Source organism: Hymenobacter sp. 102, from assembly GCF_049949205.1.
GTDB lineage: Bacteria > Bacteroidota > Bacteroidia > Cytophagales > Hymenobacteraceae > Hymenobacter.
The window spans coordinates 3,903,655-3,960,006 of record NZ_CP188172.1; the positions used below are offsets into that span (position 1 = coordinate 3,903,655).

Consider the following 56,352-nt stretch of genomic DNA (forward strand, 5'->3'; position numbering starts at 1 on the left):
GCATTCCGGCCGATGTGCCCGCCCGCGACGAGAAGGAGCTGCTGGAAGGCCTCATTGAGCAGTTCCGGAACTCGGCCGGCCCCATGAAGCTGGACCGGCGCGAGCAGATGGCCCGGGCGCTGGCCCGGCGTGTGGCCGCCAGTGCCGGTGGGGCCCGCCTCTCGGAGCGCGAAATGACAACTATCGTGGATAAGCTGTTTGCCTGCACCGTACCCAACTATACTCCCGATGGCCGCCGTACCATTGTGATGCTGGAAATGGGCCAGATTCAGGAGCTGTTCCGGAAGTAGGCTTAAAAATTCTGTAGGGTCCGGCACTTACGCTATGCACTACGTATCTGAGTAGCTTCACCTTTTGCAACCATCCCGCCTGTAGTAGTCCGCTATGTTCCAATTCACCCCCATGGTTCGCAACCTGCTCATCGCCAATGTGGTGGTGTTCATTGCGAGCAAGTACCTGCTGAACCTTGATCTGCTGGCCTTGTATCCCATTGGCTCACCAATGTTCTGGCCCTGGCAGTTCCTGACGTACATGTTTATGCACGCCGATACCGGCCACATCTTCTCTAATATGCTTGGGTTGATTTCGCTTGGGCCGTTGTTAGAGGAGCGGTGGGGTGCTAAGCGGTTTCTCACATTCTGGCTGATTTGCGGGGTAGGAGCTGGGGTGCTGTACGATGGCCTACGCACCTACGAGGTACACCACATGGGCCAGCAGTTGGAGGCGTTTCGTTCCGAACCTACAGATCTTAACCTGCTACAATTTGCCGAAACCAACCTGCCCGATCAGGTAGAGACTTTCAAGCCAGCTGCCATAGCGCTGCATAAAAATCCAGGTGATACCTATGTGGTGAGTACCACTTTGGAAGTGTTTAATCGGCTCTACGAAAACAGCCTGAACACTCCAATGGTAGGAGCTTCGGGGGCGCTGTTTGGGGTTCTGATTGCGTTTGGCATGCTGTTCCCCAATACTACGCTGATGGTATTTCCGCTGCCGGTGCCCATCAAAGCTAAATACTTCGTTATCCTGTACGGCCTGTTTGAGTTCTTCTTCGGCGTCCGGCGTATACCCGGCGACAACGTGGCGCACTTTGCGCACCTAGGCGGAATGCTGGTGGGCTTCGTGTTGTTGCAAATCTGGCAGCGCAACCGCACCCGGTTGTACTAAATATGGCAGGCTGAAGCTTCGGGTAGCAGCTTGCACGAAAATTGCGGAATTTCCGGCCACCCCACCGTTGCTCCGGACGTACTGCTTCCATCCACCCCACCACGCATGAGTATCGTTACCGACATTCGAACTGCCTTTAGCCGCCGCGACAATGCGCTGAATCAGCTGTTGCTGATTAACGTGCTCGTGTTCGTGTTTCTGGTGCTCACCAAGGCCATCATGAGCCTTTCGGGGGTAGGAGACTACTTTCTGAATGTACTCCGGCAATTCCAGCTGCCCTCCGATGTTCCTAGTTTGCTGCGCCACCCCTGGACGCTGCTCACGTATGCCTTTTCCCACCAGGAGTTCTGGCATATCCTGTTCAACCTACTGAACCTGTACTATTTCGGGGCGCTGATCCGGGAATACCTCGGCGACCGGCGCCTGGTGAGCCTGTACGTGTTGGGGGCTTTGGCCGGGGCACTGTTTTTCCTGCTGAGCTTCAACCTGCTGCCGGCATTGCGCCCTATGGTAGGGATTCCGTTGCTCGGCGCTTCGGCATCGGTAACGGCCATTATTATGGCCGCCGCCACGCTGCTGCCCGACTACACGTTTATGCTGTTCCTGCTGGGTCCGGTGCGCATCAAGTACATTGCCGCCGTGGTTATCCTATTGTCGGTGCTGGCTATTAACCAGGGTAACCCCGGCGGCGGCATTGCCCACATCGGCGGGGCGCTGCTGGGCTACCTGTTCGTAAAGCAGCTGCAGGCTGGTCGCGACCTGGGCCGCCCCGTGCAGGCCGTAGGGGACTTCTTTGTACGATTGGTAACGGGCCGCCCCAACCTGCGCGTTACGCACCGGAGCGCTGCCTCAGCTCCAGCCGCGCCAGCCGCTAAAACCAAATCAGGACCTGCTTCCCAACCCGGCGAAGATGAAATCAACCTGATTCTGGATAAAATCTCGCACTCCGGCTACGAGAGTCTGAGCAAGGAGGAAAAGCAGAAGCTGTTTCGGGCCAGCCAGAAATAATTTCGTCACCGGCTACACGCGGGCCGCTTCTGGGAGCAGAGGCGGCCCGCTCTTATTTGCGCATGTGCCAGGTGCGCCGCTCAAGTGGTAGCCGCTCAATGGCGTAGCGCAGGGTGATGCGCGGTAACTGCCCGTGGTGGTCGGTCAGAAATTCTTCCAGGGCTTCCTCGTTGCGCTTGCCTACTTCGCGCAGCATCCAGCCCATAGCTTTGTGCATGAGGTCGTGGGGATGGGCAAGCATCAGCTCCACCAAGCTGAAGGTATCCTGAAACTGGCCCTTGCGGATGAAGGCCAATGTGGCTACCACGGCCATACGCTGGCTCCACAGCTGATTTTCGGCGGCCAGCTCGTACAGCGGCTCCCGATTCTTATCCAGTAGGTAGCTGCCCAGCAGGGTAGGAGCGGTAATATCCACCAAGTCCCAGTTGTTCACGCGGTGGCGGTTGGCGAGGTAGTGCTCATGGATGGCCTGCCGCCCGGCCGGGCCCGCCTTGGCAAACTGCAGCGTCCAGATAACCAGGCCCACAGCCCGGGCCTCATGCCAGCGACTACGCAACAGCTGCTCCACCTCAGCCATTGGCAGCGCCCGAAACTCCCGGGCCAAGGCTCGTTGCTGGGGCATCGTCAGGCCCAGAAACTGGTCACCCTCGCCGTACTCGCCGGGGCCAGTCTTGAAGAACCGGGCTACTCCACCGGCACGGTTGGGGTTGGCCAGGGCCTGGAGGCGGGCAAGTACGTCGGCGGCAGCGGGCATCGTCAGGGAATGTCGTAGGTGATGTGCTTGGGGTCGTGCGTGTAGAAATAGGCGTAACAGCTCCTCTTTTGACGGAAAAGGTCAAAGGGCTGGCTTCAGAAAAATGCGCAGTTCAGTTCCGTCAGACGCACATAAAAACGGCTGCCCCGCGAGTGCGGAGCAGCCGTTTCGGGTGATACCAGCCGTTACCGACTAGGCTTCGGCTTTGCTCATGTTGTCGAGGGCGTCCATTACCTCTTTCACGTGGCCGCGCGAGGTTTCCAGCAGGGCTTTTTCCTCGTCGTTGAGTTGCAGCTCGATGATGCGCTCAATGCCGTTTTTGCCCAGGATAACCGGAGCACCCAGGTACACGCCGTTGATGCCGTACTCGCCCTGCAGCTCTACGCACACGGGGAACACGCGGCGCTGGTCGCGCACGATGGCTTCTACCATCTGGGCGGCGGCGGCACCGGGAGCATACCAGGCCGAGGTACCCATCAGTTTCACCAGCTCGCCACCACCTACGGCGGTGCGCTGCACAATGGCGTCCAGTTCTTCTTTGCCAATCAGCTCGGTTACGGGAATGCCGCCCACGGTGGTGTAGCGGGGCAGGGGCACCATGGTGTCGCCGTGGCCACCCATCAGTACGGCCTGAATGTCTTTGGGGCTCACGTTGAGGGCCTCGGCCAGGAAGGCGCGGTAGCGGGCCGTATCCAGAATGCCGGCCATACCAAATACCTTCTCGCGGGGCAGCTTGGAGGTGAGGTGGGCCTGGTAGGTCATTACGTCCAGCGGGTTCGACACCACGATGATGATGGCGTTGGGCGAGTATTTCACCACCTGCTCGGTTACCGACTTCACGATGCCGGCGTTGGTGGCAATCAGGTCGTCGCGGCTCATGCCGGGCTTGCGGGGCAGGCCCGAGGTAATTACTACCACATCCGAGTCGGCGGTGCGCGAGTAGTCGTTGGTTACGCCCACGGTGCGGGAGTCGTATCCGATGATGGGGGCTTTCTGCCAGATATCCAGGGCTTTGCCTTCGGCAATGCCTTCCTTGATGTCAACGAGGACGATTTCGTTGGCAATTTCGCGGGTGGCCAGTACATCGGCGCAGGTTGCGCCTACGTTGCCGGCTCCAACTACGGTAACTTTCATCAGTGGATGGAATTGGGTGTGAACTATGGGATGCGCGTAAAGCTACTTTATAGAAGTTAGATATGAGAAGTAAAAAGGGAGACTTTTCCTAAAAAGCCCCGCGCGCTTAGAAGGCGACCCGCACCGAAATCAGTAGCTGACGGGGCCGCAGTTCATACTCGTTTTGCACCAGTACGAAGTCCGAGACAAATGCATACTGATAGGTGCGGGCGTCCAGCAGGTTGCTGGCTTTCAGCTCCACGTCCAGCTTGCGGGCTGTGGGCAGGGTGTAGCGGTAAGTGGCATCCAGGAAAAACGTGCGCACGGCCGGGCCTGCACCGGTACTACGGAAATACTCGGCGGTCAGCAGTACCTGGTGGTGGTCGGTAGGGTAAAAGGCTAGGCCGGCCCGGTGCTCCTGCATACGGGAGGTAGGTTGGGCCGCTTCACCCACTTGGCTGCCCAGCAGTGTTAGCTGGCCGGTGTACTCTAAGCTGGCCCAGCTGATGGGCGAGGCATTGGCCCGCAAACGCGCGGTGCTCTGCCGACTGCGGGTGGTAGCTAGGATAGTATTCAAGAGCACAGGTTGCTGACTGCTGCTGCCGCTCAGCTGCAAACTCACACTCGTTTTCCAAGGGCTGATGAACTTGCTGGCCTGGGCTGCCACCGTATGCGTGGGCGCCACCGTGCGCCGGGCCACGGCTACGGTGGTCAAAGAGCCATCGGGGCGCACCAGGCTACGCAGCAGCTGGTTGCGAGTAGTGCTGCTGAAGCTGTACGTGGCTTGGTAAAACCAGGAGGTCAGTGGGTTTTCGTAGTGGAAGCCTAGCCGGCCGCTGACCACGCGCTGGCGGGTGAGCAGGGCGGCGTTACGCTGCAAAGTACGGTAGTCGCGCAGTAGGTAGCCGTAGTACAGCTGCTCCAGGCTGCCTGCTGGCGTGGTCAGGTCAGCCCCAAACTTGGTGTGCCACAGCCCGCTCAACTCGTAGCGGCCCGAAACCTGGGGCTCTAGCGTTAGCCAACGGCGCTGCTGAGTAGCGAACAAAGGCGCATCGGTGGCGCGCAGGGTGCGGTAGCTCAGCGGGGCCTCGGCCTCCAGACTCCACCGGGCGGTTTTATAGGCCAGGGCGGGTTGCAGGTAATACCGGGCCTGATGGGCGTGTAGCTGGTTCTGCAGCGTATCAGCCGGGGCTTCGGACTCAGCGGGCAGCTGTAAGGCTGAGGTCAGCGTCGGCAGCTCCTGCGTGATGCCAGCCTCGGCCGTGTAGCGCCAGCGGGCCTGCCCCCACAGCAGCGCCGCCGAGTTGCTAGTGTAAAAGGTGCGCTGCCGGGCCTGCTGAGCGGCCTGGGCATAGGGCAGCCCGGCGGTCAGCATTTCCGGCAGCGGGCCCGGCTCCACCGTCAGCCGCTGGGGGCTGGTGGCCAGCGTCAGCACCGAATTTACCTGGAGCATCCGCCCCCGGCTCAGCGGCTGCACCAGCCCCAGCCGGTTGCTGAGGCTGGTGAAGGGCAGGCGGGCTCGTTGGCGCACGGGCTCAGCGTCGAGGCTGCGGGTAAGCTGGCCGGTTTGCTCCTCCCAGCTGGAAGCCAGGCTCAGCACGTTCTTCAGGTAGTACCGTTTCACGTTGCGGATATAGGCCAAATCGGTGTTCAGCTGGTGGGGCCGCAGCACGTTGCGCTTGTCCTCCGTGAGCGTGATGGCGCGTCCGTCGGGCAGGGTATAGCGGGTGCGGGTGCTGCCCCGGCGCAGCTGCTCATCGGTAAGGTAGAAGGCATTCACGCGCAGGTTGGCGTCTTTGCTGAAAGGCACCAGATGGTTGGCATTGACTAAATGAACCCGGTTGAACAGCCAGCGGTTGGCGGGCAGCGGGGGCTGGCCCAGCTCCTGAATACTGGTCAGGTCGGGCCGGCGCAGGCCCGGCTCCCGCAGCCGCTGCAGCTCATCCAGACCCAACGGTTTCAGCTCGGTGGCCACGTCCTGGCCGGTGTTGTTGGTCTGGTAAGTATCCAGCAGCTGCTGCCGGGGCGTAAATAGCATGGGGGCAAGGTTGGCCTGCCAGAGCAGCGGGGGCGCACCCACGCCCAGCCGGCCCTGCCCGGTGGCGGTAATGTTCTTTTTAAGACTGATGTTTAAAGAGGCCTGCTCCGACTGCCGCACCCCGCGCAACGCCGCAATGGGTTGGTGGCGCTTCAGCACCTGCACGTCCTGCACAGCGTCAGCGGGCAGGTTATTGCTGGCTTGACTGTAGCGGCTCTCCAGCAAATCGGCCCCATTGATGTAGAGCTTCTGAATGGGCCGGCCCTCGTACAGAATGCGCCCACTGGCCTCTACCTCCACGCCGGGCATTTTCTTCAGCACGTCGGCCAGTACCCGATCCTTCTTCTCGGTAAACGCCGATACGCGGTAGCTGAGCGTGTCGCCCTCGCGCCGGATGGGCGGAGCCTTGATGGTGACTTCCCGGAGTGGGGTGAGGTTGTCTGGCAGAGTGAGGCTTACGGCCTGCGAATGGTTGCGCAGCCGCCGCGTCTGGTCCCGGAAGCCCAGGCTGCGGGCGCTCAGCAACACCGAATCGGTGGCAAACGGCAACTGCACCCGGAAACGCCCCGCCTCATCGGTCACGGCTACGGCCGATTCATCCAGTCCCGGCAGAGGCTGCACTTCCACCAGCGCCCCCGGAATGTGCTGATGCCGAGTATCGGTGATGGTGCCGGTAAGCGTAGTTTGGGCGTAACCTATAGCTGTTGTAATCCACAATAATGGAATGATATAATATGCTCTGTATTTATATATGTCTAACATTTTAATACTTAAGCTCTATTGGATTATTGCGCTTTTTTAGTTTTTCCAGATGATTTTTTTTGAACGCCTCCATGTTATTAATTTGTACCATTCCGTTGTTTGTTATATTTTCTATAAAATTATTTTTGTAATCAAAATAGCTAGTGTAATACTTGTTTTTAGAAACATTAACTGTTGTTTTTGCCAGAGTCATTACTTCTTGTGGCATTCTAATAGCATATTCTTTGGCTGGTTTATACATATGTGTGAGTTCAAAACGGTAGCTATTTGTTTTGTCTACAGCTTGTATAATCAAGCCAGGTAATCCTCCAAATTTATAAGGTCCATTGCTGAATGGAAGCTGTCGGGTAAACCAGACAGCATAATCCCTGCCGCCTAGGCTTGTGTAAGCACGCTGGCACCTGTAACCGTTTATGGTTGTAGTATCCGATGAAATTCGCCATTTCATTGGATAATCTTTTTCTTGATAATATGATATTACTTTTCCAATTGTTCCAAAATAAGTACATGTGTTGTATTTAAAGTTTTTTATAACAATACCGTCAAACTTATACCGGGGAAGATTATCCATCTCATTCATTCCCTCATGAAACAAAGGTGAGTTTAATTCGGTATGTTGATATTTGTTAATAAGAGAATCGGCTTTGTAACGGGCAATGCTTCTGAATTCTGATATACTATCTGAAATAGCCAGTTGAGTGAGTTCGGTCCATGTTGCTTTCGATGTAGAATCTGGTCTGCTTGTCATCCGGTATAAAAAAATAATTTTTGCGGACGATGGGTGCATACTCATAAATTTGCTTGATGAGAGCAGAATTACGGTGAATAAAAGGTAAAGTAAAATTTGTTTTTTCATATAAAAATTTCTTCTGCGAGTTGATGACAATTGTATATAAAAAGCCACACTCATATGAGTGTGGCTTTTTATATAGATAGGAGTTAGTAGCAATGCTCTTCCTGTAATCTGTATTTCGCGTCAAAAACGTCGACTGAGCTACAAGCGTATGTGCGGCCAAGGAAATCGATGGGGTTATTATTAGAATCATAGTCACCGCAGCTGACACTGAAGCTCACCCATCCGCATCCTTCAACTACTAATTTCTTAGATACACGCGTATTTCGTTTGTCAACTTTGGGCTTGGCACTGATGCGACTTGCACTAGATGCCGCCATACTGCTGAACGATACGCCACCCAACAGGGCGCCATTAGAAGAACTCTTTTTATGATAGGGTAAGGGTTAGATGAAATGATACCCCAATAACCCGTCGCATCAGCGAGCAGTCAAGGGCAGAAAGTTGCTGTTTGTGACTGGGTGCATCTTGCTCTGTTGGCGAAAATACAATGCTGCAAAATGGCAAATATCAGTAAGTCAATAGTTTGTATCATGTAGATAATGGCTATTTGTGACATGTGGTAATATATGTACTACATCCGCTTCACCAGCAGCACCCGCTCGGTATTCTCGGTTACCTTAAACCGCTCATCGGGCCGGAAACCGATAACCCAGGCAATTTTGCCGTCGGCGGACACCAGCACCCACACGTTGTCTTTGAGGTTGAGGGGCACTTTCTGGTCGATGAGGAAGTCGGAGAGCTTCTTCTTGCCCTTCATGCCGATGGGCATAAACCAGTCGCCTTCTTGCCAGGGGCGTACTGTGAGTGGAAACTTAAGCACGTCGGCATCCAGGGCGGCCAGGGCTTTGCCCTTCGGTACGGCGTAGCCCTCGGTTATTTCCAGCAACTCAGTGCGCAGGTGCAGGCCGTCAATTTTCAGGGCTTCCTGCCCGGCCTGCAGCTGGTGGGTGCCAAAGTGCTGGAGCTTGCGCGGGGTAATCACCAGCTGCTCCCGGTCCTTCACCAGCTGGTGCGTCGGCGACTCGAAGCGGCGGCCCGGCTCGGCCCCGAAGCTCTGCACAATGTCTTTGGTGACGAGGTAGCTGAAGCCGAAGGGCCGCAGCAGCTCGTGCAGCACCAGGGCCGTGGCGGCCGTTTTCTGGAGCAGGCGGATGTCGAGGTACGTAACTTCGGCCTCCTGGCGCTGGGCCTGGGCGGCGGTATCGGCCACGTAGCGGCGCACAATTTCTTCGGCCGCGCCCACGCGCTCCGCCGTTATGCTCATGGTGTGGTCGAGGCTGGGGTTGATGTCGCGCAGCACGGGCAGCACCTCCAGGCGCAGGCGGTTGCGCTGGTACACCGGCGAATCGTTGCTGGCATCCTCGCGCCAGATCAGGCGGTTTTCCACCACGTAGTCGTACAGGTCGGGCTTGCTCACGGCCAGCAACGGGCGCACCAGGTGGCCGGTTTTGGGCCGGATGCCGTGCAGGCCAGCCAGGCCGGTGCCGTGGGTGAGGTTGAGCAGCATGGTTTCGGCCGTGTCGCGCTGGTGGTGGGCGGTAGCAATGGCCGTGTAGCCCTGCTGCGCCCGGATGCGCTCAAACCACTCGTAGCGCAGAGCCCGGGCAGCCATCTGGGTCGAAATACCCTCCTGTTCGGCAAACTTCTTGGTCTGGAAAAACTCCACGAAGTAGGGCGCCTCGTATTTGTCGGCCAGTTTGCGCACAAACTGCTCGTCGGCGTCGGCTTCTTCGCCCCGCAGCCCGAAGTGGCAGTGCGCCACCCCAAACTTCACACCCAGCCGGTGCAGTACCTCGGCCAGCACCACCGAATCGAGGCCGCCGCTGACGGCTACCAGCAACTGGTCGGTGGGGGAGAAGAGGGTATGTTCCTGAATGAAGGCTTGAATCCGGTCGAGCATGAGAGAAGCAAAGAAGCAGCGCTAGAAGGCTGCGAAAAATAATGACAAAGTTAAGCGGCCGGCAATGCGTCCACCACGCGGGCCACGCGCTCCGCCACAGTCAGGTCGCCGCGCAATTCCAGCACGGGGCACTTAAGCTGTTGCATCCAGGCCGTGTGAATGGCCAGGCTGCGGCTCGTGGTGCCGCCAGTATCGTAGGTAGCGGCCCAGTCCAGGAAAGCGGCCGACTGCTGCTGCCGAAACGCATCGGTGCGTAGCAGCTCCCCGTACCGCTCCTGTTCCCGCTGTTGCAGCCGGGCCAGCCGAATGTTGGGCGGCAGCCACAGAAATACAGCCAGGTCGAAAGCGTGCAGCCACTGTTCCCCCCAACTCACCAGGGACCCACCCAGTACCCAGGCTGGGTGCCGGGCCAGGGCTTCCGCCAGAAGTTGGTTGCGTTCCGGCAGGGGGCGTTTCACCGTAAACGGCTGTTCGGCCGGAGCCCAGTAGAAATCATCCGCGTCGAAATACGGCACCTGCAGCCGTTCAGCCAGCGCCTGCCCGAGGGTGGTAACACCGGAGCCGGAGGCCCCAAACAGGTAGATTTTCACGGCAGGGAAACAGGTGGATTTGGCAGACAATGGCGTACTATTCCACAAAGAAAACCGTTAGCAACGGCCCTTCTGTACCTTTGCGCCGAAATGTCGTTCCCGAAGCCACTTTTTCTTCTGTTGCTGCTGTTGCTGCCCGCCCTGAGCTGGGCCCAGCAGCGCCCGGCCGCGCGGCCCGGCAACCAGCCTGCGCCGGTTCAGGGGCAGCGTATTGAACTGCTGCCCGGCACCCAGCAACTCATTGGCGGTACCTTTAATGGGGTCGAAATCCGGAAGCTGATTGGCAACGTGAGCTTCCGCCAAGGCACTACGCTGCTCTACTGCGACTCAGCCTATCAGTACACCGAGCGGAATGCGCTGGAGGCGTTTAGCAACGTGCGCATCATTCAGAACGATACCATCACCATTACCGGCGACCGGGGAACCTACGACGGCGACACCCGCAAGGCCCGCATGACCGGCAACGTAACCATGCGTGACCCGCGCATGACGCTCACCACCCAGCTGCTCGACTACGACCTGAACAACAACTTGGCCTATTACAGCACCGGCGGCCACCTCCAGGACCCCGAAAACACGCTCGACAGCCAGTTTGGCTACTACAACACCCAGAGCAAGGTGTTCAGCTTCAAACGCAACGTGAAGCTGATTACCAAGGAAAACACCATCGACACGGATACGCTGCAATACAACACCGTCAGCAAGATTGCCTACTTCTTCGGGCCCACCCGCATCAAGGGCAAGCAGGGCAACCTCTACGCCGAAAACGGGAACTACAACACCGTTACCAAGATTTCCAACTTCGCCCGGAACGCCAAAATTGAAACGCCCAACTACCTGCTGGGCGGCGACAAGCTGTACTACGACGAAGCCCGGCAGTACGGCGTGGCTACCGGCCGCGTGTCGATGACTTCAAAGAAGGATAACCTCGTGATTCGCGGGGACGTGGGGCGGTACTGGCGGGCCCAGGGCCGGGCCAAGGTGTACGGTAGCCAGCCGGTGATGCGCAACATCAACGATAAGGACACGCTGTATCTGTCGGCCGATACGCTGGTGAGCATTGAGGGCCGCCCGCCCCAGAACAAGGCCGGCGTGATTTACGCCTACCGCAAGGTGCGCATCTTCCGCTCGGACCTGCAGGGCCGCTGCGACTCGCTCACCTACGACCGGCAGGATTCCGTCATCTACCTCAGCCACGACCCGGTGCTCTGGAACAAGGGCAACCAGCTCACCGCTGACTCCATGGAGATTCAGCAGCGCCGGGGCCAGATTGACCAGATGCGCCTGTTCGGGCACGCGTTCAGCATCGGGCAGGACACACTGCTCAACTTCAACCAGGTGAAGGGCCGCAACATGGTGGCCTACTTCCGCGACAAGTCCATCAAAAAAATTGATGTGCTTGGCAACGCGGAGAGCCTCTACTATGCTCTTGAGGGTGACACGGCCGTGTCGGGCGTCAACAAAAGCCTCTCCGCCACCATGGCGCTGCGGTTTCAGGACGGCAAGCTCAATACCATCAGTTTCCTCACCAACCCCGAAGCCCAGTTTATTCCGCCCAACGAGCTGAAGCCGGAAGAGGCCAAGCTCAAGGATTTCCGCTGGCGCGCTGAGGAACGCCCCATCCGTCGGCAGACGTTGGGTAAGCACTTCGCGCCGCCCGCTAAGCCCAAAAAAGCCGCACCGGCCAAAAAGAAGCCGACCACCAAGAAAGCCACGCCGAAAAAGCCAGCCGCTCCCAACGCTAAACCCACAACTAAGCCGGTGAGGAAATAGTGGCGGAGGGGCAGTATGCAGAGCTACCAACTCCGTTTCTGCGCTGGCAACTGACAACTTGTAACTGGCAACTGATTTGCCTCACCGATTCTTCTTACCTTTGCGTCCTTATGCTGTCTTTCCGTCCTGCTTTCTTTGTTCTGTTAGTGAGCACCTTGCTGCTCGGCTCCTGCACTGGCTACCAAAAGCTGCTCAAGAGCACCGACGTGAACAAGAAGTACGAAGCCGCCATCCAGTACTACGATAAAGGCGACTACTTCAAGGCCGGTACGCTGCTGGAGGAGTTGATTCCGCTGCTGAAAGGCCGCCCGGAGGCTGAGAAGGCGCAGTTCTACTTCGCCAATACCAATTTCCAGCAACGCAACTACACGCTGAGCGCCTACTACTTCAAGACGTTCTACGAAACTTACCCGAACTCGCCGCAGGCCGAGGAAGCGGCTTTCATGCAGGCCAAATCCTTGTTCCGCGACTCCCCGGAGTTTCAGCTCGACCAGACCAACACCTACACGGCGCTGGAAGTAATTCAGGACTTTCTGAACCGCTTCCCGGAAAGCAAGTTCCGCTCCGAAACCGACGGCATGTCGCAGGAGCTGCAGAAGAAGCTGGAAAACAAAGCCTTTCGCGGTGCCCGCCTCTATTATGATTTGCGCTACTACCAGTCGGCCGTAACGGCGTTTACGCAGTTTCAGCAGCAGTTTCCCGCTTCCGGCTATGGGGAGCAGGCCGCTTTCCTGAAGCTTAGCGCCCAGTTTGATCTGGCCACGGAAAGCGTGGAGGAAAAGCAGCGGGAACGGTATCTGGAGGCTATTGCCTTCTACCAGAACTTTGTGGATGCCTTCCCGCAGAGCAAAAATCTGAAAGACGCCGAGCGGATGTACGACCAGTCGCGCGACGCCGTGGCCAAGCTAAAGCCCACTGAGGGAACAGCCGCCAACTAAATGTGAAAAATGTGGGCAGAATGTGGTTGAATGTGAGTAGTTGTATTCACCACACCACATAGGCTTCCCCACCAATTTTTTACAGAACTCACATCAAAACACATTCAGCACATTTGTATATGAAAGCTCCCAATAACGTCCCTGCTTCCATCGTAACCCGCAACATGTCGGATTTCACCACCGAAACCGGCAACGTGTACGAGAGCATTGCCATCATTTCGAAGCGCGCCAACCAGATTGCCGTGAAGCTGAAAGAAGAGCTGAACGGGAAGCTGGCCGAGTTTGCCACCACCGTGGACAACCTGGAAGAGGTGTTCGAAAACCGTGAGCAAATTGAAATCAGCAAGCATTACGAGCGGCTGCCCAAGCCCACCAACCTGGCCGTAGAGGAGTTTCTGGAAGGCAAAGTGCACTTCCAGACGCCCGCCATCGAGGAGGAGCAGAAAGGCTAGTCGTTGCGTCGCATACGCATTCTGTGAGCGTCATGCCGAACCCGTGCTGTTACCAGCCTGGTTCGGCATGACGTTTTTGTGTGTATCCTTGTCTGTGGGCTTCGTGGCCCATATTCCATTGGCCAAACCTATGCTGCAGGAACGTAAAATTCTGGTGGGCGTGAGCGGCAGTATTGCCGCCTACAAATCGGCGCTGCTGGTGCGGCTGCTGGTGCAGGCCGGGGCCGAGGTGCAGGTAATTCTGACGCCCGCGGCCGTGGCTTTCGTAACGCCGCTAACATTGGGTACGCTATCCAAAAATCCGGTTTTGCAGGGTTTTCTGAAGGATGAGCAGGCCGGCGAGTGGCACAATCACGTGCACCTGGGTTTGTGGGCCGATGCGCTGGTAGTAGCTCCGGCCTCGGCCAATACGCTGGCTCATCTGGCCAACGGCCTCTGCGATACGCTGCTGGATGCCGTGTACCTCTCCGCCCGCTGCCCGGTGTTTGTGGCCCCGGCCATGGACCTGGATATGTACCAGCACCCGGCCACCCAGCGCAATCTGCACCGCCTGCGCGAAGACGGTACCACCGTGTGGGACTCGCCGGCCGGTGAGCTGGCCAGCGGCCTCAGCGGCCCCGGCCGCATGCTGGAACCCGAGGAGATGGTACGTGAGCTGGAGCGGTTTTTTATGAAGCAGTTGTAAAAGCTTTTTCTCTTGCTGAGAATGAAATTCGGGTGTGAATTAGTGCGCTGTTGACCGCAAAACTCAACTCATAACTCATCATTCTTAACTCATAACTCCAACGTAATGCGCGTCCTCATCACTGCCGGCCCTACCTACGAGTCCCTCGACCCGGTACGCTTCATTGGGAACCACAGCACCGGCAAAATGGGATACGCCCTGGCTGAAACCTTCGCGGCCGAAGGGGCTGAAGTGACACTCGTCAGCGGCCCCACTAACCTGCCCGATCCGGCCGATGCGCGTATCCGGACGGTGCGGGTGCAAACGGCCCAGGAGATGTACGAAGCGGCTATGACTGAAGCGGCTGCCGCCGACGTGTGGGTGTTTGCCGCCGCTGTGGCCGACTACCGGCCCGCCCAGGTGGCCGAGCAGAAAATCAAGAAGGCCGGCGAAACCCTCACCCTGGAACTGGTGAAGAACGTGGATATTGCCGCCGAGCTGGGGAAAACCAAGCGGCCCGAACAATTTTCGGTGGGTTTTGCGTTGGAGACGGAAAACGAGCAGGTCCACGCCCTCGATAAGCTCCGGCGCAAAAACTTTGACGTGGTGGTGCTGAATTCCCTGCGCGACGCCGGGGCCGGTTTCCGCCACGATACCAACAAAGTAACCCTGCTGGCCGCCGACGGGCAAAGCACTATCTTCGAGTTGAAAGCCAAAACCGAAGTAGCGCAGGATATTGTGCGTTTCGTGTTGGCCCGCCTTTCATCCCAAGCGCATGCGTAAGCTTTTTCTATTGTTGTTGCTCGTTGCTGGCAGCACCGCCGTGGCCCAGGCCCAGGAGCTGCTGGCCGAAGTAACCGTGTCCACGGAAAACGTGACCATCTCGGACCGGCAGCTGGTGCAGGACATGAAGCGGGACATTCAGCAGTTTCTGAACACCCGGCCTTTCACCAACCAGGCGTACCGCCCCGAGGAGAAAATCCGCTGCAAGGTGTTTGTGGGCATCACCGAAATTCCGCAGAACGGCACGTACAAGGCCACTGTACGCGTGCTGAGCACCCGCCCGGTGTACGGCACCGGCTACGAAACCAACCTGCTGAGCTTCGCCGACCGGGGCTGGGTGTTCAATTACTCGCCCCAGAATCCCATCGACTACTCCGAAACCACGTTTGTGGGCAACCTGTCGTCGTTGCTGACTTTCTATGCCTATCTTATCATTGGCATGGATCAGGACAGCTTTTCGCCCCTGAGCGGCTCGCCGTACTATGACCGGGCCCGGACGGTGCTGGTAAATGCGGCTTCCCAGAACATCACCAACGAGGCCGACGACGGCTGGAAGGATACCAACAACGGCAACCGGTACTGGCTGCTGAATAACCTGCAGGATCCGCAGCTGGAGGCATTCCGTAGTGCCATTTACGCCTATTACCGGCAGGGAATGGATATCTTCATTACCAAGCCCGAAGAAGCCCGCACCAACATGGCTACTGCTCTGCAAGGGGTGCAGCAGGCCGTGCAGCGCCGCCCCGGTACCCTGCTGGCCAAAGCCTTTTTTACCACCAAGGCCGAGGAAATTTCCAACGTGTTCCGCACCAGTCCCGACCAGCAGCAGAAAACCCAGGTAGCTACCCTGCTCACCGAGGTGGACCCCACCAACTCGGCCCGCTACCAGACCATTCTGCGGCAGCCATAGGGCGTGCTGTTCGAAAAGATCAAGTGAGCAAATTTTATTGGCATTTAACTAAATGAACTAGTAGCTTTGCTAAAGCTACTAGACCCGGCACTTGCTGACCGGCCCGTAGCAGGTTTTTTTGACAGCTACGGTCGGCGTCCCGGCCTTCATTTGGTGTACCATGCTGGTTGATCTGCGAATTCAGAACTACGCTCTAATTGAAAAATTGGAGTTGCGCCCCTCGGCGCTGCTCAACATCATTACCGGCGAAACCGGGGCGGGCAAATCGATTATGCTGGGGGCCATTGGCCTGCTGCTGGGCAATCGGGCTGATTCGCGCATGCTCTTCGATACGAACAAGAAGTGCGTGATTGAGGGCCATTTTGATATTCAGAGTTACCAACTGCAGGATATCTTCCAGGCCGAAGACCTGGACTACGACCAGCAGTGCATTCTGCGGCGGGAAATCAGCCCCGCGGGGAAAAGCCGGGCGTTCATCAACGATACGCCCGTGACGCTGGAAACCCTGCGCCACATCGGGGCTAATCTGATGGACATCCACTCCCAGCACGATACCCTGCTACTCGGTGATACGGTGTTTCAGTTGAATCTGCTGGATTTATACGCCGGGCTGATTCCGATGCGCGGGCAGTACAGCAACGCCTACCGCCAATACCGCAAACAGGAAGCCGACCTGAAAACCCTGGAAGACCAGGTAGCGCAGGCCAATAAGGAACTGGATTACCATAGCTTTCTGCTGAATGAGCTGGAAGACGCCAGTTTGGATAATGAGCGGCAGGATGAGCTGGAGCAGGAAGTAAAAGAGCTGGAGCACGCCGAGGAAATCAAGTTCAAGCTCACCCACGCCCTGCAGGGCCTTTCGGAAGGGGAGTACTGCGCCACCGGAGCCCTGAAGGATGCGGCCGTGCTGCTGGGGCAGATTTCGGCCTACTCGGAGCCGGTGCGGGAGCTGAAGCAGCGCCTGGACAGTTGCCTGATTGAGCTGCACGACATAGCAGATGAGCTGGAAGCTGTGGAGCGCCGTACCGAAGGCGACCCGGCCCGCATCGACGAGCTGCAAAGCCGCCTGAATGTGCTCTACAGCCTGCAGCGCAAGCACCAGGTGCGCGACGTGGTGGCCCTGCTGGCCGTGCGCGCCGATTTGCGCGATAAGGTAGGCTCGGTGCTGAACCTCGATAAGCAGATTAACCGCCTGCGCCGGGAAGTAGAAGCCAGCCTCGCCACCATTACCAAGCAGGCGGCCCGCCTCTCCGAAGCCCGCCGCAAAGTGTTTCCGAAATTCGAAAAAGAACTGGCCTCACTGCTGGTGGATCTGGGTATGCCGCACTCCCGCATTGTGGTGCAGCACCAGGAAAGCGCCCCCGCCGCCAGCGGCATTGATGTGGTGAGCATCCTGTTCACGGCCAACAAAGGCGCCCAGCCCCAAACGCTAAGCAAGTCGGCCTCAGGTGGGGAATTCTCGCGCCTGATGCTGTGCATCAAGTACATGCTGGCCGATAAAACCGCCTTGCCGACGATAGTATTCGATGAAATTGACACCGGCATCAGCGGGGAAATTGCGATGAAAGTGGGCCGTATGATGCAGCAGATGGCAAAAAAGCACCAGCTTATTGCCATCAGCCACCTGCCCCAGATGGCCGCCGCCGGCGACGCGCACTACTTCGTGTACAAGGAAGACCGCGCCGACCGCACCGTGAGCCGCATCCGGGAACTGAACCAGGAGGAGCGCATCCGCGAAATTGCCCAGATGATTTCCGGCGCCAACCCCAGCCAGCACGCCACCCAGAGTGCCCGGGAGCTACTAGCCCTGCGTGGCGCAGAAATGGCGGGGTAAATGGTGAAATGGTGAGATGGTGAAATAGTGAGTTATGAATAGCTAACTTGGGGCACTTAATCTGAACACTTCAAAAGGTGTAGTGGAGTAACGAACATCAACTCACCATTTCACCATTTCACCATCTTACCTCATATGGCAAACCTGCTTGCGGGCAAAGTCGGTATCATTTCCGGCGCGCTGAACGAAGAATCTATTGCTTGGAAAGTAGCCCTGAAGGCCCACGCCGAAGGGGCCCGCTTTGTGCTCACCAACGCCCCGCTGGCCATGCGCATGGGCGAAATCAACAAGCTCTCGGAGCAGTGCAACGCGCCCATTATTCCGGCCGACGCCACCTCGATGGAGGACCTAGAGAAGCTATTCTCGGGGGCGCAGGAGCACCTCGGTGGCAAGCTGGATTTCGTGCTGCACAGCATTGGTATGAGCGCCAACATCCGCAAGGGCAAGCACTACGGCGAGCTGAACTACGAGTGGTACCAGAAAACCCTCGACGTGTCGGCGCTGTCGTTCCACAAGATGCTGGCTGTGGCCGAGAAGCAGGATGCCTTCAACGAGTGGGGCTCGGCCGTGGCCTTGAGCTACATTGCCGCCCAGCGCGCCTTCCTCGACTATACTGACATGTCGCAGGCCAAGGCCATGCTCGAAAGCATTGCCCGCAGCTACGGCCAGCGCCTCGGCAAGCTCAAGAAAGTGCGCGTGAACACCATCAGCCAGTCGCCCACCAAAACCACGGCCGGCACCGGCATCAGCGGCTTTGATGCGTTCTACGAGTACGCCGACCGCCTTTCGCCCCTGGGCAATGCCCCGGCCGAAGCCTGCGCCGACTACTGCATCAGCCTGTTCTCGGACCTGACCCGCTACGTGACCATGCAGAACCTCATGCACGACGGTGGTTTCAGCACCACCGGCATCTCGGAGGAGATTGTAGAGCTGGTAACCAACGCCAAGCAGTAATCTGGCCTGAATTTATACTGAACAACAACGCCCAGCCAAACCGGCCGGGCGTTGTTGCGTTTGGACGAGCCGTCCAACCTTAAAAATTCAGCTGGGCCTGGAGGCGTAGCAGGCCGCCGCGCTGGCGGTTGCTTTGCTTCTGGAAATCCTCGAAGCGGCGGTTGGAGAGGGTGTACATCGTCACCAGCTCGAAGCTGGGGAAGGGCTGCCACTCCACGCCCAGCTCGGCCTCGCGCACGGTATAGCTGCGGGCATCCCGCTCGTGCTTCTTGCCGCCATCGTAGTACTGGGCGCGCAGGAAGGGGTAGAACTGGTGCTCTTTGTATTGCAGGCGGTAGTTGAGCAGCACGTAGCCGCCGTGCAGGCGCTGGGTTTCGATGCTGTCGGTGCGCGGGTTGAACTCGGGGCCGCGGCCCACATTATACTCGGCTTGCAGGCCGAAAGGCTGGGGATAGAGCACGAACGTAGCCGCCACGCGCTGGTCGGGGTAGCGCAGGTCGGGGCGGTGCTTCACGCCGCTGGACAGCTGGTCCCGGTTCACTACGTACTCGCCGGAGTACGCCTGCACCGCCGGCTCAATTATCTGGTTCCCAACTTTCAACGGGTACGTAATGCGGGCCACTACGTGGCGCTGGTTGTTCAGCTCGGGGCGGTTGGCCGTTTGACCGTTAAAGGCTCCGATGCCCACTACGCCGTAGTCGCCGGAACCCTTCAGGCCATCCTTCACCAAACGGCTGAACTGCTGCCGCACGGCCGTAGGGGCCCAGTACAGGAAAGCGCCCAAATCCCGCTCGTTGGAAAAGGAGCTGTTGATGCCGTCGCTGCGGTCCAGGGCCAGGCGGTTCTGACTCGACTGCATGTTCTCGAATCCGAACGGAATCTTGCTCTGCCCCAGCCGCACCCGAAACTGGCTGGCTTTGTCGAGGCCCAGGTCAATGTAGGCGTCGCGCAGGAGGGTGGCGTTCAACGAGGAGCTGCCGCTGAGCGTGCTGGCAAAATCGGGCTGAATGTAGAAGTACACCCGCTCGTGTAGCTGGCCGAAGAAGATGATGCGAATCCGCCGCAAGGAAAAGCCCCCGTTGCGGCCCCACGACCGGTCGCACTGCTCGCAAATAAGGTCAGGATTGGTTTCCAGCAGCCGGTTGTAGCGCGCCTGCACGTAGCCCCGCACCGATACTGCCTGGTACCACTTTTTGCCCGGGGCCGGCTCCGAGGAAACCGAGTCGGCGGCCTGGCCGTGGGCCCAGCCGGCAGCCAGCAGCAACAGGATGGTTAACAGTTTCTTCATGAAATGATAATGCTACCGCAAAGTGCGGCATTATCTGTTACCTGAATGTGTCCGGTGTATTACGCCAGTGTTACCAATGCCCCGGACGCACATCGGCCCCCACCAGGCTGTTGCGTTGGCGGGGGCCGGAAAAGGCGGAAACGGTAGTAGCCCGAACTTTGTCTTTCGCGCTTCGGAACGAAATTTTCCGAATGGGGCGGAGTGCGGATAACCCCGTTCGTGCTACGGAATCAGCCGGTCGGTCCGGAGCTGTCCGAACAGGTCGAAAAAGGAATCCTCGGTGGATTGGTATTCCCGAAAACCCCGTTTGCGGCTGTTGGCCATGTCGGTCATCACCTCAATGGGGCGGCCCAGATCCAGGTCGGTGTGCCAGGGAGAAGCGAGGCGGTTAAGGTCCGGCTCCTGTAGCTGGTACCGCTCGGCAATGGCCTGCCACACGGCAGCATCTTGGCTAAGTTCGGCTTCCAGTGGGTGTACGGTACCATCGAAGCCCACGGCCGGCACCCCAAACCAGGCGGCCAAGCGCGGCCACAGCCAGCTCCAGCGGAATACGTCCCCGTTCACAATGTTGAAAGCCTGATTTTGGGCGGCCTCGGTGGTGGCGGCCCAGCGTAGCTGCTGGGCAATGATGCGGGCATCCGTGACGTCGGACAGGCCATGCCACTGGGCCGCGGAGCCGGGCCAGCGGAAGGGGCGGCCGGTTTCCTTACAGATGCTGGCATACACGGCCAGGGTGGTGCCCAGATTCATAAGGTTGCCCACGGCCTTGCCAATAATAGTGTGGGGCCGGTGGATGCTCCAGGTAAACCCATCACGGGCGGCGGCGGCGTACACTTCATCTTCCTGGGCGTAGTAAAAGTTATCGAGCGGAAGACGGGGCTGCTCCTCGCGCAGGGGCGTGGGTGGCGGGGTGCCCCCGCTCACGTACGCCTCAAACGGCCCCAGGTAGTGCTTCAGGCCCGTGACCAGCGCCACGTGCCGCACCGAATGTTTGGGAGCCAAGGCATCGAGCAGGTTACGCACCATCAGGCTGTTGACGCGGATGTTCTCGGCTTCCGTATCCTGGCGCATCCAGCTGGTGATGAACACGTGGGTGGGCGCTACATCGGCCAGGGCGGTTTGTAGGCTGTCGGGGCTGAGCAAATCGGCCGCTACGGGGCGCAGGCCGGCAACATCCGGGCGCGGGGAGCGGGCCAGACCGTAAGTGGTCCAACCGTGGGTCAGCAGCTCCTGGGCCAGGTTGCTGCCAATGATGCCACTGGCACCCACTACGAGGGCAATATTCTGCATAAAAAGGGAGTTTCAGGAAATGAAGTTGCCGGCTTACACGCGGCGCAAGGCGTTATAACAGCCCACTGGCGGATTTGTCTTGTTGCAACTACATGACCGTGCCGGCTCAGCGGCAGCCAGCCGCCGGGCCGGCGCAGTAGCGGCTTGCTGCTGGTGCGGCGGTAAGTTGGTTCAGGCCAGCACAATCCGCTTCGGGGCCATTTCCTCGTTGTAGTCCCGTACCACCTGCTGCAGAATCTGCATGTCGCGGGGGCAGCAGCGGGCAAATTCCTCCCAGTTCGTGAGCGTGAGCACGGGCGGCATTTCCACAATGGCCACGATGGAATCCCAGAAAGCGTCCCAACTCGGGCCGTACCAGTCCTCAAAGCCCAACTGCTCCTTGAACAGCTGGTGAATGGCAGCTTTGCTGGTGATGCCGGAGAGGTCGAGGGTCATGGGAGTGAGTTAACATCGAATTGTGGTGATGGTCTAAAAGGTGGTTTTTGCGTAGCACAGGCGTATGATCCAGACCACACTTCGGTGTGCCAAATGAGGCAGTGACGCCTTGCGCAAAAATGGCATGAGTAAAGGCAAAGCCAAGTATCGGTGCACCGCTTGCCGCCATCAAGCGGTATTCCAGCCAGCAGCCCCGCGCAAAGCGGCGCAGTACGCTCGGGTGGAAAAGCTGCTGCTGGAGCGGGTGTCACAGTGGGCCATCGTGCGCCTGACGGGCGTAGCGCGGATGACGGTGGCTAAACTGGCAAAAAAAAGCGCAGAACCGTTCCCTGAGTTGTCCGTTGCCGCACCGGCCGAGGGAGTTAGAGCTGGATGAGCTATGGACGTTTGTGGGACGGAAGCGGCGCAAAACATGGCTATGGCTGGCCGTGGAACGTCATACCAAGCGGATCGTAGCCTGGGTGCTGGGTAGTTGGAGACTCGCCATAGGTGCCGGGCATGTGGTACCACACGGACGAATGGGACGCCTACCGGGGGAGTATTGCCGGCGCGAGCCCATCGGGCTCATCTCAAAGGCAACGGCCAAACCAGCATTGTGGAGGCCATCAATTGCTCCTTACGGCAAAAGTGCGCCGTGCTCGTGCTTAAATTATGTTCGTTCAGTCGCTGCTTAGCCATGCACCATGTGCGCTTTCAACTCGTCATTGACGAGCACAACCGACGATGCACCATCACTTAAACCACCGCCCTAAATGTGAGCTACACGGCTCTCGTCGTAGGGGTATGCATAGCTTTGATAGAATCAAATTCAAGAGGCGTAATGCATGTACACCTATCTTTTCGTTTGTTTCTAACATCTTTATTGATATAGTTTCATTCTCACAGCTTTCTGCTAGAGATATTAGCGTTTATCTAACGCTACTTTTTTACTCTGAATGACCAGCGTGTCACCTAGGAGCATTTTACTCAAAATACTGCGATTAAAAACTCCAAATATATTGCTTCCCCAAGAAAATGAGGTTGTACCATTGCGGCTATTTCGCAGGAAATAGGAAAACAGAGGTAAACTTAGCTCACCGCTGTTATGATGAATTGGGAAGACGGGAGGGGCTTTACAAATAATTGAATAACCACCTGACGTGCTTATGGGACGGCATTTACCTTGAGAATTGTATAGGTTAATGTTACTACCGTAACTGTCTGACGATTCAACCGACGTAATCCGAGTAATGGAATCGAGGCCAGTGAGAATTATAAGTTTATTATTTTTTTCAGTAATCTGTGTTTCAATTGGGTTTGAGGAGGATGATTGGAAGGGCAAAGTAACAGTCGCTTTCTTCTCCTCTCTAAAAGAAATTGAAAAGAGGCCTTTTAACTCCTCTGTATTTTTACCTTGAACGAAGCCATCTCCATATTTCTGCCTTATATTGATGCCAATATCATGATTCAAAAAATTAGTAATAACTGCTGGGTCAGTAATCTGCCCAGCACTGGAATATAGCTGTAAATCCTCTAACTGAGCAAAAGATTGACTTTGGTAATCACCTGTTAGAATAAGCTCAGCTTCTTTTTCAGAACTGCCGCACGATGAAAGTGAAACCCAGGATAATGTGAAAAACAGGAATAGAGAGAAGCGAAGAATCATTAGTAAACTAACAGCAAGTGGAGCACTAATATAGCGGATTTGATTGGCTGTCTTTATCGTGTATGACTAATAGTAGGTGGTAATAGCAAACAAGCCGTACCTCACCCCGCCGTGTCGCCTACCTCATCCTCCACCAGCACCCGGGCCAGCTTCTCGATGTTGAGGCTGCGGGCGGAGGCGTCGAAGATTTCCCGGTAGGTGCCGCGCAGGTCGTAGAGGTGCTCGTGGGTGCCGCTTTCCACCATGCGGCCCTGCTTCATCACGTAAATGCAGTCGGAATCCACAATCTGGGCGAGGCTGTGGGAAATGATGACCACGGTGCGGCCCTTTTTGATGGCGTCAAGGGAGTTTTTGATCTGCTCGGTGGCAATGGCGTCGAGGGAGGCGGTGGGCTCGTCGAGGAAGATGATGGGTGGGTTTTTCAGGAACAGCCGGGCAATGGCAATGCGCTGCTGCTGCCCCCCGGAAAGCTGCTGGGCGTCGCTCCCGTAGCCCTTGGGCAGTTCCATGATCTGCTCGTGCAAATACGCCTGCCGGGCCGCGTGCTGAATCTGCTCCAGCGTGGCGTCCATCACGCCGTAGCGGATATTCTCCTCAATGGTGCCCTTGAAAATGTGGTTTTTCTGCAGTACCAACCCAATTTTCTGGCGCAAAGCGTGGGTGTCGTAGTCGGCCAGCGGGCGGCCGTCGAGCAGCATGTGGCCGTGGTCGGGGGCGTAGAACTTGCAGAGCAGGTTGATGATGGTGCTCTTGCCGGCCCCGCTCAGGCCCACCAGTGCGGTGGTTTTGCCGGCTTCAATGGTCAGGCACACATCGTGCAAAGCCTGGGTGCCGCTGGGGTAGGTGAAGTCCACGTGGCAGATGTCGAAGGTACCCTGCAGGTGGTCGGGCCGGAGCGGACCGGTGGGCTCCACGGCGTCGTGGGCATCCAGAATATCGAAGAAACCCTCAGCGTAGGTCAGGGCGTCGTTCATCTCATCATAAATGCGGTGCAGCTGCCGGATGGGGGCCGAGACGTTGTTGAAGAGCAGGATGTGGAACATGATGGCCCCGATGCTGATCTGCCGGTCCAGCACCAGATAGGCCGTCAGGATGATGATGAACACTACGCCAATCTGCTCGGTGAAGGTCTTGAGGCCGTCGTAGAGGAAGTTGGTTTTGCGGGTCTGGAGCTGGGCATCCTGCAGGTTTTGCTGCACCTGAGCCTGCTTCCGCTCCTCGTAGTCCTCGCGCACGAAGCTCTTGATGACCACCGCCGAATCAATCAGGTTCACGAGGCCCTGGCTTTTAGCTTCCCGCAGCCCGCGCAGGGCCCGGCGGGTGCCGTTGAGCTTATCGGCCTGGCGGTAGCTCAGCCAGAAATACACCGGCAGCACCGCCACGGCCACCAGCCCCACGTACAGGTTGGCCGTGAACATGACCACCAGGGCCACAATGGCGTTGGCAAATAGCGGCAGAATATCAATGAAAAAGTTCTGTACCAGCTTCATCAGGCTTTCCACGCCCCGGTCAATGCGGGTCTGGAGCTTGCCGGTCTGGTTGCCATTGTCGGAGTAGAAGCCGAGCTGGTAGCTGAGCACCTTGTGCACGGCATCCTGGGAAAGGGTGCCGGACACGTTGATGCGGATTTTCTCGCCGTAAAACTTCTGCCCGAACTGAATAAGCGTGTTGATGATTTCCTTGCCCAGCAGTACCCCGCTCACCAGCATCAGCAGATTGGCTCCCTGCACGAGGCCCTGGTTGCGGTCCAGCATATCCTGCACCGTATCCACGGTGTAGCGCAGTACAAACGGGTTCACCTGCGCCGCCAGGGAGCCCACTAGCGTGAGCAGCAGCGTGGCCACCACCAGCCCCCGGTACGGACGCACGTAGGGCAGCAGGCGCTTGATAATTTCCCAAAGACTCATGCGTAATCGGCTAGATAAGCGGCAACCGGTTAGACGAGCAGGGTGGGAGTGGGGTTATGCCTTCTTGAGTAAGCGAGTAAGCCGGTAAAATGCTACGGGAGTTGCGCCGCCTGCCTTATGGCACAACTAGTGTACAGCCCGAAAGCACGTAAGTTACCCTTTCCGCTCCGTTTTCCGCAGGAACCTGATCAACGCCGGGAAATAGTGTTCAGGATCATCCCACATGGCGTAGTGCGAGCCGTCGGGGCAGACGTAGGCCTGACAGTTCGGAATGTGCTTTTTCATGTAGGCAATATCGGCTGGCGGCACAAAATCGTGCTGCGCACCAACGACCAGCGTGGGGGGCTTGATGGTGGCCAGCCGGTCAGAAAAGTCCCAGGCCAGCATGATAGGCATGAAGGTAGCGGCGTAGGTGCGGGTAATGTGGGCCTGGCTGCGCGTGAAGATGGGCGACTCCGGCACCCGGCGCATCATATGCAGGGCGCGAAACTCCTTGGTAACGGCCGGGCTGATGTAAGGCGCAAGGCTCATCAGTCCCATCGTATCGAGGCCGGCAATGACCTTGCCTTCCTGCGCCTGCTGCCGCCGAATGATGGCCGCGTACTGGCTGAAGCGGTTCTTATTGAACACGGCGGCCTTATAACCGATGTTGGAGGTAATGAGTCCTTTGATATGCTCGGGGTGCCTGGCCGCGTATTCCAGGGCCAGCATGCCGCCCCAGGAGTGGCCCAGCAGATAAAACGCGTCCAGCCCCAGCCCTTGGCGCACCTGCTCCACCTCCTCCACAAAGCGCGGAATGGTCCACACGCTTTTATCATCGGTTTTATCGGAATGGTAGGAGTTGAGCTGGTCGTAGTAGTAAATTTCCACACCCTCCCGGGCCAGGTACTGCGGGAAATTCTCGAAATACTCATGCGTGTTGCCTGGGCCGCCGTGCAGCACCAGTAGCTTAATGCGGCCCGTGCCTACCTTCTGGGTCCAGACCCTGTACTTGCCATCGATGGATATCATTCTGACCCCGGGAGCCGTCAGCTTGGCGGCGTAGCTACTATCGGGGGCGGGGGACTGGGCGCTGGCGAGAAGTGGCAGCAGGTACAGAAACGTGAGTAGCAGAAAGCGAAGCGGCACGGAAGGATAGCAGTAGAATGAAAACCGGACGGGCTGAATATCCGCAAAGATTTCGTTTTACCCCAGGTGCAGCATTTCGCCTCACGCCGCCATGTAAGCCTCCAGGGCACTCAGCGTTTCGGTGGGGGCGCTCACGTGGGGGCAATGCCCGGCCACGGGCAGCGTAATGAGCCGGGCATGGGGCAGGCAGGCCTGCAGATAGTCGCCTACTTCCAGCGGAGCAATTACGTCTTCGGCGCACTGTACCAGCAGGCAAGGCGTCTGGCACTGGGCGACATCGGCGCGGTTGTCGCCCAAAAAAGTCACGCGCGCAAACTGCCGGGCAATAACGGGGTCGTTCTGACAGAAGCTGTGGGCCAGCTCCGCGGTCAGGGACGGCCGATCAGGGTTACCCATGATAAACGGGGTGATATACTCGGCCCAGCCCACAAAATCCTGCTCCATGAAGTCCAGCATCTGCTCCAGGTCGCGGCGCGCAAACCCGCCGTGGTAGCTGCCTTCGTTGAGGTAGCAAGGCGAAGGGCACAGCAACAGCAGTTGCTGGAAAAGCTGCGGCTCCCGGATAGCAGCCAAGATGCCAATCATAGCGCCCACTGAATGCCCGATCAGCGTAACCTGCCGCAAACCCAGCTGTTGGCAGATGTCGAGCACATCATGGGCGTAGCCATCCAGCGAAGCGTAACGGGGTGGCTCGTAGGCGGTCTTATCCGACAGCCCGGACCCTACGTGGTCGTACAGTACCAGCCGGAACTGCTCCGAAAACGCCGGGGTGATGTAGCGCCAGATGGTTTGGTCGCACCCGAACCCATTTACAAACAGCAGCGTGTGCGTCCCGTTGCCCAGAATCCTGACGTTGTTGCGCTTTAGCACATCCATGGCGCGTAAGCTTAGTTATGCGTAAAATATAGAACTGGTCTAATAGATGCGAAAACGTGCACTCGCAGTCAACTGATTGTCAGAATAGGACGGGTCCGCTACCCGAGTATGTCCGTAGGCAGCCCCCAGATCAACAATGCAATGAAATGTATATCAAAATGAGAATCTGCGGCATGAGCAAAGCTGCAGCGCGAAGGTGCGCGCCGCAGCCTGTGCTGGCCTTGCCGTACACCCGCAACAGACGATTGAAAGACGAAGCCGGCCAATAGCACGCAACGCCGCGGTTTTTTCTGGTTCTTTAGGGCCCTGAAGCACTCAAACAACCAACTTCCCCGCATGAACAAACTTCAACTCCTCGCACTGGCCGGGGGCCTGGCTTTCACCGCCCCCGCCCTGGCTCAACAAGGCACCAAAGCCGACCCGGCCATGCTGGCCAAAATCAAGGATGAAGGTATGAACCGCTCCAAAGTGATGGAAACGGCCTTTTACCTGACGGATGTGTGCGGCCCCCGCCTGGCTAACTCAGCCGGCCTGACCCGCGCCAACGAGTGGACGCAGAAGCAGTTCACTACCTGGGGGCTGAGCAAATCCACCATTGAGCCCTGGGGTACCTTCGGCCGCGGCTGGGACATTGAGAAGTCGTACGTAGCCATGACGGCCCCGTACTACCACACCCTCATTGGGGCTCCCAAAGCCTGGACGCCCAGCACCAACGGCCCGCTGAAAAAGCAGGTGGTGGTGGTAAAGGCTACGACCGAGGCTGAGCTGGACAAGTACAAAGGCCAGCTGCGCGACAAAATTGTGCTGCTGGACGTAGCCAACCCGCCCAAGCCCAGCTTTGAGGCTGATGCCCGGCGCTATACCGCTGAGGAGCTGCAGAAGATGGCCGACTTCAAGCCCGAGCCGCCCGCCGCCAAGCCCGACGACGCGGAAATGGAGAAGCGTATGGCCCAGCGCCGCACCATGATGGCCCTGCGCACCAAAATGTCGGACATGATTCTGAGCGAAGGCGCGGCGGCTATCCTGAGCACCCGCGGCGGGTCCGATGGCACCTTCTTCACGAGCAACGGTGCCCCTTACGCGGCGGACGCCAAGCCCGTGCTGCCCGAGCTGGAAATGGCCCCCGAGGACCAGCTGCGCCTCATCCGCCTCGCCGAAGCCGGCATTCCGGTGGAAATTGAGCTGGAAACCCGCACCCGCTTTCAGAATCAGGACCTGAAAGGCTACAACGTGGTAGCCGAAATTCCAGGTACTGATAAGAAGCTGAAAGGCGAAGTGGTGATGCTGGGTGCCCACCTCGACTCCTGGCACGCCGCCACCGGGGCCACCGACAACGCCGCCGGCTGCGCCGTGATGATGGAGGCCGTACGTATTCTGAAAACGGCCGGGGTGCAGCCCCGCCGTACCATTCGGGTGGCGTTGTGGGGGGAGGAAGAGCAGGGCCTGTTCGGCTCGCGCGGCTACGTGAAAAACCACTTCGCCGACCCCGCCACCATGAAGCTGCTGCCCGACCACGAGAAGCTGGCCGCCTACTTCAACCTCGACAACGGGGCCGGTAAAATCCGCGGTATTTACGCCCAAGGCAACGAGGCCGCCGCGCCCATTTTCCGGGAGTGGCTTCAGCCCTTCGCCGACATGGGCGCTACCACCGTTACGCTGCGCAACACCGGCGGCACCGACCACCTCTCGTTTGACGCCGTAGGCCTGCCCGGCTTCCAGTTCATTCAGGACCCCCTGGACTACGGTACCCGCACCCACCATACCAACATGGACACCTACGAGCGGCTGCCCGCCGACGACCTGAAGCAGGCCTCGGTGATAGTAGCGTCCTTCGTGTACCAAGCCGCCATGCGCGACGCTAAGCTGCCCCGCAAGCCCCTGCCCGCCGCCAAGCCTGAGCAGCGCATGTAGCGGTGAAGCTGAGGTCATTGGGAGCAACGCGAAGCAATCCTTCCTTTACGATTCGCAAAGCCCTGAAAAGCAGAAAGCCCCTGACGTCCATACTTGCGTCAGGGGCTTTTGAGTAGGTCGGAAGTTAGTGCTTCGTGAAGGACAGATTGCTTCGCGCTGCTCGCAATGACAACCTCTTCACAAATTCACCTACTGCACTAGCAACTGCTTCGTGATTTTGCCGGTGGCGTTGGTGGCCTGAATCAGGTACACGCCGCTGGGCAGAGTGCGGTCCACTTTCACGGCGTTGCCGAAGGCCGTGTGCTGCCACACTTGCTTGCCGCTTACATCCAGTACCTGCACGGTAGTAGGTTGGGTGAGGTCGGCATTCTGCAACTCAATAGTGAGGGCGGAGCCTGCGGCCTGAGGGTTGGGGTACACGGCTACGTCGAAGGCACCCGTTTTGGCGGGCGTGGTGGCCGTAATGGTGGAGGTGCCGGCGGTCCGGGCACTGCCGGCTTTGGAAATCCGGATCCAGTTGAGGTTCCATCCCCCGGTTTGGGCAAATACGCCGAAGTTGTAGGTGCCCGCATTTACATTCACCGTTCGGGAAACCGTAGTCCAGTTCTGCCAGCCGCCCGTAGCCGGAATGGCCGTATTGCCCAACTGAACGGAACCCGCGTTCAAATCCGAAGACAGGGTGCCGCCCGAGGGGCTGGCCACGCGGTACTCAATGAGGTAGGAGCCCGAGGTGGGGAAGTTTACGCTGTTATAGGCCATCCAGTCGCCAGCGTCAATGTAGGCCACGTTCTGGCCCCCGCCCGTATCGGAGCAGCCTTCTACCTGCACGCCGTTCATGCTGCTGTAGCTTTCGGCCTGCAGGGTGGTAGCCGTGGTAGCCGTAGTTTTCTGGTACACCCGCACGTAATCCACCGACATGGTAGCGGGCAGCTTGCTCTCGTCTACCGTCTGGCCGGGCCAGTTGCCGGCTACGGCCAGGTTCAGCAGCAGGAAGAAAGGCCGCTGAAACTCCTCAGTGCCGCCCGTGCCGTTGGTAATGTTGATTTCGTGGTACTTGGTGCCATCCACAAACCAGCGGATGTAGGTCGGCTCCCACTCGATGGAATACACGTGGTATGCCTCGGGCGAGGTGATGATGTTGCCACCGTACTCGGCGTGGCCGTTGCTGTCCCAGTGCACAGTGCCGTACACCTTGTTCTCGGAGTTGATGTGCTCCATCACGTCAATTTCGCCGCAGGCCGGCCAGCTTACCGTGTTGATGTTGGCACCCAGCATCCAGAACGCCGGCCACAGTCCCTGGCCCAGCGGCATCTTAATGCGGGCCTCTACCTTGCCGTACTTGAATTCCTTCAGGCCCTGGGTTTTCATGCGGGCCGAGGTGTAAGGCATACCGCCTACGCTCTGCTTGCGGGCCGTAATCTGCAGCTCGGTGCTGGTGACGGTGGCGTTGGCCCGCTGGTAGTACTGCTTCTCGTTGTTGCCCCAGCCGCCGCCGCCGGTTTCAAACACCCAGCTGGAGCTGATGCTGCCGTTGAACTCATCGGCCCAGACCTGCTGGTAGGTTTGGGCTTGGGCAGTGAAGGAGCCAAGCAGGCACAGAGCCGCGGCTCCCAGGAGGGAGGTAAACTGGTGTTTCATTGGTTGTGTGGGAATTTGGTGGAACGAAAGAGCAGTGGGGAAAGTCCGGTGTTATCCGGCCAGTTTCGGGGCTTGGGGAACCTTCGAAAACGCTCAAGTATGGTGGGCTTTTTCGGTAAATCCAAGCTGCTCAACGCCATCAAGTCCTATCATCCGGGCAGGATTATACACCTACCGCACAACGCTGGGGAGTTCGTATATGCACAAAAAAAGCAGCCCACGTAGCTTGAAGCTAGTGGGCTGCCGCGGATAAAAAACAAGAAAAAAGACCGAAGTAGGAGCAACAGACGGGTGTACTGCCCGAGTTGTTCGGGCTACGTGGTCATGCGCTCTGCTCAATCTGTAAAATACTGCCGGACGCGAAGACCAATAACGATGAGCAAGCCCAGTAGAATATGCACTACCATAACGGTTAAAATGGTAGATAATCTACCCAAGCCGTATTCATCGTGCTCAAGGTAGGATAGAGGGCGTGTGCTCAATACGTATAGGTAACTCATTAGCAGCAGCCCATTCAGCCAGATAGCGCGCCGAAAGTACTGCCAGTTTCTCAGCAGTATCAGTGTTGCCACCCAGAGCATAGGAGATATGAGTAGCAAGCCCAGAAATAGGTTGTTCATCTGTTTAAGTGGGTTAGGTCTCCATTACCCTAACTGTTCCTTAAACAGCTTCAGCGTGCGGCTCCAGGCCAGCTGGGCGGCTTCGGCGTTGTAGCGGGCCGGGGAGGAGTCGTTGTTGAAGGCGTGGTTCACGCCCTCGTACACGTACTGCTCATACTTCACGCCGGCCGCTTTCAGGGCGGCTTCCCAGGCATCTTTGCCGGCATTCACCCGCTCGTCGAGGCCGGCGTAGTGCAGCAGCAGGTGGGCCTTGATGTTGGCAGCTTCGGCAGCGGGCGGCTGGGTGCCGTAATAGGCCACGGCGGCATTCAGTTGGGTATCGTGGGTGGCGAGGCTGTTGGCCATGGCTCCGCCCCAGCAGAAGCCTACGCAGCCGGTTTTGCCGTTGCAGTCGGGGCGGGCGCGCAGGTAGCGCAGGGCGGCCAGGTAATTCTCCAGGTTCTGCTGCTTATCCAGCTTGCCGATGAGCGTGCGGCCCTCGTCCTCGTTAGCCGGCGTGCCCCCGAATACCGACAGGGCATCCACGCCTAGGGCCAGGTAGCCAGCCTGGGCCACGCGATGGGTTACGTCCTTGATGTGAGGGGTGAGGCCCCGGTTTTCGTGAATCACCACCACAGCCCCGCGCTTCTTCTTGCCCCGCGGATGCACCAGGTAGCCCTTCATGTCGGTGCCGGCCGCACCGGGCCAGCTTACGGTTTCCTCCGTCAGCTTGTCGTCGGCCGCCGATACGGTGGCGGCGCGGGCGTAGCCGGGCTCCAGCACGGCCAGCGCGGCGGTGGCCAGGGCCGTGCTACCGGCCAGCTGCAGCAGCCGGTCGAGAAACTCTTTGCGGGATAGGGGGGCGTGGGTGTACTCGTCGAAGAGGCGAATGATGCGCTGGTCCATGCGGGGGCGGGAAAGGAGGTGGTGACGAAGAAAGATAAACAAACCGGCCCGAAGCTGCACCGGGGCCGGGCCCGCTCGCGCCCCGGTTTCCGGCACTCGCACGATTTTTCCGGCACTCGCGCGAAATCACCTGCATTCGGGCCTGCCAGGCAGCAGTTTTGGAGCATCAATCACCCCCTTAACCCCGCTACCGCTATGAACACCAACCAACTTGCCCGCGACGTAAAATTCCTGAAAGCCTACGCCCTGGGCGCTACCGTAGTGCCGCTGCTGGCCTTGCTCTGCGCCTTCGGTAAGCCCGACAAACCGGTGCACTTCAGGGAACTATCAGTAGAGCGCCTGAACCTGGTGGAGCGCGACGGCACCGTGAAGATGATCATGAGCAACAAGGAGCGGTTTCCGCAGGGCGTGACCATCGACGGCAAGCACATCGACTATAAGCGCGACCATCCCGGCATGCTGTTCTACAACGACAAGGGCGAAGAGTGCGGCGGCCTGATTTTCGGGGGCGAGAAGGGGCCCGACGGCAAGCCCTCGGCCGGTGGCCACTTCTCCCTCGACCGGTTTGGGCAGGACCAGGTAATTGCCCTGAACTACCAGGAGCAGGGTGGTGGCTACAAGGCCGGCCTCACCTTCAACGACGCCCCCGACGAATCCATGACGGCCCTGGAGGAGAAGTACCAGAACGCCACGCCCGAGGAAAAGCAGAAGGCTGTGCAGGAAGGCAAGCTAGGCCTGATGCGCCGCATGTACGTGGGCACTACCGCCGGCCGCTCCTCCGCCATGATTATGGCCGACCAGCGCGGGGCCACCCGCGTGATGCTGGTAGCCAACACCGACCAATCTACCCTCGACTTCAAGGACAGCCAGGGCCGCACCCGCCTCACCATCGGCGTCGATAAAAACAACCAGCCCGTGCTTCGCTTCCTTGATGAAGCCGGCAAAGAAGTGAAAATGGCCGGCCAGCTGTAGGGCATTTGCTGATAGAGCCCGTCATGCTGAGCCTGCCGAAGCATCTCTACCGGAGCTACTCAAAGAAGTTAGCATTGCGGTAGAGATGCTTCGCGGGGCTCAGCATGACGGGCTATGTTTTGCTAACTGCAACCCTCGTAGCTTGCTGCTCGAATCCGCTACGCATGCGCAAAAAGCCCTGGTTTTACCTGTTCATGTTCGGGCTGGCGTTGCTGCTGGCGCTGTACACCCGCCTGACGATGGCCCCAACGGTGGCGGACTTCTACCTGTTCCCGGATGCGCCGTTCTGGCTGTTTCTGCAGGCGTTGCTGATTGTGGGGCTGCTGGACCGGCTGCACGCCCGGGCCGTGCGCCGGGGGCGGGCTTCGGGACAAGCATCGTACTTTTTCGGGCTGCTGTGGCGGGGGGCGCTGCTGTTCGTGGGGCTCACGCAGCTGCTCACGGCGGTGCTGGAGCTCACCCACATCGGGCATGGCAACTACGCGGGCTGGTACCCGGTGGTGCGCAGTCTGGCTTCGGATGCGTTTCTGTACCTGCTGGTGGGCAGCGTGTATCTGCCGTTTCTGTACCAGCAGCACGCCGCCCAGGTGCGGGTAGAGGTGGAACGGTTGGAGAAGGAGGCCACCCAGGCCCGCCTGCAGGCCCTGCAGCAGCACGTAGACCCGCACTTCCTGTTCAACAACCTCAATATCCTGGCCGCCCTCATCGAGCCCGCCAACACCGCTGCCCACGACTACGTGGTGCACCTAGCCAGCCTGTACCGCTACCTGGTGCGCACCCGCCAGCAGGACGCCGTGCCCGTGGCCGAGGAGCTGGCTTTTCTGCGCGACTACCAGTTTCTGCTGCAGCGGCGCTTCGGGGCGGCCTACGTGTTTGAGGAAGATGTGCAGGTATCCGCCGCCGAGCTGCAGCACCTGCTGGTGCCGCCCGGCGTGGGGCAGGAGCTGCTCACCAATGCCCTTAAGCACAACCTGGGCAGCCGCGCCCGGCCGCTGCGCGTGCGCCTCACCCTCACGGCCGATTCCCTGCAGGTGAGCCACGCCCGCCAGCCCCGCCCCGTGCCGGCCCCCGGCGAGGGCAGCGGCCTGGCCGGCCTGCGCGCCCGCCTGGCCCTCCTCCACGACACCCCCGTGCGCATCGACGACACCCCCGAGCACTTCAGCGTGACGCTGCCCCTGGTGCGCCGCGCCCCGGTGCCAGCGCAGGATTTCCGCGACTAGGATTAGCGGCTTGAGCTATTCGGGTGTTACCACACAGAATGCCGCGGCCGCGCTTTTGCTTGACGTTCAGATTCCACAGAATCTCACCGCTTCAGCAAATTTTACCCAGCTTTACCGATCAATCCGCGTAGCCACTACTCACTACTCACTACTCACTACTCACTACTAACCTATGCTCCGCCTGCTGCTGATTGAAGACGAAGAACCGGCCCTGGACCAGCTGCGGCGCTTTGCGCTGCAGTATGCGCCAACGGCCACCATTGTGGGAGAGTGCCAGCAGGTGAGTGAGGCCGTGGACTTCCTGCGCCAGCACCCAGCCCCCGATTTGATTCTGTCGGATATTGAGCTGCTGGATGGCAATGTGTTTCAGCTGTTCGGGCAGGTGGCGGTGAGCAGCCCGGTCATCTTCGTAACGGCCTACGACTCGTTTCTGGTGCAGGCCTTCGAGCAGAACGGTATTGCCTACGTACTCAAGCCGGTGCAGTACGCGCAGTTTGCCGCCGCCATGCAGAAGTTTGAACGGCTGCGGCAGGCGTTTCAGGGGGCGGCACTGCAGCAGCTGGCCGCCACGCTGGGCCAGGCCGCGCCGGCTCCGGCCTACAAGCAGCGCCTCGTGAGCAAGTCCCGCCAGGGCCTGTACCTGCTCGATGTGGCCGACCTGGCTTACTTTCAGCTGCGCAACGGCGTCACGCACGCCCTCGACGCCCAGGGCCGGGCCTACGTGCTCAGCGAAACCCTCAGCCAGCTCGAAGCCCAGCTCGACCCGGCCCACTTCTTCCGCCTCAACCGCACTGAGCTGGTGCAGCTTTCGGCCATCGAGCGGCTGGAGCCTTACTTCAACGATACGCTGGTGCTGCATTTGAAAGGCCAGCCCACTACGCTCACCAGCAGCTCCCACCGTACCCCCGAGCTGCGCCGCTGGCTGGGTATGAAGTAAAGCAAAGTAGGCCCAAAACCGTCATGCCGAGGCGCAGCCGAAGCATCTCGCTTGGCTGACCTTGCTAAGTCATCCAGATATCAGCCCCGTAGGCACTCACCAAAAAGCCCTCATCCCCGGTTCATCCAGGAATAAGGGCTTGCACTGGTGTCACCCAAGTGGGATTATTCTTCCCGGTGTACGGTGGCGGGGGAAAAGGCCGGCACGCACACCGACCAGTACTCGCACTCCTCGCCAAAGGGGTTAGAGTAGCGCACCCGGGCGCCGGCCTTAATCAGCAACGATTCGCCCGCGCCCAACTCCACCACGTCGCCGTCAATTTCAAACCGCTTGCGGCCACGCACTACAATGGTCACCTCGTCGAACTCGGGGCGCTGGTGCGGCTCGCTCCACTGGGGCGGGGCCACCATGTGGGCCACGCTGTACTGGTCCGTGCCGGTGCTGGCCAGCCCAATGTGCTCCTCAATGAGCTTACCATCGGTGGTGGGCACTACAAAAGGATTCTGTTGGCGGAAATAGCGTTTCTCTGACATACGAAAACGAAAAAACAAGGCGGCACCCCGGCCGCACCGCAAGCTACATCAGCCGGTCCGAAACCCCGGCCAGCTGCTACTTGGCCGCGCCCGGACAGGCTCCCTGGGTGTAAGTTTTGACGCCTGCATTGGTAGCCTGGCAGGCGTTGCTGTACGTTTGGTTGTTGCAGCCGCACACGGGGGCATACTCCATCGTGCACATAGCATCCTGCTTGATTTTGCTGGGGTCGATGCAGTCGGTGGTAGGTGGGGTTTCGCGCTGACAGGCGGCGGTGGCAGCTAGTAGAACCAGGGAGGCAACAAAGCGAAGCATGAAGCAAAATGTGAAAGTGAGCAAATTAACAGGCCGGTACTGCTCATTCTTTACGGCAGAGCAACCCGGAGGGTAAGCAAGGATATAAAATTTGAATATTTTACCGCGCTAATTTCCGACGCAGGGAAAACCCCGGCCGTTTGGTCGCGTATAGCTGCCCATAATCGGCTGCTACTGGTTGCAGTGCGCCGGCTTTCCATTCTGAACCTATTTTCAACCCATTCTCTCCCCCAAGAATCATGTCGTACCACGAAGAAGACAACTCCGGTAAAATTCTCCTCGCTGCGTTGGCTGGTGCCGGTGCTGGTATCATTGCCGGTCTGCTGATGGCTCCTGACAAAGGCAAAGCTACCCGCGAAAAGCTCGGCTCGGCGGCCACCAAATACAGCGGCCAACTGGGCGAGCAGCTCTCGAAATACGGTGAAGACCTGGACTCCAAGTTCAAGGGCTACATCGAAAAGCTGGAAGACCTGGGTATCACGGGGGCCGGCTCGAAGCTGAAGCTGAAAGGCAACTGGGATGAAGCCAAAGGCAAACTGAAACAGCAATACGCCCAGCTCACGGACGAAGACCTGGATTACGCCGAAGGTAAAGGCGATGAGCTGGTAGGACGCCTGCAGAACAAGCTGGGCAAAGCCAAGCACGAAGTGGTAAAAATGCTGAACGACCTGTAAGTCGCACCGCACCCACAACAAAGCCCCGGCCTATCAAGAGGCCGGGGCTTTTTTTAACCGCGTGCAGGTGTCGTGTGTTCTTCTGTAGGCTGGCCTCAGCTATTCCTTAACCCAAATGGTTTACACGTTATGCAAGACACAAAAGGTAAAGTGATTTTCTCGTTGCTAGCTGGCGCCACGGCTGGCATTGTGGCAGGTTTGCTGCTGGCTCCTGAAACCGGAGAGGAAGCCCGGGCCAGCCTGAAGAAATCGGCTGGCCGCTTCGGCGACGACCTGAGTAAGCTGCTGAAGGATGGAAAAAACCGTTTGGATGCGCTCAAAGGGCAGGCCCCAGCCGATTCTGAACAGCACCGCACCGACCGCGCCGCCGCCGATGGCCTGCTGAACTCATTCAACCAGCCTGACAGCAGTGGCTATGGCACCGAGAATGACCCGGATTATGACGGCATGGGGGGCGACTCTCGCCATTATCCGGGCTACCGGAGTTAGAAAAGAAAATCTTCCCAGAGAAGTAACCTTCCGGATGCATCCTCGTTATATAGCATACAATCAGCCTGAATGATGGCTGGAGATGGTACGAGTGTAAAATTGCCGACCATGGAGCTTCTGACAGAATCTGGTTAAACAATCTGTCAGTAAAATCACATGTTGTCCATCGCAAGCTTCTCCCGTATTCCCAGCCTGAAGGGTAAGCTGATTTGTAACAGTAGAAGGCCTCTCGTCCATTTATCGGCGGGAGGCCTTCTCATGTTTGGCGCGGGCCGCCCAGATAACCTGCTCATACACCAGAGAGTATTTTTTACCGGCCTGTAACCCTAGGTGGAAAGCGGCCGTTAAAGAACACATAACTGACTTACTGATTGCCGAGTAAGGGTTTGTCGTAAAATTGCCGGCTGTAGAGCTTCTATTGGAGAATGGTTAACAAGACCCAGTAGTAAAATCGTACATGCCCATCGCAAGCTTCTGCAAACTGTCTTTATAGGCAGAAAATAAGGTTAGTTAAAAAGGAAAGCCTCCTGCTATCAATAGCAGGAGGCTTTCTGATTTTCAGTCCGTAGCTGACACAGAACTATGCTTCCGACTCGGGCTTGGGGGCATTCTCCGATTTAGCGTATTCCGGTTTCATCTGTGGGAAGAACAGCACATCCTGGATAGAGCCGGAGTTAGTCATGATCATGCTTAGCCGGTCAATACCGATGCCGAGGCCGGCCGTAGGTGGCATACCGTATTCCAGAGCGCGCAGGAAGTCCTCATCGAGCACCATTGCTTCCGTGTCGCCACGCTTGCCCAGCTCCAGCTGCTCCTCAAAGCGGGCCCGCTGGTCGATGGGGTCATTCAGCTCGGAGAAGGCATTACAGATTTCCTTGCCATTGCAGATAGCCTCGAAGCGCTCCACCAGGCCCGGCTTGCTACGGTGCTTTTTAGCCAGCGGAGACATTTCCACCGGGTAATCGGTAATGAAGGTGGGCTGAATCAACTTCGGCTCCACGTGCTCCCCGAAAATTTCGTCGATGATTTTGGCTTTGCCCATGCTCGGGTCGAGGCCTACTTTCAGCTCCTTGGCAGCGGCGCGCAGCTCGTCCTCACTCTTGCCGTCGATGTTGAAACCGGTGAAGTGCTCAATGGCCTCGGCCATGGTGAAGCGCTTCCAGGGGCGCTGAAAATTAATGAGGTTGGCACCCACCTGCACTTCAGTTTTGCCATGCAGGGCCAGGGCCACGCGCTCCACCATTTCTTCCACCAGGTCCATCATCCAGTAGTAGTCCTTGTAGGCCACGTACAGCTCCATCTGCGTGAACTCGGGGTTGTGGAACCGGCTCATGCCCTCATTGCGGAAGTCCTTTGAAAACTCATACACTCCATCAAACCCACCCACAATAAGGCGCTTCAGGTACAGCTCGTTGGCAATACGCAGGTACAGAGTCATGTCCAGCGTGTTGTGGTGCGTTTTGAAGGGCCGGGCCGCTGCTCCCCCGTACAAAGGCTGCAGGATAGGCGTTTCCACCTCCAGGTAGCCTTTGTCGTTGAGGTAGTTGCGCATGGCCTGTACCAGCTGCGTACGCTTGACGAAAGCGTCGCGCACGTGTGGATTTACCACCAGATCCACGTAGCGCTGGCGGTAGCGCATTTCAGGGTCCGTGAGGCCATCGTACACCACCTTTTCGCCCGTGGCTTCATCTACGCGCTCCTTCACTACTGGCAATGGCCGGAGGCTCTTACTTAGCAGCGTGAAGCCGGTTACGTGCACGGAGGTTTCACCTACCTGCGTCTTAAACACGTGCCCCTTCACGCCCACAAAATCACCCAGATCAACTAGCTTTTTGAAGACAACATTATACAGCGTTTTATCCTCGCCGGGGCAGATCTCGTCCCGGTTGATGTAGAGCTGAATCCGGCCCGAAGCATCCATCAGCTCCGCAAACGAGGCCTTACCCATCACCCGCACCGACATAATGCGGCCGGCCAGGCTTACCTCCTGAAAGTTGTTCAGCTCGGGATGATAGTTGTCGTGGATTTCCTGGGCGTAGAAGTTCACGTCGAATAGCTCGGAAGGGTAGGGCTCAATGCCCAGCTTCTGTAGCTCTTCCAGTTTATTCCGACGAATAATCTCCTGTTCGCTGAGGTGCTGCATGGTACGGGGTGTAAAACGAGGCCAATGGCCAGTAAAATCAAGCCGCAAAAATAGCGCGGCTTACACACTTATTCGCATAAACCAACGAATACTTGGTTAGTTGTGCCCCTCAGCAGGCTCCCAACGCAAAAAGTGCCGACCCAAGGGGCCGGCACTTACGTGTATATGGAGTCGGAACAAAAGAAGCGGCGGTTGGAGGGCAGGCCGTTTAAGCGGCCATCTGCAGCATGGGCGCATCGTCGCGCAGGGCTGGCTCAATGCGGGTGCGCAGGCGCTCCTGTACAAAAGAGTTCTGCAGGTGCTTGGGCAGCTCCGCTACCAGCTGCTGGTACCGCTCCAGGCCCATGGCCTTGGCCACATAAGTCTCATGCAGGCCGTTGAGGTAACTCACAATGTTCAGCAGGGAGTGGTGAAACAGCTGGAAGTCAATGTCTGCCTCCACAAAACGCTCAATTTCCCGGCTGGTCTGCGAAATGCGCAGGCGGCCCAGCAGATCGAAGATGGTAGTGTAACCCAGACGCCAGGTAATCTGCTGCCAGTGCGCGGCCGTCCACTTATCCAGCACCTTGCCGGTTTTCTGGCTGCGGATGGCAGTGTTGGGGTTGGCCTGCACCTGCTGGCGGGTAGCCTGCGCCTTTATTTTGCGGGTAGTACGCAGAAACTGACCAATCTGCGCCTGGGCGTCAATTTCCTTACCGGCAATGTGCAGGCCCGCCTTGTAACCCGCCAGCGGCAGCCGATGGATGCTGAAGTCGCCGTAGGCTCCGGCAGCGTAGAAGGAAATTGGTCGGGGATACGCATTGCGTACGACCAACCGGCCTACTTCCCGGCGTACCAACGAAGGATTATTGCTCCTGACACCGGTCGTATACAGGAAGCTCTGCAGGCCAGCCATAATGGTGTGGTATGCCTGCGGAAAGGTCCAGTGCAAGGCGTGGCGCAGGTATTCCTCGTCACCCAGCTCGGCAGTGGCCCGCAGTGCGTATTCGGTGCTCCAGCTGGCGTGCAGCAGCTTAGTAATTGCTTGCACGTCCTCCGTGGTCAGTTCCGCTTGGTGAGCCCGGAAATAGGGCAGATGCTGCAAACCGCCCATAGCATCGTCGGCCTGCTCAATGTGGTAGTTGATGGCAAAGAAGTAGTTCAGGAACACCTGCGCCGGAATCGATTTGCGCCAGGTTTCCTCAGCTTGCTTCTGCTCGTCGGTAATCAGCGGAATGATGGTGGTTTCCATGTCGTTCGTTGTCATATCTACTCAACCAAGATACTAAGAAATAGGTTCTTATTTGCTAAAAATATTGTCATAAATAAACAATAAGTAAATAACTGTAATTCAGTTGCTTGTATTTTATTTAAAATGTTCTTGAGGAACCTGTTTAGAGCGTTGATTTGCTAACGAACAAGCGGTGGTCTTTGAGTACAAAAAAAGCCCCCTGCTCAGAAGCAGGGGGCTTTCAGTATGCCTGCAAGCAGCTGTTTACATCTGATCTTTCAGTACAGCAACAGCTTCGCGTAGGGTGATGTCCTTTTTCAGGGGTTTCACGAAGCGGGAGGCCCGGTTCACTTTAAGAGTATCCGTACCCAGCTGGCGCAAATCGAAAGCAAGGGGTGCAATAGCCATGGGCTGAGCGGCATTCTGGATAGCTTCGTACTTATCCGATTCCGTTTTAGCCTGCACCTGCTCGGCGCGGTAGTTCGCCAGCTTCAGCGACACCTTGGTGTCATCTTTCCGCTTCACCATACGCTGTACCATATCCGACAGCTGTTTGAAGCTGGGGCTGGCATTTACGCGAGCCGTACTGGATTGGCGGAGCTTGTCGATGGCCGGTGCGTTGTTCCAGGCCCGGTACTTGGCGGGCGTAATTTCATCCCACTTCAGCGGATAGTCGGTTTCCTTTTCGCCCTGGTCCAAGTAGCTGTAGGCATCCGGCAGGATGATGTCCGGAATAACCCCTTTGAACTGCGTGGACCCCCCGTTAATACGGTAGAACTTCTGGGTGGTCAGTTTCAGGGAGCCAAACGGCTTGATGCTATTAAACTCGGCCGGCATGGCGTCGTCCAGATCAAAGATGCGCTGTACGGTGCCTTTGCCATAGGTACTGGCCGAACCCATAATTACGCCGCGCTTGTAATCCTGAATGGCGGCAGCCAGAATCTCCGAGGCCGAGGCGCTGTATTTGTTTACCAGTACCACCAGCGGGCCGCTATACTGCACGCGGGGGTCCCGGTCGTTGAGAATAGTGGCCGAACCCTGGCCGCCACGCACCTGCACTACCGGGCCGCTGTCAATGAACAAGCCAGCCATTTCCACGGCGTCCTGCAGAGAGCCACCGCCGTTAAAGCGCAGGTCGAGGACTACGCCCTGTACGTTTTCCTGCTTGAGCTTTTCCAGCTCCTTTTTCACATCGGCAGCTGAGCTGCGGCCGCCATTATCGTTGAAGTCGGCGTAGAAGTTCGGCAGCTTGATGTAGCCCAGTTTCCGTCCGTTCTCGGTAATAGTAGCCGATTGAGCGAATGTTTCCTCAATAACCACCACGTCGCGGATGATGGGAATAATCTTGGTGCTATTGTCGGGCTTGCGTACGGTAAGACGTACTTCGGAGCCTTTTTTACCCCGAATCAGGCCAATGGCCTTATCCAAGCGCCAACCTTCCACCGAAACCGGCTCCTCAGTGCCCTGGGCTACCCGGATAATGGCGTCGCCGGCTTTCAACTCGCCTTGGCGGTAAGAGGCTGAGCCAGGTACGATGTCAGCTACCTTGATCTGGCCGTCCTTCTCCTGCAGCGTAGCCCCAATGCCCTCGAAACGGCCCGTCATGGCAATATCGAAGTTGTCTTTGTCGCGGGGGGCGAAGTATTCAGTGTGCGGGTCGTAGGTGTTGGCAATGACGTTGGCGTACATGGCCAGCCGGTCATTAGCATCCGTCTGCGACAGATCTTTGAAGTAATCATCAAAGTACTTCAGCACGCGCTTGCGGGCTTCGGCTTCCATCTGGGCCGGGGTACGGGCTGGCTCCGAGGTAGTAGCCGCTGAAGGCGTAGCCGTAGTAGAGGCCAGCGGCTTGTCCTTCTTTTTGGCCTGCTCGTCCATCATTTCCGAAACGCGGACCAGCGTCTGGTACTTCAAAAACTTGCGCCATTCCTCGCGCTGGGCGGCGGCATTAGCAGCAAAACTGGCCTTATCGGGCTCCGTTTCGAAGGTTTCCTCCGAAGTAAAATCAAAAGGCTGCGCCAGAATCTCCCGGTACAGACCCTGCACATCCTTCACACGCTGCGCCATAATCTGGGTGCTCTTGTCCAGAAACTCGTGCGTACCGCGCTGCACCTCATCATCAATACTTTTTTGATACTGAGAAAGGGCCGCTACATCGGACTGAAGCAAAAACTTTTTGCTGCCATCCAGCCGCTTCAGGTATAAATCGAATACACGCTTGGAGAAGGCGTCATCAATGCGCTCTGGCTGATAATGCGCCGCGCTGAGGCCTTGTAGCATCGCCTTGATGAGGACTTCATCTTTTTGCGGGGAGCCACCGTCGTTGCGCTTGTACAGCTTATAAGAAGCCAGCACAAACACCGCCAGCAACACAGAGGCATACAAGCCTATTTTGAGTCGGGGGGAAGACATGAACTAACGAGGGGGGTGAAATGAAGAAAATTCCTGAATGATGGGAGTGCCAGCGTGAAAGTGCGCCGAGCAACTGCCGCCAATCACATAGTACAACGCTGCCGTTAGCGCAATAAGTGCCCTTATTACACTGCTGTTCTTACGCAAAGGGACGAAAAATGGTCGTCGGGTTGCATTGCTTTGGGTGCTGTCAGTTGGTGAATATAGGGGTTCAGCAAATAACCACCCAAAAATGAGTTGCCAGTGAGCAGCCAGAAGATCAGTCACAAAAAAAGGCTCTCCCCACCAAGGGGAGAGCCTTTTTTAGAAAGAACTGAGTGCGTGCTTAGTAGCGGCGTACCTTGTCACCGCTGTGACGGCGGAATTCTTCTTCAAAATAACGAGCATCTTCTTCGCTACGCGGACGCACACCCATTACGATGTTGCCGTTTTTCACGTCAGATTCGTACTCCGCAGCGTGCTCTTCGGGAATACCCGAGCCTACCAGGGCACCTACCAGGCCACCCGTGAGGCCACCGGCACCAGCGCCAGCCAGTGCGGCAGCAATAGGACCGGCAATGATCAGGCCCAGACCGGGCAGTGCTACCGAGGTGCCGATGGCAGCAATGGCACCGATTACAGCGCCGGCCGTACCACCAATGGCGGAACCTACGCCGGCACCTTCCATGGCTTTATCGCCCAGGTCCGTATCGGGCGTGTTGTCGCCGAAGTGAGTTTTGCGGGTGTCATCCGACATCAACAGGTTTACGTCGTCTTTGGAGTAACCACGTGAAGACAGCGACTCGTAAGCACGCTCTGCGCTGGCGCGGTCACGGAACGTACCAGTAGTGTAATTGCTACCGGAGCCGTACGTACGGTCAGAGTCGGTTACGGCGCGGGCAGCATCACCAGCGGCGTTCTGGGCAGCATCAATACCGGAGCCTACCGCAGCACCTACCGAGCCAGCAACGGCAGCCCCTTTCTGGGTGGCGCTGTAGTCATGGTGGGGGTTGTTATCGGTAGAAGAGTTGGTGGGGTAGCTGGGCGAAGTTGAAGAAGGAATCGACGAGTCGCCAGTGGTGGAGTTACCCATGTTGCCGCTCGAAGTAGTATTGGCACCAGTGCCGTAGCCCGTGCCGGCTGCGCCAGTACCGTAGTTAGCGCCCGAACCAGTACCTGAATTTGTTGGGTTGATCGAATCGTTGGTGTTCATGAGGGTGGTAGTTTTAAGAATGAATTGGAGAGAGACGCCAGCGGAGGTATGGAAAGGAAATCCGCCGCAGGGTTTCGAGGTTGCTAAACGCAGCCTACCAGGCGAGGTTGCGGCCAGTTCCCTTGGTATCTCATCCGTATTCAGCTCATAAGCTCATTTCCGGCCCCGGAACGCCATTTTTTGCTTACGCAAATTTTTCGAAATTCTCATCATCCTGCCAAAAGGCCCGGCACTCCCGACGCATGGTTTTCAGAAAATCCTCCTGTTGCTTCAGCGTCCGCCATTCACCCAAGCCCAACCGCTCACATAACTTATAAAAGGCATCACCCTGGCCCTTGGAGCCTTCTACTTTCACTAGGCAACTCAAAATAGGACGACCAGCTTTGTGCTCCTGTTCTGATATCTCGGCCAGGATTTCATTGAGTCGGGCTTTTTCGTGGGAAATATCGAGGTTCAGGCCTAGCTCAGCCTCCTGAACCAGGTTCAGGTAGCTGGTAGTACCTACCTGCGTGCGGGCAAAACGGATTAGATGGCTGCGTACTCGGCCAGTCATGGGCGGGAAAAATGGTGGAGAGAAAGGGGGAATGTAACAAAAAAAAGTCCGTTGCGTAAAGGCGGACCTTTGCGCAACGGACAGATATTTTCCAAAAACTGTGCCGTTCAGCAGGTTGAGTGAAATGCTCGCTTAGGACTGCTGCAGCTTACGGCGGTTCATCTCTTTTTGAATCAGCAGAAATTCCCGGCTGGTCTGGCCCGCAATGGCGGTATTCTCATCAGCCCGCCGGAGCAGGTAGGGCATTACGGCGGCCACGGGGCCATACGGAACATACTTGGCCGTATTGTAGCCGGCATGAGCTAAGTTGTAAGTCAGGTTATCACTCATACCATACAACTGAGCAAACCACACCCGGGGGTCGTTAGGACTGATACTGCGCTCCTGCATCAATTGAGTAAGCAGCAGAGAGCTAGCCTCATTGTGAGTGCCGGCGCACACCCCAATCCGGTCCAGATGATCTACACAGAACCGGAGTGCCTGATTATACAAGTCGTCGGTGGCGGATTTGCTGGGGTTGATGGGCGTAGGGCGGCTTTGCTGCGTGGCTACCCGGGCTTCCTTTTCCATATAGGCTCCCCGCACCAGTTTGGCCCCTATGTAGTAGCCACCGGCCACGGCATCAGCATGGGCCTTCTCCAGGGCAGTCAGCCGGTCGTGGCGGTACAGCTGGTAGGTATTCCAGACAATGGGAGCTTCCCGATTGTAGCGTTGCATCATCTCGTACGTGAGCTGGTCAACAGTTTCCTGAAACCAGCTTTCCTCCGCATCCACAAACACGCGCACCCCGTGCTGATGTGCCCGGGCGCAAATAGCATTCATGCGCTTGCGGGTTTTCTCGAAGCTGGTGTGCTCTGCGGGCGTCAGGGCCGTGCCCGCCTGCACTTTTTCCAGAATAGTGGCGTCGCCGATGCCCGTTACCTTGAATACACTGAAGGGAATATGCTGGGAGCGGCTGGCTAAGTCAATGGTAGCCAGAATTTCAGTGGTAGTGGCATCAAAGCCTTTATCGTCTCCCTCGCCCTCCACCGAATAGTCCAGAATGGTGCCGATGCGGTAACGGCCCAACTCCTGAATGACGGGTAGGCACTCCTGAATAGTTTCTCCCCCACAAAACTGCTCAAAAATAGAGTTCTTGATGAGGAATTTCGTTCCGGGAATGTGCCACTTTAATGCAGTTTTTACGAGCCCGCTCCCGGTCTTTACCAGCGTGTTGTTGTTCATAGCAGCGAACAGGGCATACATCTTGCGCAGCTCCCCATTGGATTTGGAGGCAAATGCAACGGCAGTATCGTCGAAGGAAACGCGGGTGGCTTGAGTAACGGGCATGATTGGGGTGGTTAAGCGGCGCAGTGGGTGGTTGCACTTTCGGCAAAGATAACCGCTAATTGCGGGGTTTAGCCTAGCGGTAGCCGGAAGATGAACCGACCTTAAAACAGAAAAGACAGCGGATCCATTCCGCTGTCTTTTTTTAGGATGGTAGCTGTTCGCTCCCCTAATACGGCTTGTGAGCATCCAAATGGGCCGATACTTCCGGTACTACGCGTACGTAAGTGTGGGCTAGTAGCTTACCGTTGGTATCCTGAAGCTGCAAGCGGTTGCCAATTACGGAATAGTACTGATTGTTCTGGTAGCCACGGTAGATGATGAGGTGCCGGGAAGGTGCGTTGAAACCACCGACTTCCCGACGCACTGTAAACGCTGCGGCACTGATGAGGGTACCATCCTGGTAGAAGCGGGCCCGGCCCCGACGGTCAAATTCCACCACCACTCGGTGGCCGGTGTTATCGGGGGTAAGCAATGCCTGACGCTCGGCGGCAGTCTGCTGCCACTCCCAGCGGCCCACCAAGCCTTCTTCCATGGTAGGCATTGAGTCTTTACTGCATGAGGAAAACAAAACACCTGCCGTCAGAACTGCGGCAGCGTATAGTACGCGCGTAGAAGAGTTCATAAAGGAATAGAAAGTAAGTTGCGCCTGCATGATCCGGGTTGGGCTATAATAGTTGCATCAAAGCAAGCTATTTTTGTCTGATTTCTTGCAACCGTTCATCGAAAAGTTTTACGAAATTCATATAATTTTGAACGAAACAATGTTTGTAGGTGCCGATGCCCTGATAAAGCTGGCTGAAATAGTGCGCCGCCCGGCCATAAGTGCAGTTTTTGTACTGGCTGATACGCATACGGCCCGGTTGTGCCTGCCGTTGCTGGAACCGCACCTGCCCCAGGGCTTTACCCTCATAGAAATTCCGGCCGGGGAGGAAGCCAAAACGCTTGCTACCTGTGAGCAGGTGTGGCGCACCCTCACGGAGCACCGCGCCGACCGGCAGGCCCTGCTGGTTAATCTGGGGGGTGGGGTAGTGACGGATCTGGGCGGCTTTGCAGCGGCACTGTATAAGCGCGGCATTCGGTTCGTACAGGTGCCTACCACGCTGCTGGCCCAGGTTGATGCCAGCGTAGGTGGCAAAACCGGCGTTGATTTTATTGGGTTTAAAAATCAGCTGGGTGTATTTCAGGAGCCAGCCGCAGTGTGTATCGAGCCCCGCTTTCTGCAGACCCTGGACCCCCGTCAGCTAAAGTCGGGGTATGCGGAGGTAGTCAAACACTGGCTGATTGCCGATGCTGAGGCGTTTGAGCGCAACCGCTACATCGGAGTAGTGGGGGTTGAGGACTGGACGCCCATTATCCGGGAGTCGGTGAAGCTGAAGCAGCGTATTGTGGAGCAGGACCCACTGGAAAGCGGCCTGCGTAAGCTCCTGAATTTCGGCCACACAGTGGGCCACGCCCTAGAGAGCTATCTGTTGCAGCAACCCGGCCGCGAAATTCTGCACGGAGAGGCCGTTGCTGCCGGTATAGTGTGCGAAGCCTGGCTAAGTCACCAGAAGGGTCTACTATCCATTGAGCAACTGGACCAGATTGAGACCTTCCTATTCTCGGTGTACGAGAAAGTGCAGTTTGTGCGGCTCGAAACCGAGGCAATTGCCGAATTTGCGCTCCAGGACAAGAAAAACGCGGGTTCGGTAATTAACTGTACGCTGCTGGCTGAAATCGGCCGGGGCGTGTACGACCAGCCCGTTACGCTGGCTGAAATTGCGGAGTCGCTGAGCTATTATCACCGGCTTTGATTCGGCCTGAAACAGAATTTGTACCACTGCAGGCCCTCATTGGGGCCCGCTGATTTTCTACTTGCCATTACTACTTCCCTGACTCTGACCGGGCCCACGGGGCCCCTGCGCGGCACCGCCCAGGTGCCGGCTTCCAAAAGTGAAAGCAACCGGGCCCTCATTATTCGGGCCCTGGCCGGCGGCGGCGCGCTGCACAATCTCTCCGACGCCAACGATACCCAGCTGATGCAGCGCCTGCTGCTGGACCCCACTGCCGCGGAATTTAACGCCGAGGACGCCGGCACGGTAATGCGCTTCCTCACGGCCTACCTGGCCATGACGGGCCGCCAGACTACCCTCACCGGTACCGCCCGCATGAAGGAACGTCCCATTAAGGTGCTGGCCGATGCCCTGCAGGAACTGGGAGCCCGCCTTGAGTACCTGGAGCAGCCCGGCTACCCACCGCTGCGCCTGCTGGGCCGCACGCCCCAGCCGGCCACCGAAGAAGCCGCCGACTTCACCGAGCTGCGGGTACGCGGCGACATCAGCAGCCAGTACATTTCGGCCCTGCTGATGGTGGGTCCCACTCTGCCCCACGGCCTGCGCATCTGGCTGGAAGGCAAGGTGGGTTCCCGGCCCTATATCCGGATGACGCAGGCGCTGATGCAGCACTTCGGGGCCGTGTGCCGCGACCTGGGCGAGGTGCTGGAAGTGCGCCCCCAGGCCTACACGCCCACCGATTACACGGTGGAGGGCGACTGGTCGGCGGCCAGCTACTGGTACGCGGTGGTGGCCCTGGCTCCGGAAGGCTCGCACCTCACCCTACCCACGCTGCGCCGCCACTCCCTGCAGGGGGACCAGGCCATTGTGGACATCATGGCCCACTTGGGCGTGCACACCGAGTTTCTGGCCGATGAGCAGGTGCGCCTGAGCAAAACGGCCGTGGGCACCGGGTTCAGCCAGGATTTCACCGACTGCCCCGACCTGGCCCAGACCGTAGCCGTGGTGGCCGCCGCCCTGGGGGTGCCCGTGCTGATGACGGGGCTGGAAAGCCTGCGCATCAAGGAAACCGACCGGATTGCCGCCCTGCAAACGGAGCTGGCCAAGTTCGGTGGCTTCCTGCGCGACGAAGGCAACGGCCAGTTCCGGGCCGGCTCGGAAAACTTCCAGGTAATCGGCCAGACCGTAGCCACCTACCACGACCACCGCATGGCCATGGCCTTCGCCCCGCTGGCCCTGCGCGGCTCCCTCACGGTAGACGACCCCCGGGTAGTGCGTAAATCGTACCCGCAGTTCTGGCGCGAGCTGGAAAAAGCAGGCTTCATCACCGACCCTGCTCCGGCACCGGGGTTCTAATTACTACAGCATAAAGCGGCCCGTCTGATCCAGACGGGCCGTTTTCATGTCGGCGCATGCTGTCAAAGTCAAAGGATACAAAAAAGACGACTGATGACATCTCCGGCTTTGAAAGATATTCTGCTTATTGCCCGCACTATACACTACTTGTCTATAACTGCCATGCATAAACTGGTACTCATCATAATCGGGGTGTGGGGGATAAGCCGGGCTGGATGTGCTCAACGTCCGGTAACTGCCTTGCCAGACACGTTGGAGCCCATCTATCTGCTTAATTCTACCACGGTAGTCAATGGAGTGGTGGCTGATTTCGATCCGGCGGACATCCAGCAAATCCTGGTGTACAAGCCCAGCCTGCGTACAGCAACTGACTCAGTACCGCCTTGGCAAACGACAATGGGTACCGGAGTGATTATGCTGAAGTCGAAACGGCGAATCCCGTCGGAGCCTTTGCGCGCTTTTGGTCAGCGGCTGAACCTGACGGAGCCGCTGCACTTTGCGCTGAACGGCCACCGGTTGAGCACGGAGGCGGCGGCAAAGCTGCGGATTGCATCGGCTGCTGTTGCGCAGCTGCACGTCAGTTACCCAACTGCTGATCAACCTGTTACAATTGTCGATATTTGGCTGAAGCAGATGCCCCGCAAAGACCATCCGCCCGGCACAATCCTCATTCGTTAGTTACGGCACCGTAGCTCCCGGAAATAGGCGGCGGAGTGGCGGAGGCGGCTGCCGTACCAGCTAAACAGCTCTCCATCCACTATGCGAATCTCCGCCGCGGGGCAAATTTCTTGAAACTCCGCCATGTGCTTTGCGCCGAAGGGGTAGGGCTCGGAAGACAGCAGAATCTGCCGCGGAGCGGCCTGGCGGAGCTGGTCGGGCGTGATTTCGGGGTAGCGGCCCAGCGCACCGAATACGTTGCGGAAGCCGGCCCGCGTCAGCAAATCATCAATGAACGTGCCGCCGGCCGCCACCATGTACGGCTTACGCCAGATGAAATAGGCCGCTGATACAGGCTCAGCCAATGGGGGCAGGGTGGCGAAGGAAGCGTCAATTTCGGCGGCCAGCGCGTCGGCAGCCTCGGCGCGCTGCGTAAGTAGCCCCACCCGCCGGATCATGCTCAACGAGTCGGGCAGGGTGCTGATGTCGCTCATCCAGACCGGGTAGCGCGCCGCCAGCTGCTCAATGCCTTCCTGATAGTTTTCCTCCTTGTTGCCGATGATGAGGTCGGGCTGCAAGGCGTCAATCTTGTCGAAGTCGAAGTTCTTGGTGCCACCGATGACGGTAGCCGACCTGCGGGCCTCGGCCGGATGAATGCAGAATTTCGTCATGCCTACCACCCGCGCCCCCAGGCCCAGCGCAAACAGCAACTCCGTCTGCGACGGTACCAGCGACACAATGCGCTGCGCCGGCAGCGGCACAGCCACCCGCCGCCCCATCTGGTCGGTTACGGAAAGCGGAATCTGGGGTAGTGAGGAATGATTCAAAAGGGCTTTTTAGTATGTACCGTCTGGTCGTTGATATGGGCTGCACGAAGAACTCATATTGAGAGCCTGCATCAATAATGGTCTCAATGCTTTTATCACTGCCTGACGGGAAGCTTCACGATTGAGGGACGGACAGTAAGTGGATACACTGCCGTATTCAAAATAACGATACTGCTTATCAGATATGTCTAATACAACTTCTCTCTCTTCATAGGGAGCCAGCAATGGAGGCACAAATTTCAGCCGGTTCTCCATTTCAACCGCCCATTGTTTGCCCGAAGCGGTGAGGCTGAATATGGAAGACGGAAGAGAAATTGCTTGATATAAACAATTATCGGTAATGAGTCTGGCCCAAATGGTCCTATTGTCTTTAGGCCAGATTAATAGGCTATACATCTTAGCTGTCTTGGTGTCATCTTCACGTGGCGCTGAGTGTATTGTTTGATAAACAAGCGTCTGATGAATGCCTCGTTTACGCAACCCAACGGATACTTTTTTTATAATTTGCTTGTCGATAAAGCTATATGGTTCAATATAGAGTCGTTGGGCCAAGCAGAATGGTCCCATCAACAGGAAGCATAAGCTCAGAAAATATCTCATAGTAGTATGCTACTTAATAAGAGAATAAATAAAACGGCCGCTTAACAAGCGGCCGTTTCAATCTACTTAGCTGAAGTACCGGAAATCGTGCTTGTCCTCGATGCGCAGCAGGGTTTCATAGATGAGCTGGATGACGCTCTGCACGTCGTCTTTGTGCACGGTTTCCACGGTGGTGTGCATGTACTTAAGGGGCAGCGAAATCAGGGCCGAGGCCACGCCCGAGTGGGAGTAGGCGAAGGCGTCGGTATCGGTGCCGGTGGCGCGGGTGGCGGCGGCGCGCTGGAAGGGAATTTCGGCATTCTGGGCCGTTTCGATGATTAGTTCGCGCAGGTTGTTTTGCACCGCCGGGCCGTAGGTAATCACGGGGCCTTTGCCGCAGAACAGGTCGCCGGAAGTTTTCTTCTCGTACATCGGCGACTGGGTGTCGTGAATCACGTCCGTCACGATGGCCACATCGGGTTTAATGCGGTGGGCAATCATTTCGGCCCCCCGCAGGCCAATTTCCTCCTGCACCGCATTCACAATGTAGAGGCCGAAGGGCAGCTTCTTCTGGTTCTCCTTCAGCATGCGGGCCACCTCGGCAATCATGAAGCCGCCGATGCGGTTGTCCAGCGCCCGGCCCACGTAGAACCGGTCGTTGAGCACCGTGAATTCGTCCTCAAACGTCACCACCGAGCCCACGTGAATGCCCATCTGCTCCACTTCCTCTTTGGAGGAAGCGCCGCAGTCGAGGAACACGGTTTCGATGGTGGGGGCTTTGTCCTGCTCCACCTTGCGCACGTGAATGGCCGGCCAGCCGAATACCGCTTTCACAATGCCCTTCTTGGTATGGATGTTCACCCGTTTGCTGGGAGCCACCAGCGGGTCGGAGCCGCCGTTTTTGCGCAGGTACAAAAAGCCCGACTCCGTAATGAAGTTCACGAAGTAGCTGATTTCGTCGGCGTGGGCTTCAATGACCACTTTGTACTCGGCCTCGGGGTTCACCACGCCCACCACCGTACCATAGGTATCCACGAAATACTCGTCGATGTAGGGCTTGAGGTAGTCGAGCCAGATTTTCTGGCCTTCCTTTTCGAAGCCAGTGGGAGAGGGGTTATTGAGGTACTTCTGCAGGAAGTCGAAAGATTCTTGACGCATAGAGCAAAGATTCAAAGAGATATACTACAAACGGGTGAGCGGATGGTTTCGTGCCGCCTCCGGCGGTGCCGGGGCGTGCCAGGCCATCGGAATATCCGCTTCCAGGCCCTGAGCACCGGCTACCCGTCCCTCAAAGCGACCTTCCGGCCGGAAACCCAGCTGCTCGTACAGCGCAATGGCGCGGGTGTTGCTTTCGCGCACCAGCAGCTCCACCCGGCGCACCTGCGGAAGCTGGGCCTGGGCGCGGGTCAGCAGCTCGGTGAACAGCCGCCGGCCCAGGCCCTGGCCCTGGGCGGCGGGGGCAATAGCCACCGTCAGGTCGCCAAGCACGTGGGCGAAAATCCGCAGGCCCGCCTGATAGGCATGAATCTCCGCCACCAGCTCGCCCGTCTGCTCCGCCACCAGCCCGATGCCCTGGGTCAGGCTGCGCGTCAGGAAGTGCTGCACGTAGTCCTCGGTTATTTCCTCTGGCCGCCGGGCCAGCCCGCCGCTTTCCGCCGACACGCGCTGGTACAGCCGCCGAATGGCGGGCGCGTCTTGAAGCGTGGAGGGGCGGATGGTGACGGACATGGGCAAACGGTAAACCGGAAAAAGCTACTTGTGGAGTATTGATTTCTAGCCAGCCAGCCGCCAGCGGGTGATTTCAACTTCCGCGCCTTTAGCCAGCGCCTCGTTGGCGGTGTTGAGCACCTGAGTGGCCACGGAGGCATCCAGTTGGTAATTACCGCAGTTTTCGCATACCCGGGCCGGCACTTCCTTCAGCACCACCACGGCCCCGTCGCGCTCCAGCGTAACGGTGGTAACTCCGGGTAGCAGCTGGCCGGTTTTGCAAAGTGTACAGGTCATGGCTACAGTTTACGGGTGAAGGTTTCGTCCCACAGCAACGGGTCCGGCACGTACGCAGTAATCAGCACGCAGATGCTCGTGGCCGGGTTCTGAGCTACTACCACGTGCAACGGCTGCCCGGCTTCCATGTACAGCAGCAGAACGCTGGGGTAGGGCGTGTCATCCTAATGGCGGCGAATCAGCAGTCCGTTCTGCACGGCCTTTTCCACCAGCTGCATATCCAGGCGGCGGCTGAACATGCGCTGAACAACGTGGCTGGTCAGTTCCAGGACCGTGCAGTTCATGGGCTAAGTGGCAGCTTACAGCGGAATGTTGCCGTGCTTTTTGCGGGGCAGCGTGTCCACTTTGTTTTCCAGCATCTTGAAGGCGCGGATCAGCTTCTGGCGGGTCTGCGAGGGCAGAATCACCTCGTCCACGAAGCCGCGGTGGGCGGCGCGGTAGGGCGTGGCAAACTTCTGCTGGTACTCGTCTACCTTCTCCTGCAGCTTGGCTTCGGGGTCTTCGGCTTGGGCAATTTCGCGTTTGAAGATGATTTCCGCCGCGCCCTTCGCGCCCATTACGGCAATTTCAGCGGTGGGCCAGGCGTAGTTCATATCCGCCCCGATGTGCTTGCTGTTCATCACGTCGTAGGCCCCGCCGTAGGCTTTGCGGGTGATGACGGTAATGCGCGGCACGGTGGCTTCGCAGAAAGCGTAGAGCAGCTTGGCCCCATTGGTGATGATGCCGCGCCACTCCTGGTCGGTGCCGGGCAGGAAGCCGGGCACGTCTTCCAGCACCAGCAGCGGAATGTTGAACGAGTCGCAGAACCGCACGAAGCGGGCCGCCTTGGTGCTGGCGTTGATGTCGAGCACGCCGGCCAGCACCGCCGGCTGGTTGCCCACGATGCCGATACTGCGGCCCCCCAAACGGGCAAAACCCACCACGATGTTCTCGGCGAAATTCTGGTGTACTTCCAGGAAGGAGCCAGCGTCGATAATGCCGTCAATTACTTCCCGGATGTCGTAGGGTTGGTTGGGGTTGTCGGGGATGATGGTGTCGAGGGCGGGACGGCTTTCGTCCTGGCCGGCCTCGTAGGGCACCATGGGGGCGGTTTCCTCGCAGTTCTGGGGCATGTAGCTCAGCAGCTGCTTGAGGTGGGTGATGCAGGCCACTTCGTTGGCGCACGAGAAGTGCGTTACGCCGCTTTTGGCCGAGTGGGTGCTGGCCCCGCCCAGTTCCTCGCTGGTTACGTTTTCGTGGGTGACGGTTTTCACCACGTTGGGGCCGGTCACGAACATGTAGCTCGTGTCCTCCACCATCAGGATGAAGTCGGTAATGGCCGGCGAGTACACCGCGCCGCCCGCGCACGGTCCCATAATGGCCGACAGCTGCGGCACTACGCCCGAGGCCAGGGTGTTTTTGTAGAAGATATCGGCGTAGCCGCCCAGGCTCACCACGCCTTCCTGAATCCGGGCCCCGCCCGAGTCGTTGAGGCCGATAACGGGGGCCCCGTTTTTCATGGCCAGGTCCATAATCTTCACGATTTTCTCGGCGTGGGTTTCGCTCAGCGAGCCGCCAAATACCGTGAAATCCTGCGAAAACGCGTACACCAGCCGGCCGTTCACGGTGCCGTAGCCGGTCACTACGCCGTCGCCGAGGTAATACTCCTTATCCAGACCGAAGTCCTTGGAGCGGTGCATCACAAACTTGCCGATTTCCTCAAACGAGCCTTCGTCAAACAGCAGGTCAATCCGCTCCCGGGCGGTGAGCTTGCCTTTCTTATGCTGGGCATCAATGCGGGCCTGGCCTCCGCCGAGCAGGGCTTCGGCATTTTTGCGGGCGAGAATTTCGGTTTTGCTTAGTTGGGCGTCAGCGTGCGGATCAGACATTGTGGGGTGGGAAAGAGTCAGGGTAGCTACTTCGGTAAGAGGTTCAAAGGTAACGCACAGGTACAGAAAAGCCGCACCAGAATTCTAGGGCGGCTGGGTTATAGTGCTATTTTTACACAAGCTTAAGTCGCAGAAGAGGGAATCACCCCTTTTGAAACTCAACTTATGTTTGAAAGCATTTTTAGTATACAATGAGGTACATATTTCTTGCAATTTTCTTGGCTCTAAATTTTTGCCAGAATACACGGTGCAATAGTGTCAGCGTGTCTTCGTATAAGCTAATACCTGAAGAGTTGTTCGTTGATAGTGTAACTGTGGGCAAGAGAGGAAAGAATAGAATAGATATACTTAAATATAAAGGAGAAGATAGTATGTATATTGTTATAAAATTTTATTCAAAAAATAAGAATAAATGGATTGTGATGAATGAGTATGAGCTTGAAAAAGATTATTTGTCTAGTATCGATCCGGTAATTGCTGATTTTAATGGTGACGGCCTAAACGATGTGACTTATGTTTCCGATGTTGCCGCTAGGGGCTCAAATGAAATCAGACGTTTATTTATCTATAGAAGAGAAAGTAATGATCTAATGCTAGTGAAAAATTCTGAATTATATCCTAATATGTTATATAATAAAGAGTTGAAGTGTATTGATGCTTTTTTGATGCACGGAGGATGTACAACAGTATTTCTGAAATTAGTTAACGACAGCTTAGAAACAATTGCCAGTGTCGAGTTGTCAGATAGCCTGTATATAAAAACGTACGACGAGGATGGTAGAGAGAAAAGTAGGGCCATAAAGGCCGCAGGCGACGATGAATATATAAGGTATAAAAACTTTAACCCTTTAGAAGAGTATCAATAATATAATAAACAAAACCGGCCGATTCCTCTGCAGGAACCGGCCGGTTTCAATTAAAGATCAAGCGAATTATTCGCCTTTCTTCTTCGAGTCCGCAGACTCATCATTGTCAGGCTCGGGCGCTTCTTCTGGCCGCTCGTCGCTGGCCAGGTTGGGCGTCTCGCCGCTCTTGCTTACCGAGAAGGTCAGTTCCTCCGCGCCAGCCGTGTAGTCGGCAGTGATAACGTCACCCTGAGCAATTTCAGCCTTCAGGATTTCCTCAGCAATCGGATCCTCGATGTACTTCTGGATGGCCCGGTTCAACGGACGCGCACCATATTTGGGGTCGTA

54 protein-coding genes and 1 pseudogene (2 of these 55 cut by a window edge) are annotated in these 56,352 nt (G+C 57.6%); 22 read left to right on the forward strand and 33 right to left on the reverse strand.

Translation table 11 applies throughout. The features are described 5' to 3' along the window. From mutL to ACN19L_RS16800, 3 genes are all read left to right on the forward strand, one after another. Positions 1–290: the end of a DNA mismatch repair endonuclease MutL gene (mutL, locus tag ACN19L_RS16790; protein ID WP_426490619.1), read on the forward strand. The gene continues 1,795 nt to the left of window position 1, outside the view; the window shows 290 of its 2,085 coding nt (coding positions 1,796–2,085); its start codon lies off the left edge, out of view; it ends in the stop codon at positions 288–290. A 94-nt stretch (positions 291–384) separates the two neighbouring features. After that, positions 385–1,167 (forward strand): rhomboid family intramembrane serine protease, encoded by a 783-nt coding sequence (locus ACN19L_RS16795; protein WP_226265947.1) that lies wholly within the window; start codon positions 385–387, stop codon positions 1,165–1,167. Positions 1,168–1,272: 105 nt separating this feature from the next. Continuing rightward, on the forward strand, positions 1,273–2,175 hold the full coding sequence (locus ACN19L_RS16800) for a rhomboid family intramembrane serine protease (RefSeq protein ID WP_426490620.1): 903 nt from the start codon (positions 1,273–1,275) through the stop codon (positions 2,173–2,175). Positions 2,176–2,227: 52 nt separating this feature from the next. Here the strand turns inward: ACN19L_RS16800 and ACN19L_RS16805 are convergent, their stop codons facing one another. From ACN19L_RS16805 to ACN19L_RS16830, 6 genes are all read right to left on the reverse strand, one after another. After that, positions 2,228–2,929, reverse strand: a complete 702-nt coding sequence (locus ACN19L_RS16805) for a DNA alkylation repair protein (RefSeq protein WP_426490621.1) — start codon at positions 2,927–2,929, stop codon at positions 2,228–2,230. Positions 2,930–3,121: 192 nt separating this feature from the next. Then, positions 3,122–4,063, reverse strand: coding sequence for a malate dehydrogenase (mdh, locus tag ACN19L_RS16810; RefSeq protein WP_426490622.1), 942 nt, complete (start codon positions 4,061–4,063; stop codon positions 3,122–3,124). 106 nt (positions 4,064–4,169) lie between these two features. Next, positions 4,170–6,797: a carboxypeptidase regulatory-like domain-containing protein gene (locus tag ACN19L_RS16815; protein WP_426490623.1), complete on the reverse strand. Its 2,628-nt coding sequence runs from the start codon at positions 6,795–6,797 to the stop codon at positions 4,170–4,172. A gap of 46 nt (positions 6,798–6,843) precedes the next feature. Then, the gene (locus tag ACN19L_RS16820; RefSeq protein ID WP_426490624.1) at positions 6,844–7,698 is read right to left on the reverse strand and encodes a GLPGLI family protein; all 855 of its coding nucleotides are present in this window, start codon (positions 7,696–7,698) and stop codon (positions 6,844–6,846) included. Positions 7,699–8,269: 571 nt separating this feature from the next. Then, positions 8,270–9,598 (reverse strand): tRNA lysidine(34) synthetase TilS, encoded by a 1,329-nt coding sequence (gene tilS, locus ACN19L_RS16825; protein ID WP_426490625.1) that lies wholly within the window; start codon positions 9,596–9,598, stop codon positions 8,270–8,272. Between the two features lie 50 nt (positions 9,599–9,648). Next, positions 9,649–10,188, reverse strand: a complete 540-nt coding sequence (locus ACN19L_RS16830; RefSeq protein ID WP_426490626.1) for a hypothetical protein — start codon at positions 10,186–10,188, stop codon at positions 9,649–9,651. Between the two features lie 90 nt (positions 10,189–10,278). Here ACN19L_RS16830 and ACN19L_RS16835 point away from each other — a divergent pair, with 90 nt between their 5' ends. From ACN19L_RS16835 to ACN19L_RS16870, 8 genes are all read left to right on the forward strand, one after another. Beyond that, the gene (locus tag ACN19L_RS16835; RefSeq protein ID WP_426490627.1) at positions 10,279–11,961 is read left to right on the forward strand and encodes an OstA-like protein; all 1,683 of its coding nucleotides are present in this window, start codon (positions 10,279–10,281) and stop codon (positions 11,959–11,961) included. 110 nt (positions 11,962–12,071) lie between these two features. Beyond that, on the forward strand, positions 12,072–12,899 hold the full coding sequence (locus tag ACN19L_RS16840) for an outer membrane protein assembly factor BamD (protein ID WP_426490628.1): 828 nt from the start codon (positions 12,072–12,074) through the stop codon (positions 12,897–12,899). 119 nt (positions 12,900–13,018) lie between these two features. Continuing rightward, positions 13,019–13,351 carry a DNA-directed RNA polymerase subunit omega gene (locus ACN19L_RS16845; RefSeq protein ID WP_426490629.1) on the forward strand — a complete coding sequence of 111 codons (333 nt, stop codon included), beginning with the start codon at positions 13,019–13,021 and terminating at the stop codon, positions 13,349–13,351. Positions 13,352–13,481: 130 nt separating this feature from the next. Beyond that, positions 13,482–14,036, forward strand: a complete 555-nt coding sequence (locus tag ACN19L_RS16850) for a flavoprotein (protein ID WP_426490630.1) — start codon at positions 13,482–13,484, stop codon at positions 14,034–14,036. 105 nt (positions 14,037–14,141) lie between these two features. Then, entirely contained in the window at positions 14,142–14,798 is a 657-nt protein-coding gene (locus tag ACN19L_RS16855; RefSeq protein ID WP_426490631.1) for a phosphopantothenoylcysteine decarboxylase, read from the forward strand. Next, positions 14,791–15,708 carry a DUF4835 family protein gene (locus ACN19L_RS16860; RefSeq protein ID WP_426490632.1) on the forward strand — a complete coding sequence of 306 codons (918 nt, stop codon included), beginning with the start codon at positions 14,791–14,793 and terminating at the stop codon, positions 15,706–15,708. Before ACN19L_RS16855 ends, ACN19L_RS16860 begins: the two co-directional genes overlap by 8 nt. A gap of 160 nt (positions 15,709–15,868) precedes the next feature. After that, positions 15,869–17,542 carry a DNA repair protein RecN gene (gene recN / locus ACN19L_RS16865; RefSeq protein WP_426490633.1) on the forward strand — a complete coding sequence of 558 codons (1,674 nt, stop codon included), beginning with the start codon at positions 15,869–15,871 and terminating at the stop codon, positions 17,540–17,542. A gap of 135 nt (positions 17,543–17,677) precedes the next feature. Continuing rightward, a complete protein-coding gene (locus ACN19L_RS16870; protein ID WP_426490634.1) occupies positions 17,678–18,496 on the forward strand; it encodes an enoyl-ACP reductase FabI in 819 nt (272 codons plus the stop codon). A gap of 79 nt (positions 18,497–18,575) precedes the next feature. Here the strand turns inward: ACN19L_RS16870 and ACN19L_RS16875 are convergent, their stop codons facing one another. From ACN19L_RS16875 to ACN19L_RS16885, 3 genes are all read right to left on the reverse strand, one after another. Further along, the gene (locus ACN19L_RS16875; RefSeq protein WP_426490635.1) at positions 18,576–19,784 is read right to left on the reverse strand and encodes a porin; all 1,209 of its coding nucleotides are present in this window, start codon (positions 19,782–19,784) and stop codon (positions 18,576–18,578) included. 222 nt (positions 19,785–20,006) lie between these two features. Further along, the gene (locus ACN19L_RS16880; RefSeq protein ID WP_426490636.1) at positions 20,007–21,074 is read right to left on the reverse strand and encodes an SDR family oxidoreductase; all 1,068 of its coding nucleotides are present in this window, start codon (positions 21,072–21,074) and stop codon (positions 20,007–20,009) included. 171 nt (positions 21,075–21,245) lie between these two features. Then, on the reverse strand, positions 21,246–21,509 hold the full coding sequence (locus ACN19L_RS16885; protein WP_426490637.1) for a barstar family protein: 264 nt from the start codon (positions 21,507–21,509) through the stop codon (positions 21,246–21,248). Between the two features lie 389 nt (positions 21,510–21,898). Between ACN19L_RS16885 and ACN19L_RS16890 the strand changes: the two genes are divergently transcribed. Then, positions 21,899–22,183, forward strand: a complete 285-nt coding sequence (locus ACN19L_RS16890; protein WP_426493596.1) for a hypothetical protein — start codon at positions 21,899–21,901, stop codon at positions 22,181–22,183. Between the two features lie 227 nt (positions 22,184–22,410). Here ACN19L_RS16890 and ACN19L_RS16895 read toward each other — a convergent pair whose 3' ends face one another. From ACN19L_RS16895 to ACN19L_RS16910, 4 genes are all read right to left on the reverse strand, one after another. Continuing rightward, positions 22,411–23,154, reverse strand: a complete 744-nt coding sequence (locus tag ACN19L_RS16895) for a hypothetical protein (RefSeq protein WP_426490638.1) — start codon at positions 23,152–23,154, stop codon at positions 22,411–22,413. Between the two features lie 101 nt (positions 23,155–23,255). Further along, complete coding sequence (locus ACN19L_RS16900; protein WP_426490639.1) at positions 23,256–25,061, reverse strand: ABC transporter ATP-binding protein; 1,806 nt, start codon at positions 25,059–25,061, stop codon at positions 23,256–23,258. A 153-nt stretch (positions 25,062–25,214) separates the two neighbouring features. Further along, a complete protein-coding gene (locus tag ACN19L_RS16905) occupies positions 25,215–26,189 on the reverse strand; it encodes a proline iminopeptidase-family hydrolase (protein ID WP_426490640.1) in 975 nt (324 codons plus the stop codon). Between the two features lie 81 nt (positions 26,190–26,270). Beyond that, entirely contained in the window at positions 26,271–27,065 is a 795-nt protein-coding gene (locus ACN19L_RS16910) for an alpha/beta fold hydrolase (protein WP_426490641.1), read from the reverse strand. 336 nt (positions 27,066–27,401) lie between these two features. Between ACN19L_RS16910 and ACN19L_RS16915 the strand changes: the two genes are divergently transcribed. Then, positions 27,402–28,976, forward strand: coding sequence for a M28 family metallopeptidase (locus ACN19L_RS16915; RefSeq protein ID WP_426490642.1), 1,575 nt, complete (start codon positions 27,402–27,404; stop codon positions 28,974–28,976). A gap of 189 nt (positions 28,977–29,165) precedes the next feature. On the opposite strand, the gene ACN19L_RS16920 is transcribed toward ACN19L_RS16915, so the two are convergent. After that, positions 29,166–30,614 (reverse strand): carbohydrate-binding protein, encoded by a 1,449-nt coding sequence (locus ACN19L_RS16920; RefSeq protein WP_426490643.1) that lies wholly within the window; start codon positions 30,612–30,614, stop codon positions 29,166–29,168. Between the two features lie 644 nt (positions 30,615–31,258). Then, positions 31,259–32,119, reverse strand: a complete 861-nt coding sequence (locus ACN19L_RS16925) for a dienelactone hydrolase family protein (RefSeq protein ID WP_426490644.1) — start codon at positions 32,117–32,119, stop codon at positions 31,259–31,261. A gap of 195 nt (positions 32,120–32,314) precedes the next feature. Between ACN19L_RS16925 and ACN19L_RS16930 the strand changes: the two genes are divergently transcribed. The 3 genes from ACN19L_RS16930 (at position 32,315) to ACN19L_RS16940 (ending at position 35,248) form a co-directional block, all read left to right on the forward strand. Further along, the gene (locus ACN19L_RS16930; RefSeq protein WP_426490645.1) at positions 32,315–33,091 is read left to right on the forward strand and encodes a hypothetical protein; all 777 of its coding nucleotides are present in this window, start codon (positions 32,315–32,317) and stop codon (positions 33,089–33,091) included. Between the two features lie 164 nt (positions 33,092–33,255). Next, positions 33,256–34,311, forward strand: a complete 1,056-nt coding sequence (locus ACN19L_RS16935) for a sensor histidine kinase (protein ID WP_426490646.1) — start codon at positions 33,256–33,258, stop codon at positions 34,309–34,311. A gap of 172 nt (positions 34,312–34,483) precedes the next feature. Beyond that, positions 34,484–35,248, forward strand: a complete 765-nt coding sequence (locus ACN19L_RS16940) for a LytR/AlgR family response regulator transcription factor (RefSeq protein WP_426490647.1) — start codon at positions 34,484–34,486, stop codon at positions 35,246–35,248. Between the two features lie 164 nt (positions 35,249–35,412). On the opposite strand, the gene ACN19L_RS16945 is transcribed toward ACN19L_RS16940, so the two are convergent. Both ACN19L_RS16945 and ACN19L_RS16950 read right to left on the reverse strand, forming a co-directional pair. Continuing rightward, positions 35,413–35,781 carry a cupin domain-containing protein gene (locus tag ACN19L_RS16945; protein ID WP_426490648.1) on the reverse strand — a complete coding sequence of 123 codons (369 nt, stop codon included), beginning with the start codon at positions 35,779–35,781 and terminating at the stop codon, positions 35,413–35,415. A 76-nt stretch (positions 35,782–35,857) separates the two neighbouring features. Beyond that, entirely contained in the window at positions 35,858–36,094 is a 237-nt protein-coding gene (locus ACN19L_RS16950) for a Kazal-type serine protease inhibitor family protein (protein WP_426490649.1), read from the reverse strand. Positions 36,095–36,333: 239 nt separating this feature from the next. Here ACN19L_RS16950 and ACN19L_RS16955 point away from each other — a divergent pair, with 239 nt between their 5' ends. After that, positions 36,334–36,768, forward strand: a complete 435-nt coding sequence (locus ACN19L_RS16955) for a CsbD family protein (RefSeq protein WP_426490650.1) — start codon at positions 36,334–36,336, stop codon at positions 36,766–36,768. Between the two features lie 129 nt (positions 36,769–36,897). Then, entirely contained in the window at positions 36,898–37,257 is a 360-nt protein-coding gene (locus ACN19L_RS16960; RefSeq protein WP_426490651.1) for a YtxH domain-containing protein, read from the forward strand. Between the two features lie 580 nt (positions 37,258–37,837). Here the strand turns inward: ACN19L_RS16960 and lysS are convergent. The 7 genes from lysS to ACN19L_RS16995 form a co-directional block, all read right to left on the reverse strand. Continuing rightward, positions 37,838–39,400: a lysine--tRNA ligase gene (gene lysS, locus ACN19L_RS16965; protein WP_426490652.1), complete on the reverse strand. Its 1,563-nt coding sequence runs from the start codon at positions 39,398–39,400 to the stop codon at positions 37,838–37,840. Positions 39,401–39,608: 208 nt separating this feature from the next. Beyond that, complete coding sequence (locus ACN19L_RS16970) at positions 39,609–40,646, reverse strand: hypothetical protein (protein ID WP_426490653.1); 1,038 nt, start codon at positions 40,644–40,646, stop codon at positions 39,609–39,611. Positions 40,647–40,874: 228 nt separating this feature from the next. Beyond that, the gene (locus ACN19L_RS16975) at positions 40,875–43,022 is read right to left on the reverse strand and encodes a carboxy terminal-processing peptidase (RefSeq protein WP_426490654.1); all 2,148 of its coding nucleotides are present in this window, start codon (positions 43,020–43,022) and stop codon (positions 40,875–40,877) included. A 325-nt stretch (positions 43,023–43,347) separates the two neighbouring features. Further along, positions 43,348–44,214, reverse strand: coding sequence for a hypothetical protein (locus ACN19L_RS16980; RefSeq protein ID WP_426490655.1), 867 nt, complete (start codon positions 44,212–44,214; stop codon positions 43,348–43,350). A 184-nt stretch (positions 44,215–44,398) separates the two neighbouring features. Continuing rightward, positions 44,399–44,767: a hypothetical protein gene (locus tag ACN19L_RS16985; protein WP_426490656.1), complete on the reverse strand. Its 369-nt coding sequence runs from the start codon at positions 44,765–44,767 to the stop codon at positions 44,399–44,401. Between the two features lie 132 nt (positions 44,768–44,899). Then, positions 44,900–46,096 (reverse strand): proline dehydrogenase family protein, encoded by a 1,197-nt coding sequence (locus ACN19L_RS16990; RefSeq protein ID WP_426490657.1) that lies wholly within the window; start codon positions 46,094–46,096, stop codon positions 44,900–44,902. 166 nt (positions 46,097–46,262) lie between these two features. Beyond that, on the reverse strand, positions 46,263–46,637 hold the full coding sequence (locus ACN19L_RS16995; protein WP_426490658.1) for a hypothetical protein: 375 nt from the start codon (positions 46,635–46,637) through the stop codon (positions 46,263–46,265). 220 nt (positions 46,638–46,857) lie between these two features. Between ACN19L_RS16995 and aroB the strand changes: the two genes are divergently transcribed. The 3 genes from aroB (at position 46,858) to ACN19L_RS17010 (ending at position 49,902) form a co-directional block, all read left to right on the forward strand. Next, positions 46,858–47,889: a 3-dehydroquinate synthase gene (gene aroB, locus ACN19L_RS17000; RefSeq protein ID WP_426490659.1), complete on the forward strand. Its 1,032-nt coding sequence runs from the start codon at positions 46,858–46,860 to the stop codon at positions 47,887–47,889. A gap of 39 nt (positions 47,890–47,928) precedes the next feature. Next, positions 47,929–49,224, forward strand: a complete 1,296-nt coding sequence (locus ACN19L_RS17005) for a 3-phosphoshikimate 1-carboxyvinyltransferase (protein ID WP_426490660.1) — start codon at positions 47,929–47,931, stop codon at positions 49,222–49,224. 108 nt (positions 49,225–49,332) lie between these two features. Further along, positions 49,333–49,902 (forward strand): hypothetical protein, encoded by a 570-nt coding sequence (locus ACN19L_RS17010; protein WP_426490661.1) that lies wholly within the window; start codon positions 49,333–49,335, stop codon positions 49,900–49,902. On the opposite strand, the gene ACN19L_RS17015 is transcribed toward ACN19L_RS17010, so the two are convergent. The 8 genes and pseudogenes from ACN19L_RS17015 to ACN19L_RS17050 all read right to left on the reverse strand — a co-directional run bounded on the left by ACN19L_RS17015 (position 49,899) and on the right by ACN19L_RS17050 (position 55,159). Next, on the reverse strand, positions 49,899–50,660 hold the full coding sequence (locus tag ACN19L_RS17015; RefSeq protein WP_426493597.1) for a helical backbone metal receptor: 762 nt from the start codon (positions 50,658–50,660) through the stop codon (positions 49,899–49,901). The genes ACN19L_RS17010 and ACN19L_RS17015 overlap by 4 nt on opposite strands. A 57-nt stretch (positions 50,661–50,717) precedes the next feature. Continuing rightward, entirely contained in the window at positions 50,718–51,308 is a 591-nt protein-coding gene (locus tag ACN19L_RS17020; RefSeq protein WP_426490662.1) for a hypothetical protein, read from the reverse strand. A 66-nt stretch (positions 51,309–51,374) separates the two neighbouring features. Beyond that, complete coding sequence (locus tag ACN19L_RS17025) at positions 51,375–52,445, reverse strand: M42 family metallopeptidase (protein WP_426490663.1); 1,071 nt, start codon at positions 52,443–52,445, stop codon at positions 51,375–51,377. Positions 52,446–52,469: 24 nt separating this feature from the next. Then, positions 52,470–53,015 carry an N-acetyltransferase family protein gene (locus ACN19L_RS17030; RefSeq protein WP_426490664.1) on the reverse strand — a complete coding sequence of 182 codons (546 nt, stop codon included), beginning with the start codon at positions 53,013–53,015 and terminating at the stop codon, positions 52,470–52,472. A gap of 45 nt (positions 53,016–53,060) precedes the next feature. Further along, the gene (locus ACN19L_RS17035) at positions 53,061–53,291 is read right to left on the reverse strand and encodes a type II toxin-antitoxin system MqsA family antitoxin (protein WP_426490665.1); all 231 of its coding nucleotides are present in this window, start codon (positions 53,289–53,291) and stop codon (positions 53,061–53,063) included. 2 nt (positions 53,292–53,293) lie between these two features. Continuing rightward, a pseudogene (locus ACN19L_RS17040) lies at positions 53,294–53,443 on the reverse strand (DUF4258 domain-containing protein); the annotation flags it as partial. A gap of 12 nt (positions 53,444–53,455) precedes the next feature. After that, positions 53,456–53,575, reverse strand: coding sequence for a DUF4258 domain-containing protein (locus ACN19L_RS17045; protein WP_426490666.1), 120 nt, complete (start codon positions 53,573–53,575; stop codon positions 53,456–53,458). A 15-nt stretch (positions 53,576–53,590) separates the two neighbouring features. Beyond that, entirely contained in the window at positions 53,591–55,159 is a 1,569-nt protein-coding gene (locus tag ACN19L_RS17050; protein WP_426490667.1) for an acyl-CoA carboxylase subunit beta, read from the reverse strand. 218 nt (positions 55,160–55,377) lie between these two features. On the opposite strand from ACN19L_RS17050, the gene ACN19L_RS17055 reads away from it, so the two are divergent. Next, positions 55,378–56,025: a hypothetical protein gene (locus ACN19L_RS17055; RefSeq protein WP_426490668.1), complete on the forward strand. Its 648-nt coding sequence runs from the start codon at positions 55,378–55,380 to the stop codon at positions 56,023–56,025. A 66-nt stretch (positions 56,026–56,091) separates the two neighbouring features. On the opposite strand, the gene ACN19L_RS17060 is transcribed toward ACN19L_RS17055, so the two are convergent. Then, a protein-coding gene (locus tag ACN19L_RS17060; RefSeq protein WP_426490669.1) for an ATP-dependent Clp protease ATP-binding subunit crosses the window boundary here: on the reverse strand, positions 56,092–56,352 show its final stretch. Its footprint extends 2,364 nt past the window's final position; 261 of the gene's 2,625 nt are visible here — the last part of the coding sequence; its start codon lies beyond the right edge, outside the window — the gene reads right to left on this strand; it ends in the stop codon at positions 56,092–56,094.

What these genes read in the sequence shown, in the direction of transcription:
- ACN19L_RS16795 (WP_226265947.1), top strand. Translation starts at nt 385, where the DNA reads ATGTTCCAATTCACCCCCATGGTTCGCAACCTGCTCATCGCCAATGTG.
- ACN19L_RS16800 (WP_426490620.1), top strand. Translation starts at nt 1,273, where the DNA reads ATGAGTATCGTTACCGACATTCGAACTGCCTTTAGCCGCCGCGACAAT.
- ACN19L_RS16805 (WP_426490621.1), bottom strand. Translation starts at nt 2,929, where the DNA reads ATGCCCGCTGCCGCCGACGTACTTGCCCGCCTCCAGGCCCTGGCCAAC.
- mdh (WP_426490622.1), bottom strand. Translation starts at nt 4,063, where the DNA reads ATGAAAGTTACCGTAGTTGGAGCCGGCAACGTAGGCGCAACCTGCGCC.
- ACN19L_RS16820 (WP_426490624.1), bottom strand. Translation starts at nt 7,698, where the DNA reads ATGAAAAAACAAATTTTACTTTACCTTTTATTCACCGTAATTCTGCTC.
- tilS (WP_426490625.1), bottom strand. Translation starts at nt 9,598, where the DNA reads ATGCTCGACCGGATTCAAGCCTTCATTCAGGAACATACCCTCTTCTCC.
- ACN19L_RS16835 (WP_426490627.1), top strand. Translation starts at nt 10,279, where the DNA reads ATGTCGTTCCCGAAGCCACTTTTTCTTCTGTTGCTGCTGTTGCTGCCC.
- ACN19L_RS16840 (WP_426490628.1), top strand. Translation starts at nt 12,072, where the DNA reads ATGCTGTCTTTCCGTCCTGCTTTCTTTGTTCTGTTAGTGAGCACCTTG.
- ACN19L_RS16845 (WP_426490629.1), top strand. Translation starts at nt 13,019, where the DNA reads ATGAAAGCTCCCAATAACGTCCCTGCTTCCATCGTAACCCGCAACATG.
- ACN19L_RS16850 (WP_426490630.1), top strand. Translation starts at nt 13,482, where the DNA reads ATGCTGCAGGAACGTAAAATTCTGGTGGGCGTGAGCGGCAGTATTGCC.
- ACN19L_RS16855 (WP_426490631.1), top strand. Translation starts at nt 14,142, where the DNA reads ATGCGCGTCCTCATCACTGCCGGCCCTACCTACGAGTCCCTCGACCCG.
- ACN19L_RS16860 (WP_426490632.1), top strand. Translation starts at nt 14,791, where the DNA reads ATGCGTAAGCTTTTTCTATTGTTGTTGCTCGTTGCTGGCAGCACCGCC.
- recN (WP_426490633.1), top strand. Translation starts at nt 15,869, where the DNA reads ATGCTGGTTGATCTGCGAATTCAGAACTACGCTCTAATTGAAAAATTG.
- ACN19L_RS16870 (WP_426490634.1), top strand. Translation starts at nt 17,678, where the DNA reads ATGGCAAACCTGCTTGCGGGCAAAGTCGGTATCATTTCCGGCGCGCTG.
- ACN19L_RS16875 (WP_426490635.1), bottom strand. Translation starts at nt 19,784, where the DNA reads ATGAAGAAACTGTTAACCATCCTGTTGCTGCTGGCTGCCGGCTGGGCC.
- ACN19L_RS16880 (WP_426490636.1), bottom strand. Translation starts at nt 21,074, where the DNA reads ATGCAGAATATTGCCCTCGTAGTGGGTGCCAGTGGCATCATTGGCAGC.
- ACN19L_RS16885 (WP_426490637.1), bottom strand. Translation starts at nt 21,509, where the DNA reads ATGACCCTCGACCTCTCCGGCATCACCAGCAAAGCTGCCATTCACCAG.
- ACN19L_RS16895 (WP_426490638.1), bottom strand. Translation starts at nt 23,154, where the DNA reads ATGATTCTTCGCTTCTCTCTATTCCTGTTTTTCACATTATCCTGGGTT.
- ACN19L_RS16900 (WP_426490639.1), bottom strand. Translation starts at nt 25,061, where the DNA reads ATGAGTCTTTGGGAAATTATCAAGCGCCTGCTGCCCTACGTGCGTCCG.
- ACN19L_RS16910 (WP_426490641.1), bottom strand. Translation starts at nt 27,065, where the DNA reads ATGGATGTGCTAAAGCGCAACAACGTCAGGATTCTGGGCAACGGGACG.
- ACN19L_RS16915 (WP_426490642.1), top strand. Translation starts at nt 27,402, where the DNA reads ATGAACAAACTTCAACTCCTCGCACTGGCCGGGGGCCTGGCTTTCACC.
- ACN19L_RS16920 (WP_426490643.1), bottom strand. Translation starts at nt 30,614, where the DNA reads ATGAAACACCAGTTTACCTCCCTCCTGGGAGCCGCGGCTCTGTGCCTG.
- ACN19L_RS16925 (WP_426490644.1), bottom strand. Translation starts at nt 32,119, where the DNA reads ATGGACCAGCGCATCATTCGCCTCTTCGACGAGTACACCCACGCCCCC.
- ACN19L_RS16930 (WP_426490645.1), top strand. Translation starts at nt 32,315, where the DNA reads ATGAACACCAACCAACTTGCCCGCGACGTAAAATTCCTGAAAGCCTAC.
- ACN19L_RS16935 (WP_426490646.1), top strand. Translation starts at nt 33,256, where the DNA reads ATGCGCAAAAAGCCCTGGTTTTACCTGTTCATGTTCGGGCTGGCGTTG.
- ACN19L_RS16940 (WP_426490647.1), top strand. Translation starts at nt 34,484, where the DNA reads ATGCTCCGCCTGCTGCTGATTGAAGACGAAGAACCGGCCCTGGACCAG.
- ACN19L_RS16945 (WP_426490648.1), bottom strand. Translation starts at nt 35,781, where the DNA reads ATGTCAGAGAAACGCTATTTCCGCCAACAGAATCCTTTTGTAGTGCCC.
- ACN19L_RS16950 (WP_426490649.1), bottom strand. Translation starts at nt 36,094, where the DNA reads ATGCTTCGCTTTGTTGCCTCCCTGGTTCTACTAGCTGCCACCGCCGCC.
- ACN19L_RS16955 (WP_426490650.1), top strand. Translation starts at nt 36,334, where the DNA reads ATGTCGTACCACGAAGAAGACAACTCCGGTAAAATTCTCCTCGCTGCG.
- ACN19L_RS16960 (WP_426490651.1), top strand. Translation starts at nt 36,898, where the DNA reads ATGCAAGACACAAAAGGTAAAGTGATTTTCTCGTTGCTAGCTGGCGCC.
- lysS (WP_426490652.1), bottom strand. Translation starts at nt 39,400, where the DNA reads ATGCAGCACCTCAGCGAACAGGAGATTATTCGTCGGAATAAACTGGAA.
- ACN19L_RS16970 (WP_426490653.1), bottom strand. Translation starts at nt 40,646, where the DNA reads ATGACAACGAACGACATGGAAACCACCATCATTCCGCTGATTACCGAC.
- ACN19L_RS16975 (WP_426490654.1), bottom strand. Translation starts at nt 43,022, where the DNA reads ATGTCTTCCCCCCGACTCAAAATAGGCTTGTATGCCTCTGTGTTGCTG.
- ACN19L_RS16980 (WP_426490655.1), bottom strand. Translation starts at nt 44,214, where the DNA reads ATGAACACCAACGATTCGATCAACCCAACAAATTCAGGTACTGGTTCG.
- ACN19L_RS16985 (WP_426490656.1), bottom strand. Translation starts at nt 44,767, where the DNA reads ATGACTGGCCGAGTACGCAGCCATCTAATCCGTTTTGCCCGCACGCAG.
- ACN19L_RS16990 (WP_426490657.1), bottom strand. Translation starts at nt 46,096, where the DNA reads ATGCCCGTTACTCAAGCCACCCGCGTTTCCTTCGACGATACTGCCGTT.
- ACN19L_RS16995 (WP_426490658.1), bottom strand. Translation starts at nt 46,637, where the DNA reads ATGCCTACCATGGAAGAAGGCTTGGTGGGCCGCTGGGAGTGGCAGCAG.
- aroB (WP_426490659.1), top strand. Translation starts at nt 46,858, where the DNA reads ATGTTTGTAGGTGCCGATGCCCTGATAAAGCTGGCTGAAATAGTGCGC.
- ACN19L_RS17015 (WP_426493597.1), bottom strand. Translation starts at nt 50,660, where the DNA reads ATGGGGCGGCGGGTGGCTGTGCCGCTGCCGGCGCAGCGCATTGTGTCG.
- ACN19L_RS17020 (WP_426490662.1), bottom strand. Translation starts at nt 51,308, where the DNA reads ATGAGATATTTTCTGAGCTTATGCTTCCTGTTGATGGGACCATTCTGC.
- ACN19L_RS17025 (WP_426490663.1), bottom strand. Translation starts at nt 52,445, where the DNA reads ATGCGTCAAGAATCTTTCGACTTCCTGCAGAAGTACCTCAATAACCCC.
- ACN19L_RS17030 (WP_426490664.1), bottom strand. Translation starts at nt 53,015, where the DNA reads ATGTCCGTCACCATCCGCCCCTCCACGCTTCAAGACGCGCCCGCCATT.
- ACN19L_RS17035 (WP_426490665.1), bottom strand. Translation starts at nt 53,291, where the DNA reads ATGACCTGTACACTTTGCAAAACCGGCCAGCTGCTACCCGGAGTTACC.
- ACN19L_RS17045 (WP_426490666.1), bottom strand. Translation starts at nt 53,575, where the DNA reads ATGAACTGCACGGTCCTGGAACTGACCAGCCACGTTGTTCAGCGCATG.
- ACN19L_RS17050 (WP_426490667.1), bottom strand. Translation starts at nt 55,159, where the DNA reads ATGTCTGATCCGCACGCTGACGCCCAACTAAGCAAAACCGAAATTCTC.